Origin of the sequence: Streptomyces sp. 2A115 (assembly GCF_052245575.1) — a bacterium.
Classification (GTDB): Bacteria; Actinomycetota; Actinomycetes; order Streptomycetales; family Streptomycetaceae; genus Streptomyces.
This window is the reverse complement of sequence record NZ_JBQQCG010000075.1, coordinates 1-56538: the sequence shown is the minus strand read 5'-3', so window position 1 is coordinate 56538 and position 56538 is coordinate 1. Positions and strand designations below refer to the sequence as shown.

General features: G+C 70.5%; 51 protein-coding genes and 1 pseudogene (1 of these 52 only partly in view). 25 read left to right on the top strand and 27 right to left on the bottom strand.

The annotated features are described in order from the left end of the window. Positions 1-457 carry the 5' end (the start) of a malto-oligosyltrehalose trehalohydrolase gene (gene treZ / locus ACTWQR_RS42630; RefSeq protein WP_443232652.1) on the bottom strand. It extends 1289 nt beyond the left edge of the window, so only the first 457 of its 1746 coding nucleotides appear in the window; its start codon is at positions 455-457; its stop codon lies beyond the left edge, outside the window. A gap of 181 nt (positions 458-638) precedes the next feature. On the opposite strand from treZ, the gene ACTWQR_RS42625 reads away from it, so the two are divergent. From ACTWQR_RS42625 to ACTWQR_RS42615, 3 genes are all read left to right on the top strand, one after another. After that, complete coding sequence (locus ACTWQR_RS42625; RefSeq protein ID WP_443232651.1) at positions 639-1190, top strand: FHA domain-containing protein; 552 nt, start codon at positions 639-641, stop codon at positions 1188-1190. Between the two features lie 219 nt (positions 1191-1409). Beyond that, positions 1410-2771 (top strand): M14 family zinc carboxypeptidase, encoded by a 1362-nt coding sequence (locus tag ACTWQR_RS42620; RefSeq protein WP_443232657.1) that lies wholly within the window; start codon positions 1410-1412, stop codon positions 2769-2771. Positions 2772-2812: 41 nt separating this feature from the next. After that, positions 2813-3229 (top strand): SSI family serine proteinase inhibitor, encoded by a 417-nt coding sequence (locus tag ACTWQR_RS42615; protein ID WP_443232650.1) that lies wholly within the window; start codon positions 2813-2815, stop codon positions 3227-3229. Positions 3230-3260: 31 nt separating this feature from the next. Here ACTWQR_RS42615 and ACTWQR_RS42610 read toward each other — a convergent pair whose 3' ends face one another. From ACTWQR_RS42610 to glgX, 3 genes are all read right to left on the bottom strand, one after another. Beyond that, positions 3261-4541, bottom strand: a complete 1281-nt coding sequence (locus ACTWQR_RS42610; RefSeq protein WP_443232649.1) for a M14 family zinc carboxypeptidase — start codon at positions 4539-4541, stop codon at positions 3261-3263. A gap of 151 nt (positions 4542-4692) precedes the next feature. Beyond that, the gene (gene treY / locus ACTWQR_RS42605; RefSeq protein ID WP_443232648.1) at positions 4693-7107 is read right to left on the bottom strand and encodes a malto-oligosyltrehalose synthase; all 2415 of its coding nucleotides are present in this window, start codon (positions 7105-7107) and stop codon (positions 4693-4695) included. Positions 7108-7298: 191 nt separating this feature from the next. After that, the gene (gene glgX / locus ACTWQR_RS42600; RefSeq protein ID WP_443232647.1) at positions 7299-9407 is read right to left on the bottom strand and encodes a glycogen debranching protein GlgX; all 2109 of its coding nucleotides are present in this window, start codon (positions 9405-9407) and stop codon (positions 7299-7301) included. A gap of 177 nt (positions 9408-9584) precedes the next feature. Here glgX and ACTWQR_RS42595 point away from each other — a divergent pair, with 177 nt between their 5' ends. The 4 genes from ACTWQR_RS42595 to ACTWQR_RS42580 all read left to right on the top strand — a co-directional run bounded on the left by ACTWQR_RS42595 (position 9585) and on the right by ACTWQR_RS42580 (position 13987). Next, on the top strand, positions 9585-10406 hold the full coding sequence (locus ACTWQR_RS42595; RefSeq protein WP_443232646.1) for a Tat pathway signal sequence domain protein: 822 nt from the start codon (positions 9585-9587) through the stop codon (positions 10404-10406). Positions 10407-10490: 84 nt separating this feature from the next. Continuing rightward, the gene (locus tag ACTWQR_RS42590; protein WP_443232645.1) at positions 10491-11819 is read left to right on the top strand and encodes a copper amine oxidase; all 1329 of its coding nucleotides are present in this window, start codon (positions 10491-10493) and stop codon (positions 11817-11819) included. 102 nt (positions 11820-11921) lie between these two features. Continuing rightward, a complete protein-coding gene (locus ACTWQR_RS42585; protein ID WP_443232644.1) occupies positions 11922-13154 on the top strand; it encodes an SAV2148 family HEPN domain-containing protein in 1233 nt (410 codons plus the stop codon). Between the two features lie 110 nt (positions 13155-13264). After that, on the top strand, positions 13265-13987 hold the full coding sequence (locus tag ACTWQR_RS42580) for a 3'-5' exonuclease (protein ID WP_443232656.1): 723 nt from the start codon (positions 13265-13267) through the stop codon (positions 13985-13987). 19 nt (positions 13988-14006) lie between these two features. On the opposite strand, the gene ACTWQR_RS42575 is transcribed toward ACTWQR_RS42580, so the two are convergent. Together ACTWQR_RS42575 and ACTWQR_RS42570 are read right to left on the bottom strand one after the other, a co-directional pair. Further along, a complete protein-coding gene (locus tag ACTWQR_RS42575) occupies positions 14007-14645 on the bottom strand; it encodes a YbaK/EbsC family protein (RefSeq protein ID WP_443232643.1) in 639 nt (212 codons plus the stop codon). Continuing rightward, positions 14528-15589, bottom strand: a complete 1062-nt coding sequence (locus tag ACTWQR_RS42570; protein WP_443232642.1) for a DMT family transporter — start codon at positions 15587-15589, stop codon at positions 14528-14530. The genes ACTWQR_RS42575 and ACTWQR_RS42570 overlap by 118 nt, the downstream gene beginning before the upstream one ends. Positions 15590-15681: 92 nt before the next feature. Here ACTWQR_RS42570 and ACTWQR_RS42565 point away from each other — a divergent pair, with 92 nt between their 5' ends. Further along, a complete protein-coding gene (locus ACTWQR_RS42565) occupies positions 15682-16584 on the top strand; it encodes a LysR family transcriptional regulator (RefSeq protein ID WP_443232641.1) in 903 nt (300 codons plus the stop codon). Positions 16585-16741: 157 nt separating this feature from the next. On the opposite strand, the gene ACTWQR_RS42560 is transcribed toward ACTWQR_RS42565, so the two are convergent. Continuing rightward, positions 16742-17605, bottom strand: coding sequence for a phosphotransferase enzyme family protein (locus ACTWQR_RS42560; protein WP_443232640.1), 864 nt, complete (start codon positions 17603-17605; stop codon positions 16742-16744). A gap of 192 nt (positions 17606-17797) precedes the next feature. Here ACTWQR_RS42560 and ACTWQR_RS42555 point away from each other — a divergent pair, with 192 nt between their 5' ends. From ACTWQR_RS42555 to ACTWQR_RS42530, 6 genes and pseudogenes are all read left to right on the top strand, one after another. Continuing rightward, on the top strand, positions 17798-18748 hold the full coding sequence (locus ACTWQR_RS42555) for a carbohydrate ABC transporter permease (protein ID WP_443232639.1): 951 nt from the start codon (positions 17798-17800) through the stop codon (positions 18746-18748). 17 nt (positions 18749-18765) lie between these two features. Next, entirely contained in the window at positions 18766-19632 is an 867-nt protein-coding gene (locus tag ACTWQR_RS42550; protein WP_443232655.1) for a carbohydrate ABC transporter permease, read from the top strand. A gap of 41 nt (positions 19633-19673) precedes the next feature. After that, entirely contained in the window at positions 19674-20969 is a 1296-nt protein-coding gene (locus tag ACTWQR_RS42545; protein WP_443232638.1) for an ABC transporter substrate-binding protein, read from the top strand. A 356-nt stretch (positions 20970-21325) separates the two neighbouring features. Continuing rightward, a complete protein-coding gene (erm, locus tag ACTWQR_RS42540; protein WP_443232637.1) occupies positions 21326-22111 on the top strand; it encodes an ErmE/ErmH/ErmO/ErmR family 23S rRNA (adenine(2058)-N(6))-methyltransferase in 786 nt (261 codons plus the stop codon). A 68-nt stretch (positions 22112-22179) separates the two neighbouring features. Continuing rightward, positions 22180-23428, top strand: a pseudogene (gene mgt / locus ACTWQR_RS42535) (macrolide-inactivating glycosyltransferase). Positions 23429-23661: 233 nt separating this feature from the next. Further along, positions 23662-24639 (top strand): CDP-alcohol phosphatidyltransferase family protein, encoded by a 978-nt coding sequence (locus ACTWQR_RS42530; protein WP_443232636.1) that lies wholly within the window; start codon positions 23662-23664, stop codon positions 24637-24639. Positions 24640-24805: 166 nt separating this feature from the next. Here ACTWQR_RS42530 and ACTWQR_RS42525 read toward each other — a convergent pair whose 3' ends face one another. Next, positions 24806-27076 carry an MMPL family transporter gene (locus tag ACTWQR_RS42525; protein ID WP_443232635.1) on the bottom strand — a complete coding sequence of 757 codons (2271 nt, stop codon included), beginning with the start codon at positions 27074-27076 and terminating at the stop codon, positions 24806-24808. Positions 27077-27368: 292 nt separating this feature from the next. Between ACTWQR_RS42525 and ACTWQR_RS42520 the strand changes: the two genes are divergently transcribed. Together ACTWQR_RS42520 and ACTWQR_RS42515 are read left to right on the top strand one after the other, a co-directional pair. Further along, the gene (locus ACTWQR_RS42520; protein ID WP_443232654.1) at positions 27369-27914 is read left to right on the top strand and encodes a DUF1697 domain-containing protein; all 546 of its coding nucleotides are present in this window, start codon (positions 27369-27371) and stop codon (positions 27912-27914) included. Further along, positions 27907-28290, top strand: a complete 384-nt coding sequence (locus ACTWQR_RS42515; RefSeq protein WP_443232634.1) for a nuclear transport factor 2 family protein — start codon at positions 27907-27909, stop codon at positions 28288-28290. The genes ACTWQR_RS42520 and ACTWQR_RS42515 overlap by 8 nt, the downstream gene beginning before the upstream one ends. Here the strand turns inward: ACTWQR_RS42515 and ACTWQR_RS42510 are convergent. Then, entirely contained in the window at positions 28262-29149 is an 888-nt protein-coding gene (locus ACTWQR_RS42510; protein ID WP_443232633.1) for a transglutaminase-like domain-containing protein, read from the bottom strand. The two genes, ACTWQR_RS42515 and ACTWQR_RS42510, sit on opposite strands and share 29 nt — an antisense overlap. A gap of 190 nt (positions 29150-29339) precedes the next feature. On the opposite strand from ACTWQR_RS42510, the gene ACTWQR_RS42505 reads away from it, so the two are divergent. Next, the gene (locus ACTWQR_RS42505; protein WP_443232632.1) at positions 29340-30350 is read left to right on the top strand and encodes a ketopantoate reductase family protein; all 1011 of its coding nucleotides are present in this window, start codon (positions 29340-29342) and stop codon (positions 30348-30350) included. Positions 30351-30466: 116 nt separating this feature from the next. Then, complete coding sequence (locus ACTWQR_RS42500; protein WP_443232631.1) at positions 30467-31057, top strand: TIGR03086 family metal-binding protein; 591 nt, start codon at positions 30467-30469, stop codon at positions 31055-31057. A 211-nt stretch (positions 31058-31268) separates the two neighbouring features. On the opposite strand, the gene ACTWQR_RS42495 is transcribed toward ACTWQR_RS42500, so the two are convergent. From ACTWQR_RS42495 to ACTWQR_RS42425, 15 genes are all read right to left on the bottom strand, one after another. Next, positions 31269-32006: a sirohydrochlorin chelatase gene (locus ACTWQR_RS42495; RefSeq protein WP_443232630.1), complete on the bottom strand. Its 738-nt coding sequence runs from the start codon at positions 32004-32006 to the stop codon at positions 31269-31271. A gap of 18 nt (positions 32007-32024) precedes the next feature. Next, entirely contained in the window at positions 32025-32930 is a 906-nt protein-coding gene (locus ACTWQR_RS42490; RefSeq protein ID WP_443232653.1) for an ABC transporter permease, read from the bottom strand. A 25-nt stretch (positions 32931-32955) separates the two neighbouring features. Beyond that, complete coding sequence (locus ACTWQR_RS42485) at positions 32956-33744, bottom strand: ABC transporter ATP-binding protein (protein ID WP_443232629.1); 789 nt, start codon at positions 33742-33744, stop codon at positions 32956-32958. A gap of 54 nt (positions 33745-33798) precedes the next feature. Continuing rightward, the gene (locus ACTWQR_RS42480; protein WP_443232628.1) at positions 33799-34914 is read right to left on the bottom strand and encodes an aliphatic sulfonate ABC transporter substrate-binding protein; all 1116 of its coding nucleotides are present in this window, start codon (positions 34912-34914) and stop codon (positions 33799-33801) included. A 224-nt stretch (positions 34915-35138) separates the two neighbouring features. Further along, complete coding sequence (locus tag ACTWQR_RS42475) at positions 35139-36494, bottom strand: sulfate adenylyltransferase subunit 1 (protein WP_443232627.1); 1356 nt, start codon at positions 36492-36494, stop codon at positions 35139-35141. 2 nt (positions 36495-36496) lie between these two features. Continuing rightward, a complete protein-coding gene (gene cysD, locus ACTWQR_RS42470; protein WP_443232626.1) occupies positions 36497-37435 on the bottom strand; it encodes a sulfate adenylyltransferase subunit CysD in 939 nt (312 codons plus the stop codon). Next, positions 37432-37998, bottom strand: coding sequence for an adenylyl-sulfate kinase (cysC, locus tag ACTWQR_RS42465; RefSeq protein WP_443232625.1), 567 nt, complete (start codon positions 37996-37998; stop codon positions 37432-37434). The genes cysD and cysC overlap by 4 nt, the downstream gene beginning before the upstream one ends. 2 nt (positions 37999-38000) lie before the next feature. Continuing rightward, positions 38001-38732 carry a phosphoadenylyl-sulfate reductase gene (locus ACTWQR_RS42460; protein WP_443232624.1) on the bottom strand — a complete coding sequence of 244 codons (732 nt, stop codon included), beginning with the start codon at positions 38730-38732 and terminating at the stop codon, positions 38001-38003. Continuing rightward, a complete protein-coding gene (locus ACTWQR_RS42455) occupies positions 38729-38908 on the bottom strand; it encodes a hypothetical protein (RefSeq protein ID WP_443232623.1) in 180 nt (59 codons plus the stop codon). Before ACTWQR_RS42455 ends, ACTWQR_RS42460 begins: the two co-directional genes overlap by 4 nt. A 103-nt stretch (positions 38909-39011) precedes the next feature. Further along, positions 39012-40709 (bottom strand): nitrite/sulfite reductase, encoded by a 1698-nt coding sequence (locus ACTWQR_RS42450; protein ID WP_443232622.1) that lies wholly within the window; start codon positions 40707-40709, stop codon positions 39012-39014. A gap of 128 nt (positions 40710-40837) precedes the next feature. Further along, a complete protein-coding gene (locus tag ACTWQR_RS42445; RefSeq protein WP_310591794.1) occupies positions 40838-40921 on the bottom strand; it encodes a putative leader peptide in 84 nt (27 codons plus the stop codon). A gap of 136 nt (positions 40922-41057) precedes the next feature. Continuing rightward, positions 41058-41618 (bottom strand): GNAT family N-acetyltransferase, encoded by a 561-nt coding sequence (locus ACTWQR_RS42440; protein WP_443232621.1) that lies wholly within the window; start codon positions 41616-41618, stop codon positions 41058-41060. Between the two features lie 104 nt (positions 41619-41722). Continuing rightward, on the bottom strand, positions 41723-43126 hold the full coding sequence (locus tag ACTWQR_RS42435; RefSeq protein ID WP_443232620.1) for a hypothetical protein: 1404 nt from the start codon (positions 43124-43126) through the stop codon (positions 41723-41725). A 232-nt stretch (positions 43127-43358) separates the two neighbouring features. Continuing rightward, complete coding sequence (locus ACTWQR_RS42430) at positions 43359-44651, bottom strand: GAF domain-containing protein (protein ID WP_443232619.1); 1293 nt, start codon at positions 44649-44651, stop codon at positions 43359-43361. A gap of 345 nt (positions 44652-44996) precedes the next feature. Then, entirely contained in the window at positions 44997-46631 is a 1635-nt protein-coding gene (locus tag ACTWQR_RS42425; RefSeq protein ID WP_443232618.1) for an acyl-CoA dehydrogenase family protein, read from the bottom strand. A gap of 17 nt (positions 46632-46648) precedes the next feature. Between ACTWQR_RS42425 and ACTWQR_RS42420 the strand changes: the two genes are divergently transcribed. Further along, complete coding sequence (locus tag ACTWQR_RS42420) at positions 46649-47803, top strand: YihY/virulence factor BrkB family protein (protein WP_443232617.1); 1155 nt, start codon at positions 46649-46651, stop codon at positions 47801-47803. An 82-nt stretch (positions 47804-47885) separates the two neighbouring features. Here ACTWQR_RS42420 and ACTWQR_RS42415 read toward each other — a convergent pair whose 3' ends face one another. After that, on the bottom strand, positions 47886-48722 hold the full coding sequence (locus ACTWQR_RS42415; protein WP_443232616.1) for an NAD(P)H-binding protein: 837 nt from the start codon (positions 48720-48722) through the stop codon (positions 47886-47888). An 81-nt stretch (positions 48723-48803) separates the two neighbouring features. Here ACTWQR_RS42415 and ACTWQR_RS42410 point away from each other — a divergent pair, with 81 nt between their 5' ends. After that, a complete protein-coding gene (locus tag ACTWQR_RS42410) occupies positions 48804-49739 on the top strand; it encodes an AraC family transcriptional regulator (RefSeq protein WP_443232615.1) in 936 nt (311 codons plus the stop codon). A gap of 10 nt (positions 49740-49749) precedes the next feature. After that, on the top strand, positions 49750-50484 hold the full coding sequence (locus tag ACTWQR_RS42405; RefSeq protein WP_443232614.1) for a helix-turn-helix domain-containing protein: 735 nt from the start codon (positions 49750-49752) through the stop codon (positions 50482-50484). A 92-nt stretch (positions 50485-50576) separates the two neighbouring features. Here ACTWQR_RS42405 and ACTWQR_RS42400 read toward each other — a convergent pair whose 3' ends face one another. Beyond that, entirely contained in the window at positions 50577-50978 is a 402-nt protein-coding gene (locus tag ACTWQR_RS42400; protein WP_443232613.1) for a VOC family protein, read from the bottom strand. Positions 50979-51170: 192 nt separating this feature from the next. Between ACTWQR_RS42400 and ACTWQR_RS42395 the strand changes: the two genes are divergently transcribed. The 3 genes from ACTWQR_RS42395 to ACTWQR_RS42385 all read left to right on the top strand — a co-directional run bounded on the left by ACTWQR_RS42395 (position 51171) and on the right by ACTWQR_RS42385 (position 53357). Beyond that, complete coding sequence (locus ACTWQR_RS42395; RefSeq protein ID WP_443232612.1) at positions 51171-51818, top strand: DUF4389 domain-containing protein; 648 nt, start codon at positions 51171-51173, stop codon at positions 51816-51818. A 44-nt stretch (positions 51819-51862) separates the two neighbouring features. Further along, positions 51863-52585, top strand: coding sequence for a hypothetical protein (locus tag ACTWQR_RS42390; RefSeq protein WP_443232611.1), 723 nt, complete (start codon positions 51863-51865; stop codon positions 52583-52585). A gap of 103 nt (positions 52586-52688) precedes the next feature. Further along, positions 52689-53357 carry a ThuA domain-containing protein gene (locus tag ACTWQR_RS42385; RefSeq protein WP_443232610.1) on the top strand — a complete coding sequence of 223 codons (669 nt, stop codon included), beginning with the start codon at positions 52689-52691 and terminating at the stop codon, positions 53355-53357. 74 nt (positions 53358-53431) lie between these two features. Here ACTWQR_RS42385 and ACTWQR_RS42380 read toward each other — a convergent pair whose 3' ends face one another. Beyond that, positions 53432-54460: a LacI family DNA-binding transcriptional regulator gene (locus ACTWQR_RS42380; protein WP_443232609.1), complete on the bottom strand. Its 1029-nt coding sequence runs from the start codon at positions 54458-54460 to the stop codon at positions 53432-53434. Positions 54461-54736: 276 nt separating this feature from the next. On the opposite strand from ACTWQR_RS42380, the gene ACTWQR_RS42375 reads away from it, so the two are divergent. After that, entirely contained in the window at positions 54737-56293 is a 1557-nt protein-coding gene (locus tag ACTWQR_RS42375; protein WP_443232608.1) for a carboxylesterase/lipase family protein, read from the top strand. Positions 56294-56538: the final 245 nt, after the last annotated feature.

Sequence of the window (56538 nt, the reverse complement as noted above, 5' to 3'; positions counted from 1 at the left end):
GCACGGCCCACAGCGACACCCCCTCGTACCCCCAGCCGTGCCGCCCAGGGAACGGGCACAGCGGCATCAACTCGACGTGCGTCACGCCCAGTTCCACGAGATGCCCGAGCCGCTCGGCGGCCGCGTCCAGGGTGCCCTCGCGCGTGTACGTCCCCACGTGCAGCTCGTACAGCACCGCACCCGGCAGCCCGCGTCCCGCCCACTCGGCGCGCCACGCGTACCGCTCGTGGTCGACCACCGCACTCAGCCCGTCGGGCCCGTCCGGCTGCCGGCGCGAGCGCGGGTCGGGCAGCACCGGGCCGTCGTCCACCGCGAACCCGTACCGCGTCCCGTCCGCCGCCTCGGCCTGCCCCTTCCACCACCCGGGACGGTCCGGATCGGGCTCCAACGCGCGCGTGGTGTCCGCGCAGTGGAGCGTCATGCGGTCGGCCTGTGGTGCCCACACCTCGAACTGCACGGACGGTTCTCCCTCGTCTGCTCACCGTGACGTCGCCGGTCCCATGGTGCGTCACGCGAGATCAATTCACCTTTGAATCCTGCCGATCGAATGACTGAAAAGGACGGAACGCAATGTCCGCACTCCTCTGAACTGCTGCGTTTTCTGGACACCCCGGCCGTGCTGCCAGACAATCAGCTCCGTGACGTCGTCCTCCGAGTTCCACACCTATCCCGCGCGGCTGTCGGACGCCGAGCGCGACAGGGCGCTGAAAGCGCTCCGGGAGGGCGCTGCCCTGGGGCGGCTCTCGCACGACACGTTCGTCCGGCGGATGGAGCTGGCGTTCGCCGCCCGTACCCTCGACGAGCTCGCCGTGCTCACCGCCGACCTGCACACCGAGAGCCGCTGGTCGCGGATGCTGTTCGGCACGGTCGAGGCGGTCTCCGGCTTCACCGTACGGCTGCGCAGGGCCTGGCAGGCCGAGCGGCTCCCCAAGTTGCTGCTGCCCCGGCCGGACAGCCGGTACCCGTTGCGCATCGGCCGTGATCCCGCCAACGGCCTCAGGCTCAGCCACGAGACGGTGTCCCGGGTGCACGCCGAACTCACCCGCCAGGGCGGCCTGTGGGTACTGCGCGACCTCGGCTCGACCAACGGCACGTCCGTGAACGGGCGGCGCGTGATCGGCGCCGCCGTCGTCCAGGTCGGCGATCAGGTCAGCTTCGGCCGGATGACGTTCCGGCTCGCGGCGAATTAAGGCCACGCCCGCTCCTTGGCCAGGGACACGCCCGCCACCCCTGGCCGAAGGTCACGCCCGCCCGACCGGCGGAACCGCAGCTTCCGCCGAGCGGCTCCACAGCGGCCGAAGTTCCTGCCGCTGCGGCGGTGTTGACGTACCTTCCCAGCCATGACTCACTGTGCGTACACCATGCACACCAAGTGAACCGACGGGCCCACTCGCAGCGGAGGTAAGACCCTGCCGGCACTCCTCCGTTACCCGTCCGTCGACGAACTGGGCGTCCGGGCGGCCGCGCTCGTCGCCCGCCGCCCACGGGATGCCCGACTGCGCCAAGTGGGCACGTCGCGGGCCGGACTTCCGCTGTGGCTGCTGTCCGTCGGACACGGCAGCCGGCAGGCCCTGATCGTCGCGGGCCCCCACTCCAACGAGCCGGTGGGCGGCGCCACCGCCCTGCGGCTGGCCGAACGGACCCTCGCCGACCCCCGGTTGTGCGACGGCGCCGACGTGACCTGGAACCTGCTGCTGTGCCTCGACCCCGACGGCTCGCGCCGCAACGAGGGCTGGCTGCCGGGCCCGTACACCCTCGGCCACTACTTCCGGAACTTCTTCCGCCCCGGCTTCCTGGAACAGCCCGAGTGGCTGCCCGACGGAGCGGACGGGGCCGCGCTTCCGGAGACCCGCGCCCTGCTCGGCCTGCAGGACGAACTGCGGCCATTCTTCCAGTGCTCCCTGCACGGCGTCGACGTGGGCGGCGGCTTCGTCGAGCTGACCCGCGACCTGCCCGGCCTCGCCCCGCGCCTCGCGCACACCGCGGCCCGCCTGGGCATCCCGCTCGAACTCGGCCCGTACGACACGCTGTACTGGCCCACCCTGGGACCCGCGGTCTACCGGATCCCGCCCCCGCGGCACGGAGACCTGGCGGCGGCCATAACGGAGGCGGCGGTCGAGTCCACATGGTTCCACCCGCACCAGTACGGCACGGTGACCGCGGTCGTCGAGGCCCCCATGTGGGGCGTGGCGGCCGTGGCGGACGGCACGGCGCCCGCGGACGCCGAAGGGGTCCTCCGGAGCGTCAGCCGCACGCTGCGGCGTGACACGGAGCTTCTGGAGGGCCTGCTGGCCCGCATCCGCCCCACCCTGGACACGGTTCCTGACGCGGACCGTCTCCTCGCGCCCGTCGACGACTACCTACTGGTATGCCCCGGCCTCGCCGACTCCTGGGACCCCGACACGGAGCCGGACGCCGACGGCGGCGCACGTACGCTGCCGCCGCTCAACACCGCCCGCCTGACCGCCCTGCGCATCTCCGCCCGGCGGATAGCGCTGCGCACCGCTGGGCTGCTCCACCAGCTCGTGACCGTCGCGGGGCACGACCCGTCCGGCGCGACGGCGGACCTCGACCGGCTCATCGACGAGTGGTGCGCGGACTACCACGACGGGCACGGGGCGCGCTGGATCCCCGTCGCGCGGCAGGTCGAGTACCAGGCGCGGGTGGTGCTCGCCGCGTTCGAACTGGCCCAGCGGCGTGTCCCCGGGGCGCGGCCCGGCGCGCGTCCGATCGACGCGCCCCCGGCGAGGGCCGAAGTGCCGTTCGAGTGAGTCCGGTGGGTTCCGGGGCCCGCCGTGCCGATGCATAGGGCATGACTACAACCATCAAAGCGGTACGCAACGGTCTGCTGGCGGCGTGTGCCCTGCTCGCCGCGGCAGCGGTCCCGGTTCAGGCGGCCCCCCACGGGGCGATCCCCGACGACTGGCTCTACGTCACGGTCACCAGTGGCGACGACACCCGCTCGGGCACCCCTCGCGGCACACTGCTGCGCTGCGATCCGCCCCGGGGACACGCGCAGGCGGTACCGGCTTGCGAGGAGCTCCGGACCGCGGACGGTGACGTCGGCCGCATCCCGCCGAAGGACGGCTACTGCCCGATGATCTACGCCCCGGTGACCGTGTCCGCGCGCGGAGAGTGGGGCGGCCGCCCGGTCACCTACAAGAAGACCTTCTCCAACTCCTGTGTGATGGCGGCACAGACGGGAGGGGTGTTCGCGCTGGCGGACTGAGCCACCGGGAAGTGAGGCACGCGCGTGGCCGTCATCGGCCTCCACGCGTGCGTGCCTCAGGCCGCCCTGCCCCGCCCCGCGCGTGCCGCGCAGCCGCCATCACTGTGCGGCTCTGGTGCTCGATCTGGTGTTCCAACGGCACCCAGCGCGCCCGGAAGTGTTCGGCGAAGTCCTCGCTCCAGGACGCGACCAGCCGTTCCAGGTGGGGCGCCGCCCGGTCGTCGGTCTCCTGGAGGACCCGCAGGAGCATCGCCGCCGCCCGCAGGGGGAGCCGGCGGCCGAACGCGTCGACACTGCTGAGGTACGCCATCGTCGTGTCCGCGGGCGGCGTCCGGACCCAGTCGCCGGCCAGCCCCGGCACCAGTTCCAGCGCCCACTTGGCGGCGCGCAGGAGAGGGCCGTCGGGCCCCGGAAGACGTGGCAGCGCCTCGGCCAGGACGCTCTCCACCTGGAGCGCGTCCTGGCGGAGCCGGAGCGCCAGGCGTCGCATCGCCGCCGCCGGGGCGGGATGCGGCGCGGGGTCGTCCACCAGGTCGCTCGCCCACATCGGTACCTCGACGACCGCGGTCAGGCCGCCGTACCGGTGTGCGTGGTACCAGGTGCTGTGCCGGGCGTCGTCGGGCATGCTCGGGTATGCCGCGTCCGTGCCGGGCGCGGGCATCACGTGCACACCGGGACCGGAGGCCGGCCAGCCGGCTGCGTCCGAGGCGCCCGTCTCGACCGGGATGTGCAGCTCCGCCGCGGACTTGGCGAACGGCTCGGCGAGGCCGGGGATGTCCTTCGTCAGCTGCACCCAGCTGCCGCCCAGATCGGTGCCGTGGAGGGACACCTGGAGGTAGGGGCGGAGTTCGTCGATGACCCCGGTGAGGGCGCGCGTCTCGGGCGGCAGCCGGTCGGGCGGCAGCACGGACGGGGACCACTCGGGCTGTTCGGGGCCGGCCGGGCGGAAGAAGCCGAGGTGGTAGTCGAACAGTGTGCGCGGCGCCGGCGTCACATGGAGGCTGGCGCCGTCCGGGTCCGCGCAGAGCAGGAAGTGCCAGGAGGCGTCGACCCGCAACTGCCGGTCGCGCTGGACCCGTTCGGCCAGCGACAGGAGGGTGGAGCCGCCGGTGGGCTCATTGGCGTGGGCGCCCGCGACGACCAGCACGGAACGCTCGGCGTGGCCCACGGAGAGCAGGTTCAGAGGCCGGCCCGCGCGCGAGGCGCCGACCTGTCTGAGGGAGCAGAGACCCGGCCGGTGGGCCGCCAACGCCCGGGCGGAGGAGACGAGTTCGGTCACACTGGGGTAGCGCAGCTCCGGCAGGAGACTCACCCCCGTCTTGGTCCGCCCGGCGTCGCAATCCGCAGTAGTCCACGGTCCTGGTGACCTGTCAAGGACGTGAAGGGGCGCCTTCAGGGGGCGCCCAGCAGCATTTACCGCCAGCAGGGGGGACCAAGTCGGCGACGCGCTCCGGAGTGCCTGATCACGCTCCCTCCCCGGAGCCGGAGTCGGAGCCGTCACCGACCCGCTCCAGGAGCACCACGGGCAGCGGCTCGAAAAGCGCTTCCACGCGCGCGTGTCCCGTGAACTCCCGCCCCGGGGTGAGCAGATCGGCCCACCGCCCCGCCGGCAGCGCAAGCACCGTGTCGCGCCAGCCACCCGCCTCCTCCAGGCGCAGCGACAGCCGCGTGACGGCTGTGATCACCTCTCCGGAGCGCACGAACGCCGCACAGTGGGCGGCACCCGGGCCCTCCGCGAGGAGCGGCGTGTACGTCGCCGCCTCGCCGAACGCGGAAGGCCGCCGCCCGCGCAGCCGCACCGCGGTCGTCGTGAGCGCGGCCTTCTCGGCGGACAGGCCCTCCGAGTCCTTCGGCGGGAAGTGCGCGGGCCGCCGGTTGTCCGGGTCCACCAGGGCCCGGTACTCGACCTCCGTGCCCTGATAGAGATCCGGCACACCCGGCATCGTCAGGTGGACGAGCGCGGCCCCCAGGACGTTCGCCCGCACGTACGGCTCCAGGGAGCTCCTGAACCCGGCCACGCGCTGCCCGGGCGCCCCGCACGGCCCCGCCTTCAGGAAAGCCGTCACAGAGGCCTCGTACGCGGGATCCTGCTCGGTCCACGCGGTGACCAGACCCGCCTCCCGGACATGCTTCAGCAACGCGCCCTGGAGCCGCTCCTCGGCGGCGGGACCGAGTCCGACGGCGGTCTGCCACGCGGCCCAGGCCACCTGGGGATCGGGCGCCGCCAGTCCATCGACCGCCGTCCGCCCGGTCACCTCGGCGAGCAGGTCGGCCCAGCGCAGCGGGACCTGTGTGAGCACCGAGATCGCCGCCCGTACATCGGCGCTGCGCTTCGTGTCGTGGGTGGACAGCACGGTGCCGGTGGCCGGCCAGTCACGCTGCACGCGCGCGCAGTAGGCGTGGAAGACCTCCGGGGACACGGCCGGGGACACCGGCTCGCCGCCCACCTCGGTCGCCGACAGCAGCGGCACGTACCGGTAGAACGCCGTGTCCTCCACGGACTTCGCCCGCAGCGCCGACGCTGTCTGCGCGAACCGGGCCCGGAACCCCTCGTAGGCGGGCCCGTCGCCGATCCGGCCGAGCACGAAATCCCGTACGAGATCCACCGCGTGTGCCTCCTCGGGCACCCGGAAGGCCTGCCGGGCCTCCTCCGCGGCCTCCTCGGTGACGACGGACGCGGCGTCGCCGGAGGCGTAGGGCCGGTAGACCTCGAGGCGGACCAGGAGCTCCCGCAGCGCGGTGCGCAGGGCCCAGGGGGCGTGGTCGCGCAGCGCCGGGTCGGGCGAGGTGCGGCACAGGCGGCTCGCCTCGCGGGTGAGGCGGTCGATCTCGGTGGCCAGCTCGTGATGGACCACCTTGTACGCGGCCCGCCGCACCGTCGCCTCCCAGACGCCGCCCCGGTCGGCTTGAGGGGCCGCGTACCGCCGGTACTGGCCGAGGAGTTCCCCGGCGCCCGCCGGGTCCGTGAAGAGGCCGTCCACGTGCCGCAGCGCGTCGTAGCCGGTGGTGCCCGCGACCGGCCAGGCGGCGGGCAGCGGTTCGCCGTCCGCGAGGATCTTCTCGACCACGGTCCAGCGGCCGCCCGTCGCCTCGTGGAGGCGGCGGAGGTACGCGTCCGGGTCGGAGAGGCCGTCCGGGTGGTCGATCCGCAGGCCGTCGACCACGCCCTCGTGCAGCAGCTCAAGGATCTTCGCGTGCGTGGCCGCGAACACCTCCGGGTCCTCGACGCGCACCCCGATGAGCTCCGAGATGCTGAAGAAGCGGCGGTAGTTGAGCTCGGTACGGGCCAGCCGCCACCACGCCAGGCGGTACCACTGCGCGTCCACCAGCTCAGTCAGGGGCAGGTGCTCGGTGCCGGCGCGCAGCGGGAACGCGTGGTCGTAGTAGCGCAGGACGTCGCCGTCGACCTCCAGGTGGCCGAGCTCCGCGCCGAGCGGCCCGCCGAGCACCGGCAGCAGCATCCGCCCTTCCTGGGCCTGCCAGTCGATGTCGAACCAGCGCGCGTACGGCGAGTCCGGGCCCTCGCGCAGCACCTCCCACAGGGCGCGGTTGTGACGCGGAGCCATCGCCATGTGGTTCGGCACGATGTCCACCACCAGGCCCAGACCGTGCTCCCGCGCGGTGCGCGACAGCGACCGCAGCCCCGCCTCGCCGCCCAGTTCGCCGCGCACGCGCGCGTGGTCCACGACGTCGTAGCCGTGCCCCGACCCCGGAACGGCCTCCAGGACCGGCGACAGATGCAGATGGGAGACCCCGAGCGAGGCCAGATACGGCACGGCCGCCTCGGCCGCCGCGAACGGGAACTCCGGCTGCAGCTGCAGCCGGTAGGTGGCGGTCGGCACGGCGGGGGCCACCGGATCGGGACGCTCAGGTGTCATGGGAACCTACGTACCCGCCCAGCGGCCTTTCGTGTCATCGACACGCCACCGCTCCGCGGGAAGGGCAGTGAAGGCAGTACTGAAGCCGCGGGTCCGTTGTGGCTGGGCGCGCCCACGCGGCGGAGCCGCATGATGTTGCAGCCCCGCGCCCCTTGAGGGGCGCGGGGAACCGTCGGACTTTGCCCATCAGTTCAGGCAGGTCGTTGGAGGACCATCATGCTCCGGTCCACCAGCGACAGCCGGTCGCCCGCCTTCACCTTCGCCGCCGTCGCGGGGTCCACCCCCTCCGAGCGGGCCGTGTCGACCACGACCTGCCACTGCCGCCCGTGATTGACCGGCACCACGAACTCGGTCGTCTTCGGTGAGGCGTTGAACATCAGCAGGAACGAGTCGTCGCAGATGCGCTCACCGCGCGGGCCCGGCTCGGAGATCGCGTTGCCGTTGAGGAACACGGACAGCGCACGCGCCTGCGTCGAGTTCCAGTCGCGCTGGGTCATCTCCTCACCCGCGGGGGTGAACCAGGCGATGTCCGACAGCTCGTCGTGGGTGCCCTGCACGGGCCGGCCGTGGAAGAACCGACGCCGCCGGAACACGGGGTGCTCGCGGCGCAGCCGCACCATCTCGCGCGTGAACTCCAGCAACTCGCTGCCGTCCTCGGGCCACGGCACCCAGGCCAGCTCGTTGTCCTGGCAGTACGCGTTGTTGTTGCCGCGCTGCGTGCGCGCGAACTCGTCGCCGTGGCTGAGCATCGGCACGCCCTGGGAGAGCAGCAGTGTCGCGGTGAAGTTCCGCATCTGACGTGCCCGTAGCTCGAGGACCTCCGGGTCGTCGGTCTCGCCCTCGACCCCGCAGTTCCACGACCGGTTGTGGCTCTCGCCGTCGCGGTTGTCCTCGCCGTTGGCGTCGTTGCGCTTCTCGTTGTACGACACGAGATCGTTCAGCGTGAAGCCGTCGTGGCAGGTCACGAAGTTGATCGAGGCCAGCGGTCGGCGCCCGTCGTCCTGGTAGAGGTCCGACGACCCCGTCAGCCGGGACGCGAACTCCGCGAGCGTGCGCGGCTCGCCCCGCCACATGTCCCGTACGGTGTCGCGGTACTTCCCGTTCCACTCGGTCCACAGCGGCGGGAAGTTGCCCACCTGGTAGCCGCCCTCGCCCACGTCCCAGGGCTCCGCGATCAGTTTCACCTGGGAGACCACCGGGTCCTGCTGTACCAGGTCGAAGAACGACGACAGCCGGTCCACCTCGTGGAACTGGCGGGCCAGGGTCGCCGCGAGGTCGAAGCGGAACCCGTCGACGTGCATCTCGGTGACCCAGTAGCGCAGCGAGTCCATGATCAGCTGCAGCACGTGGGGGGAGCGCATGAGCAGCGAGTTGCCCGTCCCCGTGGTGTCCATGTAGTAGCGGGGATCGTCCGTGAGCCGGTAGTACGAGGCGTTGTCGAGGCCCCGGAAGGACAGCGTCGGCCCCAGGTGGTTGCCCTCGGCCGTGTGGTTGTAGACCACGTCCAGGATGACCTCGATACCGGCCTCGTGCAGCGCTCGTACGGCCGACTTGAACTCCAGGACCTGCTGCCCGCGGTCACCCCAGGAGGCGTACGCGTTGTGGGGGGCGAAGAAGCCGATCGTGTTGTAGCCCCAGTAGTTGTTGAGGCCCATGTCCACCAGACGGTGGTCGTTCACGAACTGGTGAACGGGCATCAGCTCCAGTGCCGTGACGCCCAGCTCGGTCAGGTGTTCGATGATGGCCGGATGCGCGAGCGCCGCGTACGTGCCGCGCAGTTCGTCGGGCAGCCCCGGGTGCCGCATCGTCAGACCCTTCACATGGGCCTCGTAGAGCAGCGTGTGGTGGTACTCGGTGCGCGGGCGCCGGTCGTCGCCCCAGTCGAAGTACGGGTTGACCACCACCGAGGTCATCGTGTGAGGAGCCGAGTCCAGGTCGTTGCGCTTGTTCGGCGACCCGAAGTGATAGCCGTACACCTCCTCGCCCCACTCGATGCCACCGCTTATGGCGCGCGCGTACGGGTCGAGCAGCAGCTTCGCCGAATTGCAGCGCTGCCCGCGCTCCGGCGCGTACGGGCCGTGCACGCGGAAGCCGTACCGCTGGCCCGGCATGATGCCGGGCAGGTACGCGTGCCGTACGAACGCGTCGCTCTCGCGCAGCTCTATGGCCGTCTCGGAGCCGTCGTCGTGCAGCAGACACAGTTCGATTCGGTCCGCGGCCTCCGAGAAGACCGCGAAGTTGGTGCCGGCGCCGTCGTACGTGGCACCGAGTGGGTACGCCTGTCCAGGCCAGACCTGCATGGATGCAACTCTTCCAGTTGTGCGATGCCGCGTGGGGCGACTCCCGCCCGAGTCTCCCCGAAAGTGATGGAACCACCTATGACTTACCTCCCTCTTACCGGTTGACCCGTGCATACGAGGTATGCCGACCAGTGGGATTCAAGGGACTCCTAGGGCAATAGGAGGAGTGGGGGGAATGTGCGCAACATAGTGCACCGCCATTTGGGCAAGGTGATGGCGGGCGCGGGCATCGCGGTCGCCGGGACCGCCGTGATGGTCGCGATCACTCTGCCGGGTTCGGCGGGCGCCGACGACTCGGGCAGTGGCCAGGGAGCCGGCCAGACCTCCCAGCAGGCGGGGCAGGATCAAGGCCAGGGCCAGGGCCAGACCGCAGTGCAGCCGGGCGTCGTCGAGCAGGCCCCCGCCGACGGTGACACGGGCAAGGGACGTGACCCGCTCACCGACGACGAGACCAAGCGCGTCGAGCAGCTCGCCCTGGACCGGCAGCTGCTGCGCACCAGCGAGAACGTCGAAGGGGACCGGGGCCCGCAGCGGATCACCGTCAACCTCGCCGAGCCCGAGGCGGACGAACTGGACGACCCCGACGCGCCGCGCCGCGCCGACGTGTCGTTCTACGACTACAAGGACGACTCGCTCGTCACCAAGACCGTCAACCTCGACACCGGCAAGGTCGAGGGGACCGACACCCAGCAGGGCGTTCAGCCGCCGCTCAGCCGCGCCGAGACCATCGAGGCCACACAGCTCCTGATCGCCGACCCGCTCGGCGCCGGCCTGAAGGCGGACTACAAGGACGCCACCGGCAAGGAGCTGACCACTCCTGACCAGCTGACGCTCAGCAGCATGGTCTTCCGGGCGAGCCCGGGCATGCCGGCCGCCATCGCCGACTGCGGCGAGCACCGCTGCCTGCGACTCTTCGTGAAGGTCAAGAACGGGCCCTGGATCGACAGCCGTGACCTGGTGGTCGACCTGAGCGCCCGCAAGGTCACCAGGATCGGCTGAACGGGTCTCCAGTCAGCGACCTTCGTTCATCGCCCTGAGTTCACTTTCCCAACTCACGCTCCTCTGTAAGGGAGTCATTTCTTAATGCGCGTGAACAGAATCAGCCGCGCCCGCGGGCGGACGATGGTGGGCCTCTCCGTGGCCGCCCTGACCGTCGGCGCCGCTACGTCCGCGGGACCGGCCGTCGCCCAGCCCGAGGCAGCACCCAAGGCCGCCCCCGCGGCGGCCGCCGACTGCAGCGCGGCGTACAAGATCGAGCAGAAACTCTCCACCGGCACCACCTGGACGATGTGCTGGCACTACGAGAGCGAGGCCGGGCTCGTCCTGGAGAACGTCTCGTACCAGCCCAAGGGTGAAGCCCGTCCCATACGCGTCCTGACCAGCGGGAAGCTCGGCCAGATCCACGTCCCCTACGACGACGGTTCGGTCGAGTACGACGACCTCACGGGCTTCGGCTTCGGAACGGGCCTGATGAACCTGGCCCCCGGAGAGTGCCCCGGCGGCACCATCAAGACCGTCAAGGTCCCGGACGGGGACCCGGCGAACCCGAACGTCAAGGGCCTGTGCACCACGACCCGCGCGCGAGGCCACGCCTACCGTATGCAGGGCGACTCGGCGAACAAGGTCTGGCAGAAGCAGGGCAAGGACCTGCTCGTCTACACGGTCAACCAGGTCGGCTGGTACGAGTACATGACCGAGTGGCGCTTCCAGGACGACGGCACGATCAACATGAACGTCGGCGCCACCGGCACCCTCGCGCCCGAGGACTACGACGCCGGCGACGGCCGCGGCTGGCCGATCGGCAAGGGCGCCAAGGACTACGCCACCAGCCACAGCCACAACGTCTTCTGGCGGCTCAACTTCGGCCTCGACGGCTCCTCGAAGAACAACGTCGAGCAGTACGACTCCGTGGTCAGCCCGCCCGCGTCGGGCGGCGCGGCCCCGCGCAACAAGACCACCCGCACGAAGGTCACCAAGGAACTCGCCGGCGACGCCAAGAACATGCGCTGGTGGCGCGTGGTCAGCACGGTCGGCAAGAACAAGGACAACCACGCCCGTTCGTACGAGTTCGTGCCGGGCGCCACCACCAAGTACCCGGGCCGCAGCTACACCAAGCACGACGTCTACTTCACCCAGTACAAGAAGTGCGAGCAGTTCGCCAGCAACAACCTGCGCAACTGCGGTACCGGAGGCGGCAAGTCCGTCGACAAGTGGGTCAACGGACAGGCCCTCACGCACCCCGTGGCCTGGGTCAACGTGGGCTTCCACCACGTCGCCCGGGACGAGGACCAGCAGCCCATGCCGGTCCACTGGCAGGGCTTCTCGATCGCCCCGCGGGACGTCACCGCTATGAATCCGCTCACCCCGCCGGAGCTCGCCGACCAGAACGGGCATGTGGAATCCGGTAGTTGAGAAACTACCTGTCCATCCGGCTGCACCGCCGACCGCTCCCGGAGTACCCTTCCTTGATCGTTGGCTGGGGGAGTGCTCGGGGGAGCGGAAGGCGGTGCGCGGGTGGGGTCCGGAGGGCTGGAGTTGCCCCCTGGTGACGGAGGTCACGAGGGGAACTCCTCGGATGCCCCGCCCGGAGCGGTGTCCCTGGCACGCCCGATGGAGATCGGAGCGGAACTGGACTGGGGCGCCGACGCCTGGCGCGAGGTGCGTACGCGCGCCCAGCGGGCCGGGCGGGCCTACATCTGGCTGAACCTGGTCGAACAGCGGCTGCGCGCCGTCGTGGCCGCCGTTCTGCGCCCGATCTACGAACCGGTCCACGGCGAGGACGACTGGGTGGTCGCCGCCGCCGGACCCGCCGGCCAGGAGTGGGTGCAGCGCGCCGTCGCGGTACGCGAAGTCAGCCGCCGCAAGGGCTACTTGCTGGACCCCGCCGACGACAACGTGCTCAGCTTCCTCACCCTGCCCCAGCTGCGCGAGCTGATGGTGCAGCACTGGCCGTGCTTCGAGCCGTACTTCGACGAGCGCCGGGACGTCGAACTCGCCCTGGACGAACTGGAAGTCACCCGCAACGTCGTCTCCCGCAACCGCGCCCTCTCCGAGGCCGTCCTCGCCCAGGCCGAGCGCGCCTCCGCGAAGCTCCTGGAGATACTCGGCGCGGGCAGCGACGTACCGTCGGCGCGGCGGCTGCCCGTCGACGCCGTCGAGAATCTGGTCGGCGACCGGTACGCGGACGTGGTGGGCGTGCACTCTGACCGGGTGCGCCTGCTGCGGCAGTTCCCCGCCGAGGACCTCTTCGGCGGCGCGCGTCGCCTCGACGCCATCGGCATCGGTCTGAACCTCCTCGTGCAGAACTTCTCCGGGCGGCGGCTCGTGCGACTGGCCGAGTCCGGGTGCCGGGTCCGGCTGCTCTTCCTGAACCCCGCCTCCAGCGCGGTGAAGCGGCGCGAGCGTGAACTCGGCATAAAGAGAGGCGAGTTGAGCCGCTCCGTCGAGATGAACATCCTGCACATGCGCCGGGTCCGCGCCCGACTCCGCGACCCCGGCGCCTTCGAGATCCAGGTCTACGACGAGACGCCCCGCTTCACGGCGTACCTCGTCGACGGGGACGGCTCGGACGGGGTCGCGGTCGTGCAGTCCTACCTGCGCCGGACGCGCGGGATGGAGGCGCCGGTGCTCGTGCTGCGCGGCGGGGCGCGAGTGCTCAAGCCGGACGATGCCGGTGAAGAAGGCCTTTTCGGGACGTACCGCGAGGAGTTCGAGGTGGCTTGGGCTGATTCACGGCCTGTGTCCTGACAACTCCCCCTCCCGGGCCACCGCTAAGCGGAACGCGGTCCTCGGATTGTCAGTGGCACATGGGATCGTGGTGGTCACTGGGGGAACGCACCATGAAGAAGGGGGCCGGCATGGGCTGGCACGGGGAGCTGCTGATCGGCTTCGACCTGGAGACGACCGGGACCGATCCGCGCGAGGCGCGCATCGTCACGGGAGCGGTGATCGAGGTCAGGGGCGGAGAGCCGGTCGGGAGCCGCGAATGGCTGGCCGATCCGGGGGTGGAGATTCCGGCGGACGCGGTGGCGGTGCACGGGATCAGCAACGAACGGGCGGCGGCCGAGGGCAGGCCCGCCGACGAGGTGGCCGACGCGATCGCCGCGGTCCTCGTCTCGTACTGGCAGACGGGCGTGCCGGTCGTCGCCTACAACGCGGCCTTCGACCTGACCCTGCTCTCCGCGGAGCTGCGGCGGTACGAACTGCCGTCGCTGCGCGAGCGGCTCGGCGGCCTCGCTCCCGCGCCGGTCATCGACCCGTACACGATCGACCGCTCCGTGGACCGCTACCGCCGCGGCAAACGGAACCTCGAAGCGGTCTGCGGGGAGTACGGGGTCGCGCTCGAATCCGCCCACGACGCCTCGGCGGACGCTTTGGCCGCGGCCCGCCTCGCCCACGCGATAGCCGGCCGCCACCCCAAGGTCGCGGCGCTCGGCCCGGCGGAGCTGCACCGCCGCCAGATCGAGTGGTACGCGGAGTGGGCGGCCGACTTCCAGAGTTTCCTGCGCCGCAAGGGCGACCCGAACGCGGTGGTGGACGGGACGTGGCCGGTGCGGGACTTGGCGGACGAGCGGGTCTGACGGGGGCTGAGCGGGTCGGTCACACCGAGGTCGTGCTCGGCGGGCTCGGGTTCGGGGTCGTGCCCGGTGTGCTCGCGTTCGGACTCGGACTCGCGATGCGCTCGACCCGTGGCTCGGCGAGCCGGGCGTAGTCGGGGCCGGACATGGCCAGGGAGCGGTCGAGGCGGGCGGCGTTGAAGTAGAGACGCGGCTGGGCGACGACCTCCGGATCGGCGACGAGTTCGAGGCTGGGGTCGAAGCTGAACGGGAGGACGGTGCCTGGGACGGCCTGCGCCAGCCGCTCGGCGGTGGCCGCGTCAGTGAATCCGGCGTAGCGGGCGGTGTAGAGCGCGCGGATGGCGTCGAGGTCCACGCGTCGGTCTCCGGGGACGACAGCGAGGACGTGGCGCGTGGTCCGGCGGTCGACCTTGACCCTGAGCACGATGCACTTCGCGGCCTCGGACTCCGGGTGGCCGCGCAGCGCTGAGACGGCCTCGGTGCTGCCTTCCGGCTCGTGGTCGATGAGTTCGTAGGCGATGGAGGAGGTGTCGAGCAGGGTGATCAGACGGTCGTAGGTGTCGTGGGCGTGGGCGTGGGTGTCGTCGTGGTCGTGGGTGTTGCTGCCGGTGCCGGTGCCGGTGCCGGTGTCGGTGTCGGTGTCGGTGTCGGTGTCAGGCATGCGGGGGCCTCTTCGTTCTCTGCGTTGCTTTCTTCGGGGCTCTGCGTGTTGTCCGGGGTCTTCGTGGGATGGCGGTGGGCGCGTTCGACGGCCTGGCCCCAGTACGTTCCGGCGACCATCAGGGCCGCGCCGAGACCGGTGAGCACGGTGAAGCGTTCGCCTGCGAGGCCGATACCGATCACCACGGCCCAGACCGGTTCGGTACCCAGCAGCAGGCTGGCGCGGCTGGCCGACGTGCGCTGGACGGCCCAGGTCTGCGCGAGGAAGGCGAACACGCTGCAGAACAGGGCGAGATAGAGCAGCTGCGCCCAGCCGGCGGCACCGACATGGGCGAGGGCCGGCAGGTCGCCGGCGGCGGGTACGACGAACAGCGCCGAGCCGACAAGGGTCTGCACGGTGGTCAGTTGGAGCGGGCGGATCGCGCGGTGCGCGGTGAGTCGGCCGACGAGCGCGACGTGCACCGCCCGTACCACCGCGGCGGCGAGCATCAGCAGGTCGCCGAGGCGGGGAGCGTGGAAACCGTTGCCCGACATGAGGAGGCCGACGGCCAGCAGACACACGCCTGCGGCCGCGTAGAAGGAGAGGGGCAGGCCGCCGTGGTGACCCGTGCGGTCGAGGAGGGGAGTGAGCACGATCGTCAGGCTGATGATCAGGCCCGCGTTGGCGGCACTCGTGTGGGCGACGCCGTACGTCTCCACTACCAGGACGGCCGCCTGCGTCACCCCCAGGGGCACACCGACCCGGAGCTCGTCCCGGGTCCACCCGCCGGACCCCGGTCGGGCCGCGACCAGTCCCAGACACGCGAGCGCGGACAGCGCGTACCGGGCGAACAGCACCACCAGGACGGGGAGTACGGCGGTGGCCGTCTGGGCGGAGAGATAGCTGGAACCCCAGACGAGGGCGACAAGGAGAAGTACCGCATCGGTACGGCGGGCATCGGGCACCCGCCTACCCTGCACCCCTGTATCCCTGAAGCCCAGAGCCAACTTCTTAAGCGACCCTTTAGCTTCCCTACATTGATCTCTAGGCTGAGGGCATGGACGAACGGCAGCTGCGCATCCTCCGTGAGCTGGGCGAACTGGGCAGTGTCACGGCGGTCGCCGAGGCCCTGCTGGTGACGCCCTCGGCGATCTCCCAGCAGCTGCGGCTGCTGCAGCGCGCGATTTCCGTCCCGCTCACCGAGCGCGAGGGGCGGCGGCTGGTGCTCACCGATGCCGGGCAGGCGTTGGCAGGCGCGGCGATCGAGGTGGAGACGGCCCTGGAGCGCGCGCGGCACACGGTCGCCGAGTTCGTCGACCGGCCGGACGGCGAGGTGTCGGTGGCGGCCTTCCACAGCGCGGGCTCGGCGTTCTTTCCGTTGTTGCTACGGGGTCTGGCCGCGCCCGGCGGGCCTCGGCTCTCCCTCGCCGACGAGGACGTCGCGCAGGACGACTTCCCGCCGCTGACCCGGGAGTACGACCTCGTGCTGGCCCACCGCCTCGAACACGCCCCGCCGTGGTCGCGTACCGTGACCGCCACCACGCTCCTGCGTGAACCGCTCGATGTGGCCATGCCCGCGGACCACCCCCTGGCGGCCAAGCGGCGGCTCGTGCCGCGCGATGTGGCCGATCAGCCCTGGATCACCGTGCACGACGGCTTCCCGCTCATGGCCACTATCGAGGCCATCGCCACCGCGGCGGGCCGGCGGCTCCAGCTCGCCCACCGCATCAACGAGTTCGCCGTGGTCGCCGAGGCCGTGGCCGCCGGCGGGGGCGTCGCCCTGATGCCCCGCTGGACCACCCGCCCGCATCCCGCGCTGGTGCTCAAGCCGCTCAGCGGCGTCCAGGCCCGGCGGCACATCGACGCGCTTCACCGTCCGGAGCGCACGGCGCGAAAGGCCGTACGCACGGTGCTCGCCGAGCTGCACCGGGCAGCCGGGACGATCCGTGGGCGAGGCTGACCGGCTGTCCGAGTGCTCCGCGGAAAGTCCGCCACAGCAGCGTTTTCGTCTGCGAGTGCGTCGTGGCTGGTCGCGCCCACGCGGCGGAGCCGCACATGTCACAGCCCCGCGCCCCTTCGGGGCGCACCCGAACCGCAGCGCGCTTCCCCGGACCCGCTCAGAAGGGATACCAGCGAACCGTTTCGTCGCCGTCCCGCAGCGACGCCACCCGGCGCTCGAACTCCGCCAGCGCCTTCGGATTGCTCGGCGCGTGCTGGGCGACCCAGGCGCAGCTGGCCGTCTCGCGCGCCCCGCGCAGCACGCCGCAGCCGTCCCACTCGCGCACATCCCAGCCGTACGTCTCCGTGAACGCGTCGTACGCCTCGGCCGCCAGCCCGTATCGGTCGCGGGACAGGGCCATGACCACCAGGTCGTGTTCGCGAAGGTCGGCGGAGAAGGTCTCCAGGTCGACCAGGACCGGGCCGTCGGGGCCCACGTGGACATTGCGGGGGAGGGCGTCGCCGTGGATCGGGCCGGGAGGAAGGTGCGGGATCAACGCGGCGGCGGCCACCGCGAAACCGTCCCGGCGCTCGCGCAGATACGCGGCGTCCGCCGGGTCGATCGCCTCGCCCGCGAGCCGCAGCCAGCGTTCCACGCCGTTCAGCAGCTCGCGGGGCGGCAAAGGGAAAGAGGGGGCCGCAAGCGCGTGCACCGCCCGCAGTAGTTCGGCCAAATCGCGGGGCTCGGCGGGGCGTACGGGATCGGCCAGCCGGTGCCACACCGTCACCGGGTGACCGTTCACCAACAGTGGCTCGGTCTCGGCGGCGCGCACCGCGGGGACGCCCGCGTCGGCCAGCCAGACCGCGATGTCCAGCTCCCGGCGCGCGCGGTCGAGGAGTTCGGCGCTGCGGCCCACCTTGACCACCAGGTCACCGGCGGCGAACACCGCGTTCTCGCCCAGGGCGAGGAGCTGTGCGTCCCGCGCCGGACCGGGCAGTACGTCCGCCGCGGCCAGCACGTCCCGCGCCTGTGCCTCGTCCATCCTGCACCTCCGTGTCCTTGCGCGTATGGCGCGCGTACGGCGTCGTGTTCACGCCATCCGTCGGTCAGTGTCGCATTCGCACAGGTCGGACCGTGTGCGCGGTGCCTTGACGACCTACTCGGGCTTCACGACCATGACGGAGGCCGTCAGGCGGGCCAGACCACCATGAGCCGCCCAAAAGGAGCCGACTCCGTGACATTGGCGACGGCGAGGACGCGGTCAACGAAACGTGCGCCGAAAGCGGGAGCCGGCGGCGGCGGCCCGGGCGGCCGTCCCGTCGACCACGGCGCCTGGTTCCTGGTGCTGCCCGCGCTGATCCCGATCCTGGTGCTCAGCGTGGGACCGCTCCTCTACGGGATCGCGCTGGCGTTCACCGACTCCCAGTCGGGCCGGACCGAGCCCACGCAGTGGATCGGGACCCTCAACTTCCAGGACGTGCTGCACGACACGCTGTTCTGGGACTCGTTCCAGATCGGTCTGCTGTGGGCCGTGGGCGTGACGGTCCCGCAGTTCCTGCTCGCGCTCGGCCTGGCGCTCCTGCTCAACCAGGAGTTGAGGCTGCGCTGGCTGGCGCGGGCCCTCGCCATCATCCCGTGGGCCATGCCCGAGGTCGTGGTCGGCATCATGTGGCGGCTCGTCTACAACGCGGACGCGGGCATCCTCAACGAGACGATCCGCGACCTGGGTCTCGGCGACGGCCGCGACTGGCTGAGCGGCCTGGCGACCGCCCTGCCCGCGGTGATCGTCGTCGGCGTCTGGGCGGGCATGCCCCAGACGACGGTCGCCCTGCTCGCCGGACTGCAGAACACCCCGCGTGAACTCCACGAGGCGGCTGCGATGGACGGCGCCGGTGCCTGGCGCCGCTTCCGCACGGTCACCTGGCCCGCCCTGAAGCCGGTCGCGCTAGCCGTCACCGCGCTCAACCTGATCTGGAACTTTAACTCGTTCGCCCTGGTGTACGTACTGACCAACGGTGGCCCGGGCGGCCGCACCCGGCTGCCGATGCTGTTCGCGTACGAAGAGGCCTTCCGCTACGGCCAGTTCGGCTACGCGGCGGCGATGGGGTGCGTGATGGTCGCGGTGATCTCGGTGATCCTCGCCTTCTACCTGGTCGGCCGGCTGAGGGGAGGCGAGGACGCGTGACGTCGCGCATGAGGGCAATGAACTCCCGTACGGGCAAAGGGGTTTCCGGCCTCCGGACCAGCAAGCAGGCCCGCGTGGGTCAGTACCTTGCCCTCTTCGCGTACCTCGTCTTCCTGACCTTCCCCTTCCTCTGGCTTGTCTCCACGGCGTTCAAGCCGCCGCGCGAACTGGGCATTCTGCACCCGACGTGGATCCCCAAGGACCCGACCCTCGCCAACTTCCGGCAGGCCTTCGACGAGCAGCCGCTCCCGGACGCCGCGCTCAACTCCCTGGTCGCGGCGCTCGGGGCGGCGGTGATCGCGGTACTGATCGCGACCCCGATGGCGTTCGTCATGGCCCGGCACCGGACACGGCTCGCGAAGGCGGCGACGGGGTGGGTCGTGGTCAGCCAGGCGTTCCCGTTCGTGCTGGTGATCATCCCGCTGTTCCTGGTCCTGAAGAACCTCCGGCTGATCAACTCCGTACCGGGGCTGGTCATGGTGTACGTGGTGTGGGCGCTGCCGTTCGCGTTGTGGATGCTCGTGGGGTACGTACGGGCCTTGCCGACCGAGCTGGAGGAAGCGGCGGCGGTGGACGGCGCGGGCAAGGTGCGGACGCTCGTCTCGATCACCGCGCCACTGCTGGCGCCGGGCATCGCGGCCACGGCGCTGTTCGCGTTCATCAGCGCCTGGAACGAGTTCTTCTTCGCCCTCGTCCTGCTCAAGACCCCGGAGAAACAGACTTTGCCGGTCGTCCTCACGCACTTCCTCGGTGCGGAGGGAGTCGCGGATCTCGGGCCGCTGGCCGCGGCCGCGTTCCTGGCGACCCTGCCGTCGCTGGTCGTCTTCGCGGTCATCCAGAAACGGATCACGAGCGGCATGCTCGCCGGGGCGGTGAAGAGCTGATGTGTACGAGGCTGACGTGTACGAGGACGTGTACGGGGCTGATGCGTACGAGATGGTTCACCGCGTTGGTCGTCGTGGGGCTCCTGCTCACCGGCACCTCCGCCTGCTCCGGCGACGACCGTGGCTCGGCGGACGGCCGCGTCACCCTCCGCTTCCAGTCCCTGGCCTGGCAGAAGGAGTCCGTCGACGCCAACAAGGAGCTGGTGGAGGAGTGGAACGCCAGTCACCCGGACGTCAAGGTCGAGTATGTACAGGGGACTTGGGACAGCGTCCACGACCAGTTGCTGACCTCCTTCGAGGGCGGTGAGGCGCCGGACATCATCCATGACGCGTCGGACGACCTCGCGGACTTCGCCTACGGCGGGTATCTCGCGGATCTGCGCGACCTCCTGTCCGAGCGGCTCAAGTCCGATATTCCGCAGCGGAGTTGGGAGACCGTGACCTTCGGGGACGGGATCTACGGCGTGCCGTTCCTCCAGGAGCCGCGCGTCCTCATCGCCAACGCCACGTGGCTCAAGGAGTCCGGCGTACGCGTTCCGACGCCCGAAAAGCCGTGGAGCTGGGGCGAGTTCCGGAGGATCACCGACGAACTGAGCGATGGGGACGGGAAGTACGGCGTGGCCTGGCCGCTCAAGGAACCCGTCTCGGCCACGCTCAACCTGTCGCTGTCGAGTGGCGGGCAGCTGTTCCACCGGGAAGCGGACGGCAAGGTACGGATCCGCTTCGGCGAGGCCGACGAGGTGGTGCCGCGCACCATCCACGACCAGGTGAACACCGATGGCAGCGCGTCCAGTTCGACTCTCGGCAGCGGTGGCTCCGACACGCTGCCCGGCTTCTTCGGCGGGAAGTACGCGATGGTCCCGCTCGGGTTCTCGTACCGGCAGCAGATCGTGCAGCAGGCACCCAAGGGGTTCGACTGGCAGGTGCTGCCCGCGCCGGCGGGCGCCGACGGGCCGAGTCAGGGCGTGAGTCCGCAGACGCTGTCCGTTGCGCAGGACAGCCCGCACAAGAAGGAGGCCGTCGAGTTCATCGACTTCCTGCTCCGGCCCGCGAACATGGTGGGGCTCGCGCTCGGCGACTGGATGCTGCCGACCGGCACGGAGGCCCTCCGGGATCCCGCGCTGCACACCGAGGAGCACGGGTGGGCGACGGGTACGGCGCTTGCCGCGCATCTTCGGTCGGCGCCCGCTCAGTCCGTACGAGGCTACGCGGAGTGGAAGGACAAGGTCGCGACTCCCGCGCTCCAGGAGTACTACAGCGGGGCCATCGGGCTGGGAGAGTTGCGCGAGCGGTTGGTGGAGGACGGGAACCTGGTGCTGGCTCGCTATCAGCGTTGAGTGCCATCAGCGTTGCGCGCTGTCACGGGACCGCGGCCGCGCCGCGGGGCGCGAGAAAACCGGTTGTCCGTCCGCTCCGGGCCCGCCTAGCGTGCTGCTCGTGGGTATCAACGCGATTTTCTTCTCCGGTCACGGCCGGGGCTGCACGTACTCCATCCGGATGCGTCGCGCCCCCGGTGCCCTGACCGGCCCGGGGATCCACGTCCGCTGACGGCTCTGCCGCCGGACGCCCCTTCTCGTACGCCTTGAAGCAGGCACGCATCTGACGCGTGCCCGCCCTGCGCGTTCTTCTCCTGTCTCCGGTCAGGGCCTTCGTCTGCCCGTATGCCCTCCACGGAAGACAAGGACCGCAGGCCATGGCAGCCCGCCCCACGCGTGTTTCCCGCACCCTCTCGCAGAACTTCCTCGCCGACCGCGCCACCGCCGAGCGCCTCGCCCGGCTCGCCGCACCGCATCCGCACCAGCCACCCCTGCTGCTCGAAGTGGGCGCGGGCAAAGGGGCGTTGACCGACGTGCTCGCGCCCCGCTGCTGGGAGCTGCTCGCCTACGAGATCGACCCACGGCTCGTACCCGCCCTGCGCGCCCGATTTTCCGAAACGCCTCAAGTGCGCGTGATCGGCGCGGACTTCCTCACCGCGAAGCCGCCGAGTACGTCCTTCTCCGTCGCCGGAAACGTGCCCTTCTCGCGCACCGCGGCCGTAGTCGACTGGTGCCTGCGGGCTCCTGGCCTCACGGACGCCACCCTCCTCACCCAGCTCGAGTACGCGCGCAAACGCACTGGGGACTACGGGAGTTGGACCCTGCTGACGGTCCGCACCTGGCCGTGGATCGAGTGGCGGTTCCTCGGGCGGGTCACCAGGACCCGGTTCCGGCCCGTGCCCCGGGTGGACGCCGGGATCGTACGCATCGAGCGGCGCCGCGCACCGCTGCTCGACCCGCCCGCGTACGCCGCCTGGCGGCACCTGGTCGAGCTGGGCTTCTCGGGGATCGGCGGCTCGCTGCACGCCTCGCTGCGCCGGGACCGTCCAAGGCGCCGGGTCGACGCGGCGTTCAGGGCCGCACGCCTGGATCCGCACGTCCTCGTCGGCGAGGTGCCGCCCGCGCAGTGGCTGCGACTCCACGAGGTACTGGCAGCAGGGTGATCCGAGCCCGTTCTGCACGACCTCAGAACAAGGTGATCCGAGCCCGTTCTCCATGACTCGAAAATGATTTGCACGAGACGTCTCGTCTCGCCTAAGGTCGGAGACATGACCACCCCACGCCCTGCCCACATCGCCATGTTCTCCATCGCCGCCCACGGGCACGTGAACCCGAGCATCGAGGTGATCCGGGAACTCGTCGCCCGCGGTCACCGGGTCACGTACGCGATCCCGCCCGCCTTCGCCGAGAAGGTCGCCGAGACGGGTGCCGAGCCCAAGCTGTGGAACTCGACGCTGCCCACCGACGACGACCCGGACGCGTGGGGGACCGAGACGATCGACCACATCGAGCCGTTCCTCGCCGACGCCTTACAGGCGGAGCCACAGCTCGCCGCCGCGTACGAGGGCGACGAGCCGGACCTGGTGCTGTACGACATCACGGCCTACCCGGCCCGGACGCTGGCCCACCGCTGGGGAGTCCCGATCGTGCAGCTCTCGCCGAACCTCGTGGGCTGGGAGGGGTACGCGGAGGACGTCGGCAACGCGATTTTCGAGCCCCTGAAGCAGACACCGCGCGGCAAGGCCTTCTTCGAGACCTTCGCGCGCTGGATCGCCGACAGCGGCATGGACCTCGGTGTCGAGGACTTCATGGGCCGCCCCGACCGCTGCCTCGTCCTCATCCCCGAGGTGCTTCAGCCGAACGCCGACCGGGTCGACAAGAACCGCAACACGTTCGTCGGCGCCTGCCAGGGCGACCGAGCCGCACAGGGGGACTGGCGGCGCCCGGCGGACGCCGAGCGGGTCCTCCTCGTGTCCCTGGGGTCGTCCTTCACCAAGCAGCCCGCCTTCTACCGGGAGTGCGTCCAGGCCTTCGGTGACCTGCCCGGCTGGCATGTGGTGCTGCAGATCGGCAAGTTCGTCGATCCCGCCGAGCTGGGGGAGATCCCCGGCAACGTGGAAGTGGCCCAGTGGGTACCGCAGTTGGCGATCCTCAGGCAGGCCGACGCCTTCATCACGCACGCCGGGGCGGGCGGCAGCCAGGAGGGGCTGGCCACCGGTACGCCGATGGTCTGCGTGCCCCAGGCCGTCGACCAGTTCGGCAACGCCGACATGTTGCAGGCGCTGGGCGTCGCCCGGCACGTACCGATGGAGGAAGCGACGGCCGAGACTCTGCGGGAGGCAGTTCTGGCGATGGCCGGTGACCCGGAGGTGGCGCGGCGGCTCAAGGAAGTCCAAGAAAAAATGGCCGCTGAGGGGGGCACTCGACGAGCGGCTGATCTGATCGAGGAGGAGCTTTGGATCACTCAGCGCGATCTCTGACGTCCCACGTGTCACGGTTGTACGCCAACGGTGAAGCCATGGCGCACTTTGGATAACGGGAAGGTCATTCGGTAACGCTCGGGTAACGGGCGTCTGCCGGACCGGTCCATGGACAGGGGTACTGAGTTCGACGGTTACCCCCTGTCAAAGGTTGCACCCGGCGCTTCTTGTACCTCGCTCGAACAGCTTCCTAACTTGAGGTGAACACACTTCGATCTTTGGGAAGTTGACCTATGCGCCGAGACATGCCGCCCCTCGCAGAGGTGCGCCGTATCACCCAGAAGAAGCGTGACGCCTGGTGGACCGTGCTGCTCGTCGACCCGGTCGCCACGCCGCTGGTGAGGCTCACCGCGATGCGTACGAAGATCACTCCGAACCAGATCACCTGGGGCGCGTTTCTGCTCGGGCTGGCCTCGGCCGCATGCTTCGCGCTGGGTGACTGGCGGTGGCTGATCGCCGGTGCGGTCGTCTACCACCTGAGCTTCATCCTCGACTGCATGGACGGGAAGGTGGCCCGGCTCACCGGTCAGGGCTCCGTCTTCGGGGCCTGGCTGGACTTCGTGTTCGACCGCATACGCGTCATGGCCTGTGCGATCGCGCTGATGGCCGGCCAGTACCAGCGCACCGGAGACACCACCTACATCTGGCTCGCGGCTGTCGTCGTCTTCCTCGACGGACTGCGGTACATCAACTCGCTGGAGATCTTCAAGACCCGGCACACCATGCGCAAGCAGATCAAGGCCCGCATCCGGGAGGCCCGCCGGGCCGAGGACGAGGCGGGCGTCGCCTTCATGGAGGACCTGCTGCGCAACAACCCGGAGGCGGACATCGAGCAGGACCTGCGCAAGGCGGCGGAGCCGGGGCGGGACCCGGAGGTTGCCGAGGACGAGGCGGGGCTCAAGCCGCAGCCGTCGGCCAAGGTCATCGACCTGCACCAGGAGTTCAGGCACCGCTTCCCCACCTACCTCCGGCTCCGCTCCTTCCTGTTGCGCCACCGCATCCGCGCCCACCTGATCAGCGGTATCGAGTTCCAGATGGGTGTCTTCATCGTCGGCCCGCTCATCGACCAGGTGATCGCCGTGACGCTTGTCTCCGGCGCCCTGCTCCTGGTCTTCGAACTCGCCATCATCTACAAGCTGTTGCTCTCCACCCGCGACTTCACCCGCACGATCGACTCCTTCGAACGGGAAGAGGTGCCCACGGCGGCCTGAGCGCTCCGCTGGAAGAACGGTGATGCTGTGTCGACGTGCGGCTCCGCCGCGGGTGCGGGCAGGTGGGGGCTGGTCGCGCAGTTCCCCGCGCCCCTTACGGGGCGCCGGCGGGGCCGGGGTGTCGAACACACCCCGGCCCCGTCGGCGTCGTACCCGATCGGATCGGTCAGACCCCGACCTTCTCGCCCTCGACCGCCGGAGGCGGAGGCGGCGGGGCGGCCGCCTCGGGGGCCTCGTCGTGGGTGAGGTCCGGCAGGCGGTTCAGCCACTTCGGGAAGTACCAGTTGCGTTCGCCGAGCAGGGCCATGACCGCCGGCAGCAGCACACCGCGGATGATCGTCGCGTCGATGAGGACCGCGGCCGCGAGGCCCACGCCCATCTGCTTCATGGACTGCATGGACAGCGTGCCGAAGATCGCGAAGACGGCGACCATGATGACGGCGGCACTGGTGACGACACCCGCCGTGGTGACCACCCCGTGCTGGATGGCGTCCCGCGTCGTCAGCCCCCGCAGCCGCGCCTCACGGATCCGCGAGACCACGAACACGTGGTAGTCCATCGAGAGCCCGAAGAGGATCACGAAGAGGAACAGCGGCAGCCAGGTGATGATGGCGCCCACGCCCTCCGCGCCCACCAGCGACGCACCCCAGCCGTGCTGGAAGACGCCCACGAGGATGCCGTAAGCCGCCCCCACCGAAAGGAGGTTGAGGACGATCGAGGTGATCGCGATCGTCAGCGAGCGGAACGACAGCAACATCAGCAGGAAGGCGAAGACCACGACGAACGCGAAGACCGGGGCCACCGAGCCCGCGAGCTGGTCGTTGAAGTCCTTCGAGCCCGCGACCTGTCCGGTCACCGGCGCCTCGAGCCCGTCGACCTTGCCGAGGGTCGCGGGACGGACCTCGTCGCGGATGGTCTCCAGGCTCTTCTCGGCCTTGTCGAGGTCCGAGCCGCCCACCAGGGGCACGTACACGAAGGCGAGGTTCTGGCCGTCGTGCACCTTGACCTCGACCGGGCCGCGCGAGGCTCCCGAACTGACCGCCTGCTCACGGAAGTCGGCGATCGCGGACTTGACCTCGGCGGAGTTGATGTCGTCGGCCTTGACGACCACCTCGGCCGGGTCGGAACCGCCGGGGAAGGCCTCGTTCACACGCTCGTACGTCGCCACGATCGGCAGCGAGTCCCCGAACTCCTGGTCCAGCGTGAGGTTCTGGGTCTTCATGCCGAGTGCGGGAGCCGCGATCGCGAGCAGCGCACCCGCCGCGACCACCAGCGAGATCCCCGGCTTCGCCAGCACCACGCGCAGCACGCTCGTCCAGAACCGGCTCTCCCCATTGCCCGAGCCGCCGTTGCCCTTGCGTCGCTTGTCCGGGTGCAGGAACGGAATCCGCCCCTTCTCGACCCGGTGACCGAGCAGCGAGAGCAGCGCGGGCAGCACCGTCACCGAGCCGACCATGGCGACCGCCACGACCATCAGCGAGGCCAGACCCATCGCCTGGAACGTCGCGAGCCCGGTGAACAGCATGCCCGCCATCGCCACGCACACCGTGACACCGGAGACGACGATGGCGCGGCCACTGGTCGCCGCGGCGATCCGCAGCGCGGTCTCGGGGTCCCGGCCCGCCGCCCGTTCCTCACGCTCACGGCGCAGGTAGAACAGGCAGTAGTCGACGCCGACCGCCAGACCGACCAGCAGCATCACGGAGCTGGCGGTCTCGTCCATCGGCTGCAGATGGCTGACGAGCCCCATCAGGCCCATCGTCGCCACGATCGCGGTGATCGCGAGCGCCACCGGCACCAGCGCCGCCACCACCGCGCCGAACGCGACCAGCAGAATCCCGAGGGCCACCGGCACGGCGGAGTACTCGGCCTGCTGGAAGTCGTCGCCGAACGCGTCGTCGAACGTCTTGTTCATGCTGGCGCTGCCGATCTCCTCGATCCGCAGCGAGTCGTACTCCGTCTGCACGTCCTCGACGGCCTTCAGCACGGGCTCCACCCGCTCGCCCGCCGTGTCCGCCTCGCCGCGCATGTCGAACTGCACCAGCGCGCTGCGGCCGTCCTTCGAGACCGAGTCCGTGTCGTACGGCGAGGTCACGTCCGTCACCTTGCCGGTGGCCTCGACCGCCTTCATCACGGCGTCGACAGCGGCGCGGACCTCGGCGTCCGTCGCTTTGACGGCCGCGTCCTTGCCCTGGATGAGCACGGTCTCCCCGGCCGGCTCCTCGATCCCCGCGTCCTCGGCGATGGCCGCGGCCCGGCTCGTCTCACCGCTGAGCTGCTCGCTGTCCTTGACCTCGACCGTGCCCGCCGCCGAGCCGAGCCCCATCGCCAGGACGACGAACAGGACCCAGATCCCGACGGCCGCCCAGCGGTGCCTGGCGCTCCAGCCGCCGGCCCGGGCGGCCAAACCCCGCACCCGTATGTCTCCGTTCCCCATGACGGGCTTGCCCCCTTGTCTTCGGCGACGGCCCCCTGCCGACACCTCCGCTTTGAAGGTATGGGCTGGATAAGGACCTATCGTCGTGCTGCCCGGTGAGGTGCGGCGGGCCTGACTCCTCCGTCCGGACCGCGTGGCGTCAGCACTGAGGAGGATGCGCGCCCCCTACATGTAAGAGAGCTTCTCGGGGTCACGATCAGGGGCCCGATGTCAAGTCCGCGATGCGTGCGCGTCCGTGCGCCCACGCCACCGGTCACCATGGCCGCTTTATGGTGTGCGGATGACCGATCGGATGACGACGTACGCGGCTCTGTTGCGCGGGATCAACGTGGGCGGCAGCAAGAAGGTGCCGATGGCCGAACTGCGCACCCTCATGGAGGGCCTCGGGTACAGCGACGTACGCACATACCTCCAGAGCGGGAACGCCGTCTTCTCCAGCGACCGCGGCGACGAGGACTCGCTCGCTGCTGAGCTGACGCAGGCGATGGAGAAGCACTTCGGCTTCACGGTCGACGTGCTCGTCCGCGGCCACGCCTATCTACGGGCCGTCCTCGACGCCTGCCCCTTCCCGGCCGCCGAGCTGGAGGCCAAGCAGCTGCACGTCACGTACTTCTCGGCGCCGGTCGACCCCGAGCGCTTCGCGTCGATCGACCAACAGGCCTTCCTCCCCGAGGAGTTCCGCCTCGGAGACCGCGTCCTGTACCTGTACGCCCCCGACGGCCTCGGCCGCTCCAAGCTGGCGGAGAACCTGTCGAGGCCGCGGCTGCTGAAGGGCCTCGTCGCCACCACGCGCAACTGGAACACCGTCGTCAAACTCTCGGAGATGACAAGTGGCTGACCGCACCACCGCCCTCGACGCGGCCATCGAGGGTGAACTGCGCCTTCTCGCCCCGGAGATCCGCCGCTCGCCGGAGCTGGTCGGGGCGCTACTGCATCCCGAGTTCCATGAGTTCGGCGCGTCGGGGCGGCACTGGGACCGGGAGTCGATCATTGAATCGCTGTCCGCTACGACCGAACCGGGGGCCCGTCCCAGCACCACGTCACACATGAAGGGCGTCCGGCTCGCCCCGGACCTCGTCCACCTCACCTTCGACACGGAGAACAACGGCCGTCACGCGCACCGGAGTTCCTTGTGGCGCAGGACGGGCGAGGGGTGGCTGCTGTACTTCCACCAGGGGACGCCGTTCAGGCCCGAAGCCTCTCGGGAAGCCTGACCTTCCGGATGCCGAGGTAGGTCGTGTACGAGGTGATCTCGTCCGGGACGGTGAGGCGAGGGTCGGCGTAGAGCCGCCGGATCTCCTCCGGTGACACGGCAGCCGGGGTGGCCGTGGCCGCGGCTGCCGCGTCGAGCAGTGCGAGGTCGTCCGCGGTCACCTCCGGCTCGTCCTTCGCCGCCAGGCCCCACATGTCCCATGGCAGCACCTCCACACCGTTGAGCGCCGCGAGATCACGTACGACGTTGCAGCGCACGAACCACAGCCCTCGCAGGTCGCTGTCCGGGAGAGTGACCCCGAAGGTCGCCGGGTCCGCGTCGCCCGCGCGGCACGCCTGCCAGCCGGCCCCGGCGACGAGGAACCGGTCGCGCGGAACGTCCAGGGGATCGAAGGGCACATCGTGCGCCCCGTCGGCCACCTGGGCGTCGGCGAGCCGCCAACTGCCGTCGGCGAGACGGTATTCGGTGACCCAATGGTCCCCGTGCGAGGTGCCGTCGCCGAAGTACGTGGCGAAGCCGCACCGGGCTCGTGCCGGCGTGCCCGTCGCCCGCAGGAAGGCACACAGCAGCAACGTGAAGTCCCGGCACGTCCCGGCGAACCGCTCGCCGAATTCCCGGTGTTCCGTGAGCGGCGCCTGCCCGCGCTCGCGCAGGATGCGCAGGATCTCCGCCACGTACCGTGCCTCGGCGTCCTCGTGGCGGCGCGCTTCGGGCATCACGTACCCGAGGTAGCCGCCCTCCTCGCGATGGATGACCAAGTTCCTTACGAGGACGGCCAGTTCACCGGGGTCGACGGGGAGATCGGCGACCGGTAGGGCGCCGGGGTCGCTGTACGGGCTCTGCTTCAGGTAGAAGTCCATACCCCGGACCCTCGGGTCTGCCCCAGGGGCAGGGTCAACCCGGCGAGCCCAGGCGGCACATGACATCTCCGGGACCGGTCAACCGGGCGGTGCCGCAACCGCGACGGCGTACAGGCAGCTCTCCGGCGAGCGCGAACCTTTTCCGCAACCATCGATGGAGCGTACATACGACTGTGGCAGGCTCGGACCCATGCGCTACATCATCATTGGAGCAGGGGCAGTGGGCGGCGCCATCGGCGGCCGCCTCGCGGAGTCGGGGCACGACGTGGTTCTCGTGGCGCGCGGCGCGCAGTACGAGGCGTTGCGCGACCGTGGTCTGCGGCTGGTGACCCCGGACGGACCGCGCACGCACCGGCTGCCCACCGTCGAAGGGCCGGGGGCGCTCGGCGAGTTGCGCACGGACGACGTGCTGGTGCTCGCCGTCAAGACGCAGGACAGCGAGGCGGCCCTGGAGGCGTGGGGCCCGGTACCCGTGGCGGGCGGCGGTACGGCGGCCGAACGCCTGCCGATGGTCTGCGCGCAGAACGGCGTGGAGAGCCAGCGCCTCGCGCTGCGCCGCTTCCGGCGGGTGTACGGCGTCTGCGTCTGGCTGCCCGCCACCTTCGTCGAACCGGGTGTCGTCTCCGCGGCGGGCACCCCGCTCACCGGCATCCTCCACCTCGGCCGCTATCCGCACGGCACGGACGAGACGGCCCACCGGATCGCCGCCGACCTGGAGAAGTCCCGCTTCGAGGCGCCGGTCGCACCCGATGTGACGCGCTGGCAGTACGCCAAGCTGCTCGCCAATCTCGCCAACGCGATCGAGGCGGTCAGCGGCGTACTCACCAGCGAGGAGGGCCTGGCGCTCTTCGACCGGGTGCGCGCCGAGGGCGAGGCGGTGCTCGCCGCCGCCGGGATCGCGTACGCCAGTGCCGAGGAGCAGAAGGAGGCCCGCGGCGACAAGATGCGGCTCGTGCCCCTCAACGGCTCCGAGCCCGGTGCCGGCTCTTCCTGGCAGTCCCTCAACCGTGGCACCGGCACGATCGAGGCCGACTACCTCAACGGCGAGATCGCCCTGCTGGGCAGGTTGCACGGCGTACCGACTCCGCTGAACGACCTGCTGCAGCGCCTGGCGAACGCCTTCGCGCGCGAGCGCAAGCAGGCCGGCTCCATGCCGGTGGCGGAACTCGTGCGCCTCGCGGACGAAGCCCGGGGACTCTGAAGGCCAGTCTTCGGAAGCCCGGGCTTCGGAAGCCCGGGCCTCCGAAGTCCAGGCCTCCGAAGAGGCTGTCGCGTTTGTTCAAGAGACCTGAGCGCGCTGTCCGTAGCGTCAGGTGCATGAAGAGCAACGACATGCACCCGTACATGGTCGAATGTGCCGCCGAGGCAGCGCGCGTCGCACGCGGTGTCACGGCGGCACAGCTGACCGACCCGACCCACTGCTCGGACTGGGACGTCCGCGCTCTGGTCAACCACTGGGTCCTCTACACCTCGCACGGCCTGGAGCACCGCGCCCTGCGCAAGCAGCTCTCCGAGGAACTGACCGCGCGCGACTTCACGGCCGACCCGGACTGGGCCGAGGCGTACGCCGCGCAGCTTGACCGGGCCGTCGCCGCCTGGGCCGATCCGGCCGTGTGGGAGGGCGAGGTCGACCTCGGCATGGGGAAGATGCCCGCCGCCGAACTCGCCCCGATGATCATCAAGGAGATGGCGGTGCACGGCTGGGACGTCGCGAAGGCCACCGGCCAGGAGTTCCACATCTCCGACGGCGCGGCCGGCCTGGTCCTGGACGTGGTCGAGAAGCACGGCGACCTCTACCGGCAGTACGACGGCTTCGCCGACCCGGTCGCCGTACCCGACGACGCGCCCGTGTTCGAGCGCGCGCTGGCGTCGAGCGGACGAAGTCCCGAGCTGTCGTCGGCGGCATGACGACGATGGCCTGACAGGCCCGGGCTTCGTAGGCCCTCGCCGCCCCTGGTATTTCAGCCCCTCCGCGTTCGAGGAGTGGGGGTTCGAGGGCCGGCCCCCGAAACGGGGTCTGGAGCGGAGCCCCAGTGATGATGGGGGTCCCCCCGCTCGAGCGAAGCCGAGAGTGGGAGAGGGTAGGGGCGGCGGGGGCGAAGGAAGACCCCGCCCCACCTCACGCGCCCAGCGCCGCCAGCGCAGGCATCCGTGCCTCGTCGTACCGGTCGAGAAGAACCCGCGCCACCTCGGGCGCCGGCCCGAGTACATCCGCCAGCACGTCCGCCTCGGCGGCGCCCCGCGCGATTCGGTCCGGCAGGAAGCCGGGCGCCAGGACATACGGGGCGACCGCCACCCGCGCACAGCCGAGAGCGCGCAGCTCGCGCACCGCGTCCTCGGTGCGCGGCAGCGAAGCGGAGGCGAACGCAGGCCGCACGGCGCACCAACCGGTACGCCGCCACTCCCGCGCGATTTCTGCGATCACTGCGATCGCCTCCGGGTCAGTGGACCCCGCCGAGGCCAGCACGACCCCGGTCGAGGACTTGTCGCCGGGCGCCAGCCCGGCCTCGTACAGTCGTCGTTCGAGAGCGGAGGTCAACAGCGGCGAGGGGCCGAGCACCTCGGCCTGCCGGATCCGCAGCCGTGCCGGTGCCTCGTGCAGCACCGCCGGGATGTCCGACTTGGCATGGAAGGCGCGGGTCAGGAGCAGCGGCAGGGCGACGACGTCACGTACGCCGTCCGCGGCCAGGGACTCCAGCACCCCCGAGACGGATGGGACGTTGAAGTCCAGGAAGCCGGTCTCCACGCGCAGCCAGGGCCGTCGCGCCCGCACCCGGCGCACGAGGGCGTGCACGGTCGCGGCGTGCCGCGGGTCGCGGCTGCCGTGGGCGATGACGAGAAGTACCGGGCTGTGCATGGCAGTTCAGCTCCTCATTCAGCTCTTCACGAGGAGACCGCGGCTGCGCAGCACCCGCCGCTCCAGCGGACTGAAGATCAGCAGGTCGATGGCGATGCCGACGATCAGGATGAGGAAGATGGCGAGGAACACGGTCGACATGGAGCTGTTGGTGCGGCCGTTCTCCAGCAACTGGCCGAGACCGACGCCCAGCTCGGGGGAGGAGGCGATGATCTCCGCCGCCATCAGCGAGCGCCAGGAGAAGGCCCAGCCCTGCTTCAGTCCCGCCAGGTAGCCGGGAAGGGCGGCCGGCATGACGATGTGCCAGGTGCCACGCAGACCCGTCGCGCCCATGGTGCGGCCCGCCCGCAGGAACAGCGGCGGCACCTGGTCGACGCCGGACACCAGGCCGTTGGCGATCGACGGCACGGCGCCGAGCAGGATCACCGCGTACATCATCGTGGGTTCCAGGCCCAGCCAGATCACGGCCGGCGGCACCCAGGCCACCGATGGGAGCGACTGGAGGCCGGTGAGGATCGGTCCGATCGCCGCCCGGACGAACTTCACCCGGGCGACCAGCAGCCCCAGCGGCGTGCCGATCGCCAGCGCGAGCAGGAAGCCGAACAGCCCGCGCGAGACGCTCGTCCAGATGTAGTCGAGCAGCGTGCCCTGCAGCCAGGCGTCCTCCACCTCGGCCCACACGTCGCCGGGCGAGGGCAGCTTCGTCGGGTCGTCGACGACCTTGAACGAGATCAGCGCCTGCCACACCAACAGGACCAGTGCGATGGCGATGATCGGCGGCAGGATTTTCTGGACGAGGGTCTCGCGGAGCGGGATCCGGCTCGTCTGGACCGTCTCCAGCGCGTCGAGCCCCGCCTCCAGACCGGCCAGGTCGTGGCTGTGCCTGCTGTCCCTGCTGCCCTTGTTGTCCGTGCTGTCTTCCATGACGTTCTTCGCGTCGCCCTTGGTCTCAGTGCTGGCCATGGCGGCGGATCTCCCCACGCAGTTGTTCGGTGATCTCGACGGAGAGTTCCGCCACGGCGGTGTCCTCGATACGGCGCGGCTGCGGAATGTCCACGGTCCACTCGTGCGCGATCCGCCCGGGACGGGAGGACAGCAGGACGACGCGCTCCGCGAGCCGCACCGCCTCGCGCACGTTGTGCGTCACGAACAGCACCGACACGTTCGTCTCCCGCCAGATGCGGGTCAGCTCGTCGTGCAGCACGTCCCGCGTGATCGCGTCGAGCGCCGCGAAGGGCTCGTCCATCAGCAGGAGCTGGCTGTCCTGCGCGAGCGCGCGGGCCAGCGCGACACGCTGCCGCATACCGCCCGACAGCTCGTGCACCCGCTTCCCGTACGCGCCCTTCAGCCGGACGAGTCCGAGCAGTTCCTCGGCCCTGTCGCGGCGCTCGGCCTTCGCGAAACCCCGGAGTTTCAGGGCGAGTTCGATGTTCTTGCCCGCGGTCAGCCACGGGAAGAGCGCGTGCTCCTGGAACATCAGTGCCGGGCGGCCGTCCGTCGAGATGCCGCCCGCGGACGGCGCGTCGAGCCCCGCCACCAGATTGAGCAGCGTCGACTTGCCACAGCCCGAGGCGCCCAGGAGGGTGACGAACTCGCCCGGCGCGACGTCGAGGGTGATGTCGTCGAGGACGAGCTGCTGCCCGGCGGGCCCGTTGAAGGACTTCGAGACGTGCTCGATCCGCGCGGCGTACTCCACCGACGTACCGGCGTCGGCGGCCTTGGCGAGGGCGGTTGCCATGGTCGTCACCTCCTGAGAACTCGTTGTTATCGGGATTGTCGGGATTGTCGGTGCTTACTTGACGCCGAGACCGGCGTCGTCGACCGTGCTCTCGCCCTCGGCCGTGAGGACCTTGTTGAGCAGCGTGAGGTCGTACACGCCGCTCAGGTCGGGCTTCTCCAGCAGGCCCGCCTTGACCGCGTGCTCCGCCTCGGTGTTGAGGGTGGCGGCCAGCGGGTCGTCGGTGATCTGGACGGACTTCCACGCCGGGTCGATCACCTCGGCCGGGAGCTCCTTGCCGGAGTCCGCCTTGAGCCGGGCGTTCGCCGCCGCCTTCGCCTCGTCCGGGTTGGCGTTGATCCAGGCATTGGTCTTCACCGAGCCCCGCAGTACGGCCTCCACGACCTTCGGGTGCTCCTTGAGGAAGCTCTGCGACACGATGATGTTCGTGATCACGAACTTCTTGTCCGGCCACAGGTCGGCCTCGTCCAGCAGCACCTTGCCGCCCTCGGCGACCAGCTTGGACGCGGTCGGCTCCGGCACCCAGGCGCCGTCGACGGAACCGGACTTGTAGGCGTCCGGGGTGATCTTGTTGTCCGTGCGGACCACGGACACATCGCCCTTGCCGCTCTCCGCGTCGACGTTCCAGCCCTGCTCCGCGATCCAGTTGAGGAACGCCACGTCCTGCGTGTTGCCCAGCTGCGGAGTCGCGATCTTCTTGCCCTTGACATCCTTCAGGGACTTGATCTTCTCCGGGTTGACCACGAGCTTCACACCGCCCGACGCCGAGCCGCCGATGATGCGCAGGTTCCTGCCGTCGGACTTGGTGTAGCCGTTGATGGCCGGCGACGGGCCGATCCAGCCGATGTCGACGGAGCCCGAGTTCAGCGCCTCGATCTCGGAGGGCCCGGCGTTGAAGACGGAGTACCGCGCCTCCGTGGCGCCGAGCTCCTTCTGGAACAGACCCTCCTGGCGGCCCACGAGAGCGGTGGCGTGGGTCAGGTTGCCGAAGTAACCGATCTTCACCGTGTCGAGACCGTCGATCTTCTCGGCACCGGCGGCGACCTTCGCGGTGTCGTCGTCCTTGGCCTGGGAGCCGTAGCCGCAGGCGGTGGCGGCGAGTGCGAGGAGCGGCAGGACGGCTATGGCGGCGAGGCCGCGGCGCAAGGAGCGGGGGCGTTCGGCAGGCACGGGAGGTGTTCCTCTCGTTGGCCCGGCGGTCACGTTCTCAGGTCGTGGCCGGGAGTTCGGCAGGTTTTCGTCTGAAGGGGGCGCACAGACAGTGCGCGTGCCCCCTCCCCGCTGAGGGCGTCACATCGCACATCGCGCCACCCCGCCCTGGCCGCTCCCGAGGGCGCCGCTGCCGACGCGGCCGCCCTCCTTCGCGAAGGTCGAGAAGATGTCGGTGGTCATGGCTAGAAGTCCCACCCGTCGTCGTCCGCGTCGGCCTTGACCGGCTCCGGCGAGGCGAAGGACTCGCCGACCATGCCCGCGGTGAGCGTGGTGCCGTCGGCCGGGTCGATCAGGATGAACGAGCCGGTGCGCCGGGAGTCGGCGTACGAGTCGACCGGCAGCGGCTCGGCGGTACGGATCTTGACCCGGCCGATGTCGTTGGCGACCAGCTGCCCGGGGTGCGGGTGCAGGGAGAGGTCGTCGAGGGTCAGGCGGGACGGGATGTCCTTGACGATCGCCTTGACCGTGCGGGTGCCGTGCTTGAGCAGCACGCGGTGGCCGACGGTCAGGGGCGCGTCGGCGACGTGGCAGACGGTGGCCTCGATGTCCTGCGTGGTCGGGGGCGCGTCCTTGCTGGGCACGATCAGATCCCCGCGCGAGATGTCGATGTCGTCCTCCAGAAGGAGCGTCACCGACTGCGTCGTCCAGGCCACGTCGACGGGCTCGCCCAGCAGGTCGATCCTGGAGATCTTCGTCGAGCGGCCGGACGGCAGGACCGTGATCTGCTCGCCGACCCGGAACGCGCCGGCCGCGATCTGGCCCGCGTAACCCCGGTAGTCCGGGTGCTCGGCGGTCTGCGGACGGATCACGTACTGCACGGGCAGCCGCGCGTGGCAGGTCGCGAGGTCGTGGCTGACCGGGACCGTCTCCAGGTGCTCCAGGAAGGTCGGGCCGCCGTACCAGTCCATGTTCGCCGACGGGTCCACCACGTTGTCCCCGGCGAGCGCGGAGATCGGGATCGCGGTGATCTCGGGTACGCCCAGCTCGGACGCGTACGCCGTGAACTCCTCGGCGATCGCCGCGAAGACGGACTCCTTGTACTCGACGAGGTCCATCTTGTTGACGGCCAGCACGACGTGCGGGACGCGCAGCAGCGCGGCGATCGCGGCGTGCCGGCGGGTCTGCTCGACCACACCGTTGCGGGCGTCCACGAGGATCACCGTCAGCTCGGCCGTGGAGGCACCCGTCACCATGTTGCGGGTGTACTGCACGTGTCCGGGCGTGTCGGCGAGGATGAACCGGCGCCGGGCCGTGGCGAAGTAGCGGTACGCCACGTCGATGGTGATGCCCTGCTCGCGCTCGGCCCGCAGACCGTCGGTGAGCAGTGCGAGGTCGGGCGCGTCCTGACCGCGGCCGAGGGACGCGCGCTCCACGGCCTCCAGCTGGTCGGTGAGGATCGACTTTGAGTCGTGCAGCAGACGCCCGACGAGCGTGGACTTGCCGTCGTCGACGGAGCCCGCGGTGGCGAAGCGCAGCAGGGTCGTCGCGGACAGCTGCTCGACCGACAGCGGTACGTGGGGTTCGGTGGTGCTGGTCATGGTTAGAAGTACCCCTCGCGCTTGCGGTCTTCCATCGCGGCCTCGGACATCTTGTCGTCGGCGCGGGTGGCGCCCCGCTCGGTGAGCCGGGAGGCGGCGATCTCGGTGATGACGGCGTCCAGCGTGGTGGCGTCCGAGTCCACCGCGCCCGTGCAGGACATGTCGCCCACGGTCCGGTAGCGGACGAGGCGGGTCTCGACGCTCTCGCCGTCCTTCGGGCCGCCCCACTCGCCGGCGGTCAGCCACATGCCGGCCCGCTGGAAGACGTCCCGCTCGTGCGCGAAGTAGATCTGCGGGAGCTCGATCTTCTCGCGGGCGATGTACTGCCACACGTCGAGCTCGGTCCAGTTGGAGAGCGGGAAGACGCGGACGTGCTCGCCGGGCGCGTGGCGGCCGTTGTAGAGGTTCCACAGCTCGGGCCGCTGGCGGCGCGGGTCCCACTGCGAGAACTCGTCGCGCAGGGAGAACACCCGCTCCTTGGCCCGCGCCTTCTCCTCGTCCCGGCGTCCGCCGCCGAAGACGGCGTCGAAGCGCTCCGACTGGATCTTCTCCGTCAGGGGCACGGTCTGCAGCGGGTTGCGGGTGCCGTCGGGACGTTCCCGCAACACACCGCGGTCGATGTAGTCCTGTACGGAGGCCACATGGAGCCGCAGCCCATGTTCGGCCACCACACGGTCCCGGTACTCGAGGACTTCCGGAAAGTTGTGTCCCGTGTCCACATGCAGCAGCGAGAACGGCACCGACGCCGGCGCGAACGCCTTCAGCGCCAGATGCAGCATGACGATCGAGTCCTTGCCGCCGGAGAAGAGGATCACCGGCCGCTCGAACTCACCCGCCACCTCACGGAAGATGTGCACCGCCTCGGACTCCAGAGCGTCCAGGTGGGACAGCGCGTACGGGCTGTCGGTGCCCTCGTCGTGGACGGTCGCGACGGTCGTCATGCGAGACCCCTTTCGGTGAGCAGCGCATGGAGCGCGGCCGCGGACTCCTGCACGGTCTGGGTGTGCGACTCGATGCGCAGGTCGGGCGACTCGGGATCCTCGTACGGGTCGTCGACCCCCGTGAGCCCGGAGATCTCGCCCGCCGCCTGCTTGGCGTACAGCCCCTTCACATCCCGCTCGGAGCACACCTCGACCGGCGTCGCCACATGCACCTCGATGTACGCCGCCCCGCTCGCCTGGTGGCGCTTGCGCACCGCCTCACGGCTGTCGGCGTAGGGCGCGATCACCGGCACCAGCGTCTTGACGCCGTTGCGGGCGAGCATGTCGGCGAGGAAGCCGATGCGCTGCACGTTCGTGTGCCGGTCCTCACGGCTGAAGCCGAGGCCCGCCGTCAGGAACGTACGGATCTCGTCGCCGTCGAGCACCTCGACGCGGTGGCCCTCGTCGCGCAGCCGGTCGGCCAGCTCGTACGCGATGGTGGTCTTGCCGGCGCTCGGCAGACCCGTGAGCCAGATGGTGGCTCCGGTCACTTGGTTCTCCTGGTTCGTCGAAAGCGCTGCCATGGTCAGCCGTGCAGCCCGCACTCGGTCTTCGCGTTGCCCGCCCAGCGGCCGGCGCGCGCGTCCTCGCCCTCGAGCACCCGGCGGGTGCAGGGGGCGCAGCCCACCGAGGGGTAACCGTCCATGAGCAGCGGGTTGGTGAGAACGCCGTGCTCGGCGACGTACGCGTCCACGTCGTCCTGCGTCCAGCGGGCTATCGGAGAGATCTTGACCTTGCGGCGCTTCTCGTCCCAGCCGACGACCGGGGTGTTCGCCCGGGTCGGTGACTCGTCGCGGCGCAGGCCCGTGGCCCAGGCGGTGTACTGGGTGAGCCCCTCTTCCAGGGGCTTGACCTTCCGCAGCGCGCAGCACAGGTCGGGGTTGCGGTCGTGCAGCTTCGGCCCGTACTCGGCGTCCTGCTCGGCCACGGTCTGGCGGGGGGTGAGCGTGATGACGTTGACGTCCATCACCGCCTCCACCGCGTCCCTCGTGCCGATCGTTTCCGGAAAGTGGTATCCGGTGTCGAGGAACACGACGTGAACGCCGGGCATCGCGCGGGAAGCGAGGTGGGCGACCACCGCGTCCTCCATGGAGGAGGTCACGCAGAACTTCTTGCCGAAGGTGTCGGCGGCCCACTGGAGGATCTCCAGCGCGGACGCGTCTTCCAGGTCGCGGCCCGCCTGCTCGGCGAGCGCCTTCAGCTCCGCGTCCGGATCGGTCGGAGTGTCGGTGTCGGTATCGGCCTGAACGATCGTCATATCTCGTCCCCTCCGCTGTCACGGCTCTGAAGGCCCCGGGAAAGCAACCCGAGGAACTTCAACTGGAAGGCTCGATTGCACGCTCCGCATTCCCACGCGCCGTGGCCCTGCTCGCTGGGACGCAGATCCTCGTCGCCGCAGTACGGGCAGTAGAAGGGTGCGGCTCGCTCGCTCACCGGTCCCGCCTCCCGTCCGTCTGCATGCGGCCCATGAGGGCGCCGATCACAGCGCCCGCGCCGGCGCACAGCAGTGCGCTCATGGCAGCGACCACGAGGGGACTCACGACAGCGACTCCTCGCTGGCACGGGCCGCCCAGGTGGCGAACCGCTCGCCCTCCTCGCGCTCCTCCTGGAATCGCTTGAGCACGCGCTCGACGTAGTCCGGCAGCTCCTCCGAAGTGACCTTCAGGCCACGGACCTTGCGGCCGAAACCGGCCTCCAGACCGAGCGCGCCGCCGAGGTGCACCTGGAAGCCCTCGACCTGGTTGCCCTCGTCGTCCAGGACCAGCTGGCCCTTGAGCCCGATGTCCGCGACCTGGATACGGGCGCAGGCGTTCGGGCAGCCGTTGATGTTGATGGTGATCGGCTCGTCGAACTCGGGGATGCGGCGCTCGAGTTCGTCGATCAGGGAAGCGCCGCGCGCCTTGGTCTCGACGATGGCGAGCTTGCAGTACTCGATGCCGGTGCAGGCCATCGTGCCGCGCCGGAACGGTGAGGGCTTGACGGTGAGGCCGAGCGCCTCCAGGCCCTCGCTGAGCGACTCGACCTGGTCCTGCTCCACATCGAGCACGATCATCTTCTGCTCGACGGTGGTACGCAGCCGGCCGGAGCCGTGCGCCTCCGCCAGCTCGGCGATCTTGGTGAGCGTCGTGCCGTCCACGCGGCCCACGCGCGGGGCGAAGCCGACGTAGTAGCGGCCGTCCTGCTGCCGGTGCACACCGACGTGGTCGCGCCAGCGGGCGACCGGCTGGTCCGGCGCCGGGCCGTCGACCAGCTTCCGCTCGAGGTACTCGTCCTCCAGGACCTGGCGGAACTTCTCGACGCCCCAGTCGGCGACCAGGAACTTGAGGCGGGCACGCGTACGAAGGCGCCGGTAGCCGTAGTCACGGAAGATCGAGATGACGCCCGTGTAGACGTCCGGGACCTCGTCGAGCGGGACCCAGGCGCCGAGCCGCTGGCCGATCTTCGGGTTGGTGGACAGGCCGCCGCCGACCCAGAGGTCGAAGCCGGGGCCGTGGTCCGGGTGGTTCACACCGACGAACGCGATGTCGTTGATCTCGTGCGCGACGTCGAGCAGCGGCGAGCCGGAGACCGCGGACTTGAACTTGCGGGGCAGGTTCGAGAAGTCCTTGTTGCCGATGATCCGGCGGTGGATCTCGTCGATGGCGGGGGTGCCGTCGATGATCTCGTCCTCGGCGATCCCGGCGACCGGCGAGCCGAGGATGACGCGGGGCGTGTCACCGCAGGCCTCGGTCGTGGACAGCCCGACGGCTTCGAGTCGCTCCCAGATCTCCGGGACGTCCTCGATGCGGATCCAGTGGTACTGGACGTTCTGCCGGTCGGTGAGGTCGGCGGTGCCGCGCGCGAACTCCTGCGAGATCTCGCCGATGACGCGCAGCTGGTCGGTGGTCAGCCGACCGCCGTCGATGCGCACGCGCAGCATGAAGTACTCGTCGTCCAGCTCTTCCGGCTCCAGGATCGCGGTCTTGCCGCCGTCGATCCCGGGCTTGCGCTGGGTGTAGAGGCCCCACCAGCGCATACGCCCGCGGAGGTCGTTCGGGTCGATCGAGTCGAAGCCCCGCTTGGAGTAGATCGTCTCAATGCGTGTCCGCACATTGAGACCGTCGTCGTCCTTCTTGAACTGCTCGTTGCCGTTGAGCGGGGTGAAGTGACCCACGGCCCACTGACCCTCGCCGCGGTGACGGCTCACCTTGCGGCGCGGCGCGGCGGCAGCGGGATTCTGTGGCGTGGCGGCCATGGTTTCTACGTCCTTCGGGACAGGCGGGCAGCGGCTCTGACCTGCGCGTACGGCACGCATGCGGGCATACGTGCGCGTCTTTGCGCAAGGCGAGACAAAAGGGGAATGTCGGCGGTGCTGGGGGCGACTCAGCGGGCCGGACAGATGGCGCTGGACATGCGGCCGAGGTCGACGTGCCGTCGACTCACCAAGGCAATTCCAGTTCCAGACATGACGGAAGCGTGTCACGGCGATCTGGACACAGTCCAGCTTCGTCCAAGATGTGGACACCCTTGTCCCGGGATGTGAGACAAGGGTGTTGTGGGTCACACGGTCCGGTTCCGGCCGTGTCTCTCCAGGTCAGTTGCCCTACGCCCCTGGCCAGGGACCACGCGCCGACTGGTCCGGCTCTTCCTCGACCTTGGTGTCGAAGAGCTTGAAGCCGCGACGCAGATAGTTGTCCATCGCATGCTCCCCGTCCTTGCTGCACGTATGCAACCAGACCCGCTTCGTCTCCGCCCGCCCCGGCCAGCGGTCCGCCAGGTCCCAGGCCCGCGCCACCCCGTACGAGAGGAGGTGCCCGCCGATCCGCCGGCCGCGGAAGGCCGGGATCAGCCCGAAGTAGACGATCTCCACGACTCCGTCGTCCTGCGGTTCCAGCTGTACGTACCCGGCGGGCGTCCCGCGGTCGTACGCGACCCAGGTCTCGACGCCGGGCCGGTTCAGGTCTTCCTGCCACTGGGCGTACGTCCAGCCGAGCCGGTCCGTCCAGCGGATGTCGCCGCCGACCGACGCGTACAGGAAGCGGCTGAACTCGGGGGAGGGCACCTCGGCGCGGACGATCCGGACGTCACCGTCGGGGGCGGCGGCGGGCAGTTGGTCGGCCGGAGACGTCTGTTCCAGGGACCAAGTGGTGACAGCGATGCTCATGCGGCTCAGCGAACCACGAAGGCGGGCCCCGCTTCAAAGCGGAGGCCTGCCTTCAGAGGCGCACCGCCGGCGCACTGTTGACGCCCCGAGTCAGGTGAGTCGGATCACTCCACCGACCTGTCGACCGCCGACAGCGGCACCGCGTACAGCACCCGCTCCGGGATCGCGGTCGGCTTCCACTCGTTGTCCTTGTTCGCCGCCCACTCGGTCAGCGTCCACAGCTCGCCGGTCTCCTGCCAGTACGACAGGGACTCGGTGTGCTGCCCCCAACAGGCGTACGTCTCGCCCGGCCCGCACTTCGCGGCCTTCGCGGCGCTCTCGTTCTGCCGCCAGAGCGTGCCGTGTCTGTCGCGGGAGCCGGGCGCGTAGCCGGTGTACCAGTTGGCCTCGCTCGCGCCGCTCGGCTTGTGCGAGAGCACGCCCTGCAGCCCGACGGCCTTGGTCTCGTACGCCTCGTCGGCGTTGACGATGTCACTGGAGTTGCTGCCGAGCAGGCCCGTACGGTCGCTCGCGGTGCTGTAGTAGTAGCGCCAGACGCGGGCCGGCTCGGTGCCCCCGGAGCTGAACCACTCGTTCGCGACCAGGCTGTCCGGCGTCGACGTACGGTCCAGGGAGACCGACGCGAAACAGGGGACCTTGTCGTTCGTGGTCGCGTCGCACTTGCCGCCCGTGAGGTTGTACGAGCCGATGGCCGGCATCACGTACTGGTAGCCACGCGCCGACCAGCCGTCGCCCACCTTGCCGACCTCGGTGCTGTTGACGTCGGCCTGGAGGATGCGGTTCATGTCGAAGACGAACAGGGCGTTGTCGTGGGCGGCCCCGTTCTTCGCGGTGACGATCAGCTTGTCCTGGTACCAGACCATGCCGCCGAGATGGGAGCGGACCGCTCCGAAGTCCTTGCCGCCGTCGAGGGGGGCGACCAGCAGAACCCAGCGGTACTTGAGGTTGTTCGGGTCGTTCGCGTCGATGAAGGCGACCCGGGCGAGGCCCTTGTCGTCCGTCGGCTCGCCCTCCTTGTGGTCGTTGTGCGTCCAGCCGGCCAGGATGACCCGGTCGTTGCCCCATTTGCCGTCGTTGTCGGCGTCCCCGGAGGTGGTGACGGACTGCGGCAGCCACTTCTGGGTCGTCGCGTCGCCGCTGTCCCAGCAGTACGCGCGCGTGGCGACCGGTTCGACGGGCAGTGCGGCCGACTCGGTGGCGTTGCAGGCCGCCTTGTTGCGCATCGGGTGGTTGGCGCTCTTGAGGACCGCGTCGACGCCGACGTTCCCGCCCATGCCGCTCTGCAGCGTGTCGAGTGTCGTCTCGCTGACCAGGTTCTCGTGCAGTTGGAGCCGGCCGGTCTGGGACGACGAGGTGAGCGGCGTCAGCGGACCCGGATTGTCGCTGCCCGCGGCCTGCGAGGTGCTGATGATGGTCGCGGCGGCGGTGAGGGCGAGGGCGGTCCCGGACAGCGTGGCCCGCAGGACACGCCCCTTCTTCCGGCGGCGGTGTCTGCCTCGTTGCGTCATAGGTCCTCCCGCGTCGGCGGCCAACTGCCTCCGGCGGTCCAGCGGTTGGGGCCGGGGCGGATGTGGGGGGCCGTGGGATGGATGGTACGTCAGAGCGGGCGAGCCTGGTCGAATACGCCGTAATAGGTGTGGATTCCGTAAGGCCGCGGAGCGATCCGCGGATCGCTCCGCGGGACATGCGGTGGAGAAGCTGCGGGTTCTTGGGGGCTGGTCGCGCAGTTCCCCGCGCCCCTTAGCAGGGGGCTGCGCCCCTGCCAAGGGGCGCGCTTTCCCATGCTCTGAGTATCGCCGGAGCTGTCGAGTGGGGGAGCAGGTCGAGTGGGTCGGTCGGCAGAGTGACCTGGACCTCCGCGTCCTCGCGGAACCGGTAAGGCCGGTGTTCCAGAACGGGCCCCAGATAGCGTCGTACACGCGACATCTCGGCGCGTACGGTCACCCTGCGGGCCGGGTCGCCGAACATGTCGTCGGCCAGTCCGGAGGCGCTGCGGCCGGTGCGGTGCAGGGCCAGGAGGTAGAGCAACTCGGCGTGGCGCGGGCTCAGTTCGTGGGTCCAGGTGCCCGCTCCGCCGGTCACGCTCACCGACCAGCGGCGCGGTTGCCCCAGGTCCAGCACGATCCGGGTGGCGTCGCGCGGCGCGGGCTCGTCCGAGACCCGTACCAGCCAGCCGCCCGGCAGTGGCTCCACCGAGCACGGGCCGAGTGCGGGCAGCCAGATCCGGTCTGCGCCGACCGTCCTTGGCAGCGCGAGCCGGTCCAGGTGCGGCATGCCGGTGACCGCGGCGGTCCAGCCGTCCTTGTCCACGGCGATCGCGCGGCCGTCGACGCGGGCGAGGAGCGGCGCGGCCACCGAACGCAGCCGGTCCAGCGCGGTCAGATGCCGCTCCCGCAGCCGGGCCTCGGCGAGCTTGGCCACCGAGTCGACCCACGCGAGGGTCGCCGGGTGCATGGTCTCCCAGGGCCCGCTGATGTCCACGACACCGATGAGACGTCCGTCACGTGGGTCGGTGATCGGGGCGCCCGTACAGGTCCAGGTGGCATGGGTGCGTACGAAGTGCTCGGCGGCGAACACCTGGACGGGGCGGCGGGCGACCGCTGGGGTGCCGATGCCGTTGGTGCCGACGACGTTCTCGCCCCAGTCCGCGCCGATCTCGAAGCCGAAACCGTCGGCCTTGCGCAGCACCGACCGGCTGCCCTCGCGCCACAGCACCCGGCCCTCCCCGTCGGCCACGACCATGATGTGGTGTGCGACGTCCGCGACCGTCAACAGCCCCTCGCGCAGCACCGGAAGCACATGCCGCAGCGGGGAGTCGCGCCGCCGCCGCTCGATCTCGTCGCGGCCGAGCGGCCCGACGCGGAAGTCGTGGTCAGGGTCGACGCCGCTGCGCAGCATGCGTCCCCAGGACTCCCCGATGACCGGCCGCGGATCGAGCCGGGCGCGCCGGCCGGCCAGTGTGGCGTCGCGCACCTCGTCGAGTACTCGTGCGGCCTGTGCTGTGTCCTGGGCGGCGAGTCGCGTCAGGTCCATCGGCGGGTGTGTCACTGGGTCCTCCCGGAAGGCCTGAGCGGACCACAGGTTCCCCAGCCCTTCCGGCCATGGGTCCCAAGGCCCGTACTGACTGCACGTCTCATGGTGCCGTCTCAGCGTCGAGGAGGGGCGGCGGTCCGCACACCAAGAGGAGAATTCACGCAGGACGCGTGGAGCTTGCAACCCCCTGCAACCCTGGTGAACTCTCTTTGCGTGTACAAACCTTGACGCAACGCCGCTCTGCGCGGCGTGCGTGCTCCGCACAACGGGGCCGGCAAACGGGGGTGGTGCCGTGTCGGCGCAGCACCACCCCCGTACCGTACGCCCGTCGGCCGACCAGGGGCGCTAGGCGACGGGCCGGGCCCGTTCCACCACCGCGCCCAGGTCCAGGCTGTGCGGCAGGGTTCCGAACGCCGCTCCCCAGTCCCCGCCGAGGCGTGACGCGCAGAACGCGTCGGCGACCTCCGGCGGCGCGTACCGGACCAGCAGCGAGCCCTGGAGCACCAGCGCGATCCGCTCGACCACACGCCGGGCACGCCCCTCGATGCCTTCCAGGTCGGCGAGTTCGGTGAGCAGGTTCTTGATCGCGCCGTCCAGGCGGTGATCGGCGCCGCGGGCCCGGCCGACCTCCTGGAGGTACGCGTTCAGCGCCTGCGGCTCCCGCTGGAGTGCCCGCAGCACGTCGAGGGCCTGGACGTTGCCCGCGCCCTCCCAGATGGAGTTGAGCGGCGACTCGCGCAGCAGCCGCGGCATGCCGGACTCCTCCACGTACCCGTTGCCGCCCAGGCACTCCGACGCCTCCACCGCGACCGGCGTACACCGCTTGGTCACCCAGTACTTGGCGGCCGGCACCGCGAGCCGCAGGAACGCCCGCTCCTGCTCGCTCCCGTCGTCGTACGCGGCGGCAAGGCGCAGCGCGAGCGTCGTCGCGGCCTCCGACTCCAGGGCCAGGTCCGCCAGTACGTTCCTCATCAGCGGCTTGTCGATCAGCTTGCCGCCGAACGCCTCGCGGTACGCGCAGTGGTGCACGGCCTGCGCGACGGCCTGCCGCATCAGCGACGCCGAGCCGAGCACGCAGTCGAGGCGGGTCGCCGCGACCATCTCGATGATGGTGCGCACCCCGCGCCCCTCGTCCCCGACCCGGCGCGCCCAGGTCCCGTCGAACTCGACCTCGCTCGACGCGTTCGACCGGTTGCCGAGCTTGTCCTTGAGCCGCTGGATACGGAATACGTTGCGCGTGCCGTCCTCCAGAACGCGGGGGAGGAGAAAGCAGGTGAGCCCGCCCGGGGCCTGCGCCAGTACCAGGAACCCGTCCGCCATCGGCGCCGAACAGAACCACTTGTGGCCCGTCAGCTCGTACGTCCCGCCCTCGGCGAGCGGTCGTGCGGACGTCGTGTTGGCGCGTACGTCACTGCCGCCCTGCTTCTCCGTCATGCCCATCCCGAAGAGCGCGCCGGCCTTCTGGGAGGCGGGCCGCAGCCCCTGGTCGTAGACGGTGGACGTGAGCCTCGGCTCCCACTCGGCGGCCAGCTCAGGGTCGGTCCGCAGGGCCGGCACAGCCGCGTGCGTCATCGACAGCGGACAGCCGTTGCCCGCCTCGACCTGCGTCCAGATCACGAACCCGGCCGCGCGCCGCACATGCCCGCCGGGCCGCGCCCACGCCGCCGTCAGACCCGCGGATACGCCCTTGCCGAGCAGCCGGTGCCAGGACGGATGGAAGTCGACCTCGTCGACGCGGTTGCCGTAGCGGTCGTGTGTGCGCAGCTTGGGCGGGTATTCGTTGGCGAGTACGCCCCACTCCTGGACCTGCGTCGCGCCGGCGGTACGCCCGAAAGCCGACAACTCGGTGTGCGCCTCGTCGAGGAGTTGTGGATCAAGGTGCCGGTCGACCGCCTCCACGAGGGCCCGGTCGGCGTTGAAAACGTCATATCCGACCAGCGGCGGAGCCTGATTGGTCACGGTGTGGGTGGTGGCTGCCATACGGATACGGTAAGGATGTGCACCAGGCAAAAGAAACACCTGAACGGCCTTCCCCGGGCCGTCTTCACCGCGCTCGCGCGCTGTACCGGAACGTGTCGAAGCGCAGGACCGCCTGGCTGCTGATCAAGGATGCCGTCAACTCGTGCATCGAGTACCGGATCCTGGGACTGGCGGCGGAGGCGGCGTTCTTCACGCTGCTGTCCGTGCCGCCGCTGCTGCTGAGCATGCTCGGCCTGCTGGGTTATGTCGACGACTGGACCGGCGCCGACACCATCGCCAGCGTGGAGACCAACATCCTGGAAGCGTCCCGCACGATCCTCACCGACAAGGGCGTCACACAGATCGCCCAGCCCGTCCTCCACGACGTCATGGAGGGCGGCCGCCCCGACGTCATCTCCCTCGGCTTCCTCTTCGCCCTGTGGTCGGGCTCGCGCGCGGTGAACGTCTTCATCGACACCATCACCGTGATGTACGGCCTCGACGGGGTGCGCGGCATCGTCAAGACCCGCCTGGTGGCCTTCGCGCTGTTCCTCGCGGCGCTGCTGATCGGCTCCGTCGCGCTGCCGCTGATGGTCGCGGGCCCGGACGCCGTGGTGGACATCGTGCCGTGGTCCGCGACCCTGGTGCAGGTGCTGTACTGGCCCGTCGTCATCGTGCTGTCCATCGCCTTCCTGACCACGCTGTACCACGTGTCAGTGCCGGTGCGTTCGCCATGGGTCGAGGACGTGCCCGGCGCTCTGGTGGCGCTCGGCATGTGGGTGCTCGGCAGCTTCCTGTTGCGTATCTACCTGACCAACACGGTCGAGGGCCCCACCATCTACGGCTCCCTCGCCGCGCCCGTCGCCGTGCTGCTGTGGATCGGCGTCTCCGCGTTCGCGGTTCTGGCGGGCGCCGCCGTCAACGCCGCCATCGACCGTGTCTGGCCGGCCGCCGCCACCGCCGCCGCCCGCGCCGTCAACGAGCGGCTGCGCGAGGAGCAGGCCGCCGACCTCGTGGCCCGCGCGGCGGCGGCCCGGTCCGCCGGCGTCGACCCCGACGACGACCCGGACATGCCCTCCGAGTTCCCGGAGCGCTGGTCCCGCTTCCTGCCCCCGGAGGACGTGACCTCGCGGCTGCGGACGCACGTCAAGAGCGGCAACAAGAACGGCGACGAGCCGCCCCGCCCGGACTAGGACAGGACTAGGGCCTGTCCGGGTCTCCGGCCGGGGCATGTCCGGCGTCCTGGTCTGCGAGGACTGCCGCCCCGGGTTCCCCCTAGAGCTTCCACACGCCTGCCGCCGCGTGCTCCCGGGCGAAGTCCGCGAAGTCGCGCGGGGCGCGGCCCAGGACCTGCTGGACGACATCGGTGGTACGCGCGTTGTGGCCGTCGAGCAGCCCCTCGAAGACCTCCTCCATGAACGCGATCTCCTCGGCCGGCAGCCCGAACTCGGCCAGCATGGCGCCGTACTCCTTCGTCGCCACCGGCACGTACCGGATCTCCCGGCCGGTCGCCGCGGAGATCTCCGCCATCGCCTCGCGGAACGACAGCAGCCGCGCCCCGGTGATCTCCAGTGTGCGTCCCGCGTACGAGGAGTCCGTGAGCGCCTTCACGACGACGTCCGCGATGTCGCGCGTGTCGATGAACGGCTCCTGGCCCTCGCCCCCCGGGAAGACGAACTCGCCGCCGCGTACGCCGTCGTACAGCAGGCCCTCGCTGAAGTTCTGGAAGAACCAGCCGGCCCGCACGACCGTCCACGCGGCACCCGACTCGCGCAGCGCCCGCTCGGTCGGCTCAGCCTGCCGCTCGCCGAGCGCCGACAGCAGCACCAGGCGGCGCACGCCGAGCTCCTGGGCCCGTCGCGCGAAGGCGGCGATGTCCTCGTCCGCGCCCGGCGCGCCGATGTCCGGCGTGTACGCCAGATACGCCGCGTCGGCGCCGCGCAGCGCCTCGTCCCACGTCGAGGAGTCGTGCCACTCGAAGCGCACCTCACCACCGCGTGAACCAGCCCGTACGCGGAACCCGGCGGCCTTCGCCGCTTCCGCCACCTGGCGCCCCGTCTTGCCCGAGGCTCCCGTCACCAACACCGTCTCGTTCCGCGTGTTTTCCGTCATGAGCCCAGTCAACGGCCGCGCACGGCAAGGGAACATCGCTGAACCTCTCGTTCCCATAAGAGCGCGTCTACTCTGAATTTCATGGACGCACTCGCAGGCCTGCTGGAGGGTCCACGCGCGCGTGGCGCCTTCATGATCCGTGCGTGTTTCGAGCCGCCGTGGTCCATCCGCATCGAGGACCGGGCTCCGCTCACCGTCATGCTCATGGTCCGCGGCGAGGCCTGGATCATGCCCGACACCGGGGGGCCGGTCCTGCTGCGGGCCGGCGACCTCGCCATCGCGCGCGGCCCAGACCCGTACACCTGCGCCGACGACCCGGCGACCGCGCCGTTCGCGGTGATCCTGCCGGGCCAGGTGTGCACGTACCCGGACGGGCGCTCCATGAAGGGCACCATGGACCTGGGTGTCCGCACGTGGGGCGCGCGGCTCGACGGCTCCATGGTGATGCTGATCGGGACGTACCCGATGCGGGGCGAGGTCAGCGGGCGGCTGCTCGACGCCCTGCCGCCGCTGGTGACCATGACCTCCGACGGGTGGCCGTCCCCGCTGACGCCGCTGCTCACCGAGGAGATCGTGCGGGACGAGCCGGGCCAGGAGGTCGTCCTCGACCGGCTGCTCGACCTGCTGGTGATCGCCGCGCTGAGGGCGTGGTTCGCCCGCCCGGGGGCCGAGGCGCCCGCCTGGTACCGGGCTCTCGCGGACCCCGTCGTGGGCCGGGTGCTGCGGCTCCTCCAGGACGATCCGGCCCACCCCTGGACGGTCGCCTCCCTCGCCGCGAAGGCCGGTGTCTCGCGGGCCGCGCTCGCCCGCCGATTCAGCGAGCTCGTGGGCGAGCCCCCGATGACGTACCTGACCGGCTGGCGTCTGGCCCTCGCCGCGGACCGGCTGCGCGACACCGAGGACACCCTCGAGGCGATCGCCCGGCACGTCGGCTACGGCAGCTCGTTCGCGCTCTCCACCGCCTTCAAGCGGGTGTACGGGGTCAGTCCGCACGAGCACAGGACGGGGGTGGCGTAGCGTTTTGTCTGTGCGGGATTTGGCTGTGCAGGGGTCGTACGTGGCCGTGGCGCCGACGCCGTACAGGGAGTGGGCGTCCCGGCTCACGGGTGCGGTGGTCTGGACCCGCACCGCCGCGTCGGGGGACGCGGCTCCGGTGCTGCCCGACGGGTGCATGGACCTGTTGTGGACGCAAGGGCAGCTCTTCGTCGCGGGCCCCGATACGCGGGCGTATCGGGCCGCCGCGCCGGCGGGCACCCGGTACGCGGGCGTCCGCTTCTTTCCCGGCACCGCACCCGCGTATCTCGGCGTACCGGCCCACGAACTGCGCGATCAACGCGTGGACCTCGCGGATCTGTGGCCGACGGGCGCCGTCCGGCGGCTGACGGAGCGGGTCGACTCGGCGGACGATCCCGCCGCGGCGCTCGAAGCGATCGCCCTCGGCCGGGCGGCGGGTGCCGAGCCGCCCGACGCGCGGCTTCGGGAGGTCGTGGCGGCCCTGTCCGCCGGCCGCTCCGTCGCGGTGACCGCGGACGCGCTGGGGTGGAGTGAGCGGCAGCTGCACCGCCGTGCTCTGGCCGCGTTCGGGTACGGGCCCAAGACCCTGGCCCGGATTCTGCGGCTCCAACAGGCGTTGGAGCTGGCCCGGCACGGGGTGCCTCCGGCGGTTGCGGCGGCCCGGGCGGGGTATGCCGATCAGGCTCATCTCGCCCGGGAGGTACGGGACTTGGCGGGTGAGACGTTGGGTGAGTTGTTGCGCCGTTGAGTTTGTGGGTTGTGGGCGAGGTGTGGGTTGTGGGGGCTGGTCGCGCAGTTCCCCGCGCCCCTTGAGGAGCGTCCCCACGGCCCCCGGGCCCTTTAGGGGGTGCTGCTCAGCCGGGCGAACAGGTCCACTCCGTTGCCGTCCGGGTCCTGGACGACTGCGTAGCGCATTCCCCATTCGGCGTTCCAGGGCTTGAGTTCTCCCTGGTATCCGGATGCCACAAGGTCCTCGTACGTCGCGTCGACGTCCGCCGGTGAGTCGCAGAGGAAGGCCAGGCCGACGCGGCCGCCACCCGTCGGCGGGCGCCAATCGGCGTAGAACGAGCGGATGGTCTCCTCCGTGTCGAGCGCGAAACGCAGCCCGCCGGGCAGTTCGGCCTCGACGTGCGGCTGCTTCTCGGAGCCCTCGGGGAAGTCGAGGCCGAGGCGGCGGTAGAAGGCGAGCGAGGCGGCCATGTCGGAGACGACGAGGCCGATGAGGTCGAATCGTGGAGTCATGGGTCCACCGTAGGGAGGGCCCGGGCGCGGGGTCTTGAAGGAATCGGACGTCGGCGCCCCCGACCATTCGGACCCTCTGACCGCTGCACGCCTTGCGCGGTCTTGCACCCGGCGGTTACATGGCCAGAAAGGCCCGTATGCGGGCAAAAGCGGGCGGATCTATTCCGTGTCCGCCACGGGGAGAGGGACGGAATGGCCCACGAGACCACCGCACTGCACGACTACCCCAAGAGCCCGGTCACCCTGGAAGCGGTGTACGACCCCGGACCGTCGCGCTGGCTGTGGCTGGTCAAATGGCTGCTGGCGATCCCGCACTACGTCGTTCTCGCCTTCCTCTGGACGGCCTTCCTGGTCGTCACCGTGATCGCCTTCTTCGCGATCCTGATCACCGGCGGCTATCCGCGTGCCCTGTTCGGCTTCAACGTCGGGGTCATGCGCTGGAGTTGGCGGGTGGCGTACTACTCGTACGGGTCGCTCGGCACGGACCGGTATCCGCCCTTCACGCTGGCGGACGTGCCCGACTACCCGGCTCATCTGGAGGTCGCCCGCGCCGAACAGTTCTCCCGCGGCCTCGTCCTCGTCAAATGGTGGCTCCTCGTGCTGCCGCAGCTTCTCGTGACCGCCGCTTTCGTGGGAGGCGGCAGCTTCGCGGGCGGACTCGTGGGCCTGCTGACCTTCTACGCGGGCGTCGCGCTCCTGTTCACCGGCCGCTATCCGCGCGGCATGTACGACCTGAACGTGGGACTGCACCGCTGGGCGGTCCGCGTCACGGCGTACGGGGCCCTTCTGACGGACGTATATCCGCCGTACCGCCTCGACCAGGGGCCGAGCGAACCCTGAGCGAATGAGGGGTGAGGGGAACACCTGTGCGGCAGGATGAGCCCATGATCCGTGCCGCGCGCGTCCTGCCGCTTCTGTTACTGCCTCTGCTGCTCGTTTCCTGCGGCACGGAGAAGGCGGGGGCGGGGGCCGACTCCGGAGCCGGAGCCGGCTCGGGAGCCGGAGCCGACTCGGGGACGGGAGGAGCCGCGGTGGACCCCGCCGAACTCGCAGCCCGGGCCCAGGCGTTGGGCGTCGCACCGGAACTCGTCTACGTCACCGAGGTCCCCGGCTTCACCGTTGCCCAGCAGTCGGTCGGCGTGTACGGAGGCGACGGCTTCTCCGCCGCGTACTCGTCACAGGAGGCCCGCTCCCAGTTCCTACTCTTCGTGGACCGCGGCACGCTGACGGCGGAGAGTTGCCCGAAGGAGCAGGTGGGCGAGGCAGCGGGGGACGAGCGAAGCGAGATGGGGGTCCCCCCGGACGGAGTCTGGGGGAAGGTCACTTGTGAACGTGACGGGGATGCCTGGTACCGCAAGGGCCCCAACCAGCACGAGTACGCGATACCTCGCGACGGCCATGTGATCCGGCTCAACGGTGACGTGAACACCGTGCACCGCGCCGTCCTGCGCAAGGCAGCCGACTCGGTCCACCAGCCGAACACCACCGAACTGACCGCCCTCCTGCCGCCGGCTCCCGCGGGCGCCGCCACCGAGCCGGTCGAGCGAGGTGACCTGCCGCCGGTCGGCGACGGTGCGCCCGACAACGAGGTGGGCGCGACAGGTTGAGCCGAGGGCCGTCACCGCGTTGCCGCAAGGTCCGCGGATCCGAAATTTTCGGCCCCCTCACCTCGCTGGGGCTCGCCCCGCCCGGGAAATAGAGTCGGTTCCCATGGCAACGCAGCACATCGATTCCCGTGTCCTCGTCTACACCCGCACTACGGCTTACCGGCACGAGTCGATCCCGGCCGGCATCGCGGCCGTGCGCTCGCTAGGCGCCGCGCACGGCTTCACCGTCCACGCCACGGAGGATCCCGCCTCCTTCGAGGCTCCCCTCGATCCGTACGCGGCCGTCGTCTTCCTCTCCACCAGCGGGGACGTCCTGACACCCGCGGGCCGGGAGCACCTCGCCGCGTACGTCGAGGCGGGCGGCGGCTTCGTCGGGATACATGCTGCCGCGTGCACCGAGTACGACTGGCCGTACTACGGGGAACTGCTCGGCGCCCGGTTCGCCCGCCACCCCGACTACCAGCCGGGCAAGCTGGTCGTCGAGGACCATGACCATCCGGCGACCCGACATCTGCCTGTCGCCTGGGAGTTCACGGACGAGTGGTACGACTTCCAGGCGAACCCGAGAGCAGCGGTGCGGGTGCTTGCCTCCGCCGACGAGAGCTCGTACGACGGAGGTGGCATGGGGAACGACCACCCGCTCGTGTGGTGCCGCGAGCAGGGAGCCGGGCGGGTCTTCTACACCGCGCTCGGCCACGCCTCGGAGGCGTACGAGGACCCGGACTTCCGGCAACACCTGCTGGGCGGGATCAGCTGGGCGGCCGCCCTGTAGCGGGCGCCCCTTTTAGGGGCGCGGGGAACTGCGCGACCAGCCACAGACGGCCCGCGGACTCCTTACCACCTGAATCAGCACGGCGCGGTACTGGCCCGCACAACCAACCGCGTGGACAACTCGGTACGCGTCCCCTCAGGCTGCTCACCGGCCATCATCCGCACCAGCAAGCGCAGCGCCGTCGCGGCCATCTCCGAGAGAGGCTGGCGGACGGTCGTCAAGGCCGGCGTAGCCCAGTGGGCCTCGGGCAGGTCGTCGAACCCGACCACACTGACATCGTCCGGCACCGACAACCCCCGCTCGCCAAGGGCACGGTACGCACCGAGGGCCATGCGGTCCGAGCAGACGAAAACGGCTGTGGGCGGCTCCGGCAGATCAAGGAGCTCCAGCATCCTCCGGTGCGCGGCGGTCTCGTCGAAGCTGCCGTAGCGGAGGTACTCGGGGCGGTGGCGCAGGCCGGCCGCCGCGAGCGCCGAGCGGTAGCCCGAGACGCGCGCGCTGCTGCACATCTTGCGGCGGTAGCCGGCGATTACGGCTATCCGTTCGTGGCCCAGCGAGAGCAGGTGCTCGGTGGCGGTCACGCCGCCGTGCCAGTTGGCCGCGCCGACCGAGACCACACCGGGCGGCGGTTCGAGGACCGGGTCGATCAGGACGAACGGGATGCGGTGCTGCTCCAGCCAGGCGTACTGGGACGCGGTGATCTCGGCGAGGTTGAACAGCACCCCGGAGGAGCCCCGCGTGGACAGCTTGTCGAGCCAGCCGCGCTCCGGGCGGCCGCCCCGGGTCCGGGTCAGGCCCGCCGAGACCACCACCTCCAGGCCCGCGTCGTGCGCCGCCTCCTCGACTCCGTGCAGGATCGCGCCCGACCAGGAGCTCTCCAGCGAGTGCACGACGAGATCGACAAGGCCCGGCGACTTCACCGCGTCGAACCGGGGTCTGCGTACATAGCCCAGTTTGTCGAGCGCCTCCGTGACCCTGCGGCGGGTCTCCGGAGCCACGTCCTCGCGGCCGTTGACCACCTTCGAGGCCGTCGGCACGGAAACGCCCGCCTCACGGGCGACGACCGCGAGGGTCGGCCCGGCCACGCTCCCGGTACGCACCATGGAAGCCCACCTCTCCGGCCCCGTCCCGAGGGCCAGCGAAAGTTTCGGGTATAGAAAGCGCTTCCTACATTAAGGCCGTCGTAACACGCCGTGGAAGAGAGCGAACTCAGTGGAATTCAACTGAGTCGAAACTTTCGAAATGTCGAACAAGTGAGTCGGGGCGGCTTTGGGCTGGTTTGGGGGCACGGCGGATTTGGGCCTGTTCGGGCTGCGTGACACCTGGGTGGTGTGATGCTCTGGGGAGGCAGCCCGTCGCTGTGGTGAGGAGATGGTCGCATGCCCGATGGTCCCGTGGTCGCCACCCCTTACGGTGCCGTACGAGGCCGCTACGAGAACGGGATCGCCGTCTTCCGCGGCATCCCCTACGCCGCCCCGCCCTTCGGCCCCCACCGCTTCCGGCCACCCGTCCCGCCCGAGCCCTGGGACGGCGTGCGCGACGCGACTGCCTTCGGGCCGACGCCGCCCAAGCCGCCGTACTCCGAGGCCTTCGCGGAGCTGCTCTCCGACCCGGTCGTGCCGGGTGACGACATCCTCAACCTGAACGTGTGGACATCCGAGCCGGGTCGCGGCGCCCGCCTCCCGGTCATGGTGTGGATCCACGGCGGGGCGCTGACCCGGGGTTCGTCGGCGGTACCGGTGTACGACGGCCGGTCCTTCGCCCGCGACGGGGTGGTGTTCGTCTCCCTCAACTACCGCCTGGGCGTGGAGGGTTACGGACTCTTCCCGGACGCCCCCGCCAACCCGGGCCTGCGCGACCAGCTCGCCGCGCTGGAGTGGGTACGGGACGCGATCGCGGAGTTCGGCGGCGACCCGGACCAGGTCACCGTCTTCGGCGAGTCCGCCGGCGCGATCAGCGCAGGGGCGCTGCTGGCAAGTCCGCGCGCCCGGGGACTGTTCCGGCGGGCGGCGCTGCAGAGCGGGCCGCCCGAGGCGACGGAACGGGACAAGGTGCGGCGCCTCGTGCGCCGCATGGCCGCGCGGCTGAAGGTCCCGGCGACCGCCGAGGCGTTCGCCGCCGTGGACCGCGCCGCCCTGGCCGAGGCACAGGCCGAGGCCGGCCGCCTGTCCAGCCCGGTCCTCGGCGGCCCCGCCTTCGGCATCGTCGTCGACGGCGACCTCGTGCCGCGCGACCCGATGGAGGCGCTGCTCGAGGGCGACGCCGGCCGGGACGTCGACCTGCTCCTCGGCTGGACCAGCGAGGAGTACCGGCTGTGGCTCGCCCCCACCGGCCTCCTTGAACGCATCGACCGGCTCGGCCCGATCGCCCTGGCCGGCGCGATGGCCCGCTGCCGCTGCGGCCCGGAGGTCCCGCGCGGTTACCGGCTGGCCCGCCCCGACGTCGGCACCGCCGACCTGGTGGGCCAGATGGTCACCGACCACCTGCTGCGTGTACCGCTGCACCGCCTCGCGGACGCCCACGAAGCGCCCTCGTACGTGTACGAGTTCGCCTGGCCCTCGAACGTCCCCGGTCTCGGCGCCTGCCACGCCCTGGAACTCGGCTTCGTCTTCGACACCGCCGACGTGCCCGAGTCCGCCAAGCTCGCGGGGCCGGGCGCCCCGCAGGACCTCGCCGACGCGATGCACTCGGCGTGGGTGCGGTTCGCGGTCGAGGGCGACCCGGGGTGGCCGGCCTGGGACGACTCTCATCCGGTGCGGGTGTTCGGGGCGGGGGTTCCTCCGGAGGTCGTGCACGGCCCGCGGGACCGTGAACTCGCCCTGTGGGATGCCGAGTCCGGCTCCCCGGGAGCCATCGCCGCGTTGCCCCCTCCGCCGGGTTCGCCCGCACGCGGCAGGGCACTGCTGTCAGCCGTGCGTCGGGGCGTCCGCCGGTGACGCGGATTTCCCGAGCTCCGGGAGGGGGTGGCTTGGGTGGTGTGTTCGCTGCGGGTGAGTGGGGGCTTGTCGCGCAGTTCCCCGCGCCCCTAGAAGCGGTTGGCTCGGGTTGGTTCGTACAGTGCGGGCCGTCAGTGGCTGGTCGCGCAGTTCCCCGCGCCCCTAAAAGATTGGGGCCTCAGGTCGGTTCGTACGTGCCAGTCGTCGTCGGCTGAGCGCGCAGTTCCCCGCGCCCCTGAAGGGGC

Coding starts and splice junctions, on each gene's coding strand:
- cysC (WP_443232625.1), bottom strand. CDS start 37,998: ATGGCAGCGCTTTCGACGAACCAGGAGAACCAAGTGACCGGAGCCACC.
- ACTWQR_RS42615 (WP_443232650.1), top strand. CDS start 2,813: ATGACTACAACCATCAAAGCGGTACGCAACGGTCTGCTGGCGGCGTGT.
- ACTWQR_RS42395 (WP_443232612.1), top strand. CDS start 51,171: ATGGCCCACGAGACCACCGCACTGCACGACTACCCCAAGAGCCCGGTC.
- ACTWQR_RS42550 (WP_443232655.1), top strand. CDS start 18,766: ATGAACTCCCGTACGGGCAAAGGGGTTTCCGGCCTCCGGACCAGCAAG.
- ACTWQR_RS42485 (WP_443232629.1), bottom strand. CDS start 33,744: ATGGCAACCGCCCTCGCCAAGGCCGCCGACGCCGGTACGTCGGTGGAG.
- ACTWQR_RS42560 (WP_443232640.1), bottom strand. CDS start 17,605: ATGGACGAGGCACAGGCGCGGGACGTGCTGGCCGCGGCGGACGTACTG.
- ACTWQR_RS42545 (WP_443232638.1), top strand. CDS start 19,674: ATGCGTACGAGATGGTTCACCGCGTTGGTCGTCGTGGGGCTCCTGCTC.
- ACTWQR_RS42580 (WP_443232656.1), top strand. CDS start 13,265: ATGGGCTGGCACGGGGAGCTGCTGATCGGCTTCGACCTGGAGACGACC.
- ACTWQR_RS42440 (WP_443232621.1), bottom strand. CDS start 41,618: ATGAGCATCGCTGTCACCACTTGGTCCCTGGAACAGACGTCTCCGGCC.
- ACTWQR_RS42435 (WP_443232620.1), bottom strand. CDS start 43,126: ATGACGCAACGAGGCAGACACCGCCGCCGGAAGAAGGGGCGTGTCCTG.
- ACTWQR_RS42410 (WP_443232615.1), top strand. CDS start 48,804: ATGGACGCACTCGCAGGCCTGCTGGAGGGTCCACGCGCGCGTGGCGCC.
- ACTWQR_RS42490 (WP_443232653.1), bottom strand. CDS start 32,930: ATGGAAGACAGCACGGACAACAAGGGCAGCAGGGACAGCAGGCACAGC.
- ACTWQR_RS42380 (WP_443232609.1), bottom strand. CDS start 54,460: ATGGTGCGTACCGGGAGCGTGGCCGGGCCGACCCTCGCGGTCGTCGCC.
- ACTWQR_RS42450 (WP_443232622.1), bottom strand. CDS start 40,709: ATGGCCGCCACGCCACAGAATCCCGCTGCCGCCGCGCCGCGCCGCAAG.
- ACTWQR_RS42445 (WP_310591794.1), bottom strand. CDS start 40,921: ATGTCTGGAACTGGAATTGCCTTGGTGAGTCGACGGCACGTCGACCTC.
- ACTWQR_RS42505 (WP_443232632.1), top strand. CDS start 29,340: ATGCGCTACATCATCATTGGAGCAGGGGCAGTGGGCGGCGCCATCGGC.
- ACTWQR_RS42525 (WP_443232635.1), bottom strand. CDS start 27,076: ATGGGGAACGGAGACATACGGGTGCGGGGTTTGGCCGCCCGGGCCGGC.
- ACTWQR_RS42590 (WP_443232645.1), top strand. CDS start 10,491: ATGCGCGTGAACAGAATCAGCCGCGCCCGCGGGCGGACGATGGTGGGC.
- ACTWQR_RS42495 (WP_443232630.1), bottom strand. CDS start 32,006: ATGCACAGCCCGGTACTTCTCGTCATCGCCCACGGCAGCCGCGACCCG.
- ACTWQR_RS42475 (WP_443232627.1), bottom strand. CDS start 36,494: ATGACCAGCACCACCGAACCCCACGTACCGCTGTCGGTCGAGCAGCTG.
- erm (WP_443232637.1), top strand. CDS start 21,326: ATGGCAGCCCGCCCCACGCGTGTTTCCCGCACCCTCTCGCAGAACTTC.
- glgX (WP_443232647.1), bottom strand. CDS start 9,407: ATGCAGGTCTGGCCTGGACAGGCGTACCCACTCGGTGCCACGTACGAC.
- ACTWQR_RS42575 (WP_443232643.1), bottom strand. CDS start 14,645: ATGCCTGACACCGACACCGACACCGACACCGACACCGGCACCGGCACC.
- ACTWQR_RS42385 (WP_443232610.1), top strand. CDS start 52,689: ATGGCAACGCAGCACATCGATTCCCGTGTCCTCGTCTACACCCGCACT.
- ACTWQR_RS42460 (WP_443232624.1), bottom strand. CDS start 38,732: ATGACGATCGTTCAGGCCGATACCGACACCGACACTCCGACCGATCCG.
- ACTWQR_RS42510 (WP_443232633.1), bottom strand. CDS start 29,149: ATGGACTTCTACCTGAAGCAGAGCCCGTACAGCGACCCCGGCGCCCTA.
- treY (WP_443232648.1), bottom strand. CDS start 7,107: ATGACACCTGAGCGTCCCGATCCGGTGGCCCCCGCCGTGCCGACCGCC.
- ACTWQR_RS42530 (WP_443232636.1), top strand. CDS start 23,662: ATGCGCCGAGACATGCCGCCCCTCGCAGAGGTGCGCCGTATCACCCAG.
- ACTWQR_RS42565 (WP_443232641.1), top strand. CDS start 15,682: ATGGACGAACGGCAGCTGCGCATCCTCCGTGAGCTGGGCGAACTGGGC.
- ACTWQR_RS42425 (WP_443232618.1), bottom strand. CDS start 46,631: ATGGCAGCCACCACCCACACCGTGACCAATCAGGCTCCGCCGCTGGTC.
- ACTWQR_RS42375 (WP_443232608.1), top strand. CDS start 54,737: ATGCCCGATGGTCCCGTGGTCGCCACCCCTTACGGTGCCGTACGAGGC.
- ACTWQR_RS42400 (WP_443232613.1), bottom strand. CDS start 50,978: ATGACTCCACGATTCGACCTCATCGGCCTCGTCGTCTCCGACATGGCC.
- ACTWQR_RS42430 (WP_443232619.1), bottom strand. CDS start 44,651: ATGGACCTGACGCGACTCGCCGCCCAGGACACAGCACAGGCCGCACGA.
- ACTWQR_RS42500 (WP_443232631.1), top strand. CDS start 30,467: ATGAAGAGCAACGACATGCACCCGTACATGGTCGAATGTGCCGCCGAG.
- ACTWQR_RS42390 (WP_443232611.1), top strand. CDS start 51,863: ATGATCCGTGCCGCGCGCGTCCTGCCGCTTCTGTTACTGCCTCTGCTG.
- ACTWQR_RS42520 (WP_443232654.1), top strand. CDS start 27,369: ATGACGACGTACGCGGCTCTGTTGCGCGGGATCAACGTGGGCGGCAGC.
- ACTWQR_RS42415 (WP_443232616.1), bottom strand. CDS start 48,722: ATGACGGAAAACACGCGGAACGAGACGGTGTTGGTGACGGGAGCCTCG.
- cysD (WP_443232626.1), bottom strand. CDS start 37,435: ATGACGACCGTCGCGACCGTCCACGACGAGGGCACCGACAGCCCGTAC.